The organism is Polynucleobacter yangtzensis (genome assembly GCF_001595965.1).
In the GTDB taxonomy this organism is placed as follows: domain Bacteria; phylum Pseudomonadota; class Gammaproteobacteria; order Burkholderiales; family Burkholderiaceae; genus Polynucleobacter; species Polynucleobacter yangtzensis.
The window spans coordinates 171481-229151 of record NZ_LOJI01000005.1 but is presented as its reverse complement, the minus strand read 5'-3'; the positions used below and the strand labels follow the sequence as shown (position 1 = coordinate 229151).

General features: G+C 46.3%; 60 protein-coding genes and 2 tRNA genes (2 of these 62 only partly in view). 8 read left to right on the top strand and 54 right to left on the bottom strand.

Translation table 11 applies throughout. The features are described from left to right. The 3 genes in view from lpdA to JaK3_RS05050 are tightly spaced (at most 44 nt apart) and all read right to left on the bottom strand, a layout consistent with a single transcriptional unit that may run on beyond the window. Positions 1-683, bottom strand: partial view of a dihydrolipoyl dehydrogenase gene (lpdA, locus tag JaK3_RS05060; protein WP_068321534.1) — the beginning only. It extends 754 nt beyond the left edge of the window; only the first 683 of its 1437 coding nucleotides appear in the window; the start codon lies at positions 681-683; its stop codon lies off the left edge, out of view. A 12-nt stretch (positions 684-695) separates the two neighbouring features. Next, positions 696-1898, bottom strand: coding sequence for a 2-oxoglutarate dehydrogenase complex dihydrolipoyllysine-residue succinyltransferase (gene odhB, locus JaK3_RS05055; RefSeq protein WP_068321531.1), 1203 nt, complete (start codon positions 1896-1898; stop codon positions 696-698). Between the two features lie 44 nt (positions 1899-1942). Further along, entirely contained in the window at positions 1943-4798 is a 2856-nt protein-coding gene (locus JaK3_RS05050; RefSeq protein ID WP_068321528.1) for a 2-oxoglutarate dehydrogenase E1 component, read from the bottom strand. Between the two features lie 299 nt (positions 4799-5097). Between JaK3_RS05050 and JaK3_RS05045 the strand changes: the two genes are divergently transcribed. Continuing rightward, positions 5098-5796 (top strand): helix-turn-helix domain-containing protein, encoded by a 699-nt coding sequence (locus JaK3_RS05045; RefSeq protein ID WP_068321525.1) that lies wholly within the window; start codon positions 5098-5100, stop codon positions 5794-5796. A gap of 84 nt (positions 5797-5880) precedes the next feature. On the opposite strand, the gene JaK3_RS05040 is transcribed toward JaK3_RS05045, so the two are convergent. The 16 genes from JaK3_RS05040 to JaK3_RS04965 form a co-directional block, all read right to left on the bottom strand. After that, complete coding sequence (locus JaK3_RS05040) at positions 5881-6165, bottom strand: H-NS histone family protein (protein ID WP_068321522.1); 285 nt, start codon at positions 6163-6165, stop codon at positions 5881-5883. 183 nt (positions 6166-6348) lie between these two features. Further along, entirely contained in the window at positions 6349-6762 is a 414-nt protein-coding gene (locus tag JaK3_RS05035; protein WP_068321519.1) for a PaaI family thioesterase, read from the bottom strand. Positions 6763-6796: 34 nt separating this feature from the next. After that, positions 6797-6873, bottom strand: a tRNA-Pro gene (locus JaK3_RS05030). A gap of 25 nt (positions 6874-6898) precedes the next feature. Then, positions 6899-7249, bottom strand: a complete 351-nt coding sequence (locus JaK3_RS05025; RefSeq protein WP_068321516.1) for a MerR family transcriptional regulator — start codon at positions 7247-7249, stop codon at positions 6899-6901. Next, positions 7227-7550 (bottom strand): integration host factor subunit alpha, encoded by a 324-nt coding sequence (locus tag JaK3_RS05020; RefSeq protein WP_068321512.1) that lies wholly within the window; start codon positions 7548-7550, stop codon positions 7227-7229. The genes JaK3_RS05025 and JaK3_RS05020 overlap by 23 nt, the downstream gene beginning before the upstream one ends. A 53-nt stretch (positions 7551-7603) precedes the next feature. After that, a complete protein-coding gene (pheT, locus tag JaK3_RS05015; RefSeq protein ID WP_068321509.1) occupies positions 7604-10060 on the bottom strand; it encodes a phenylalanine--tRNA ligase subunit beta in 2457 nt (818 codons plus the stop codon). A 33-nt stretch (positions 10061-10093) separates the two neighbouring features. After that, positions 10094-11140 carry a phenylalanine--tRNA ligase subunit alpha gene (gene pheS, locus JaK3_RS05010; protein WP_068321506.1) on the bottom strand — a complete coding sequence of 349 codons (1047 nt, stop codon included), beginning with the start codon at positions 11138-11140 and terminating at the stop codon, positions 10094-10096. Between the two features lie 25 nt (positions 11141-11165). Beyond that, on the bottom strand, positions 11166-11531 hold the full coding sequence (rplT, locus tag JaK3_RS05005) for a 50S ribosomal protein L20 (protein WP_011902675.1): 366 nt from the start codon (positions 11529-11531) through the stop codon (positions 11166-11168). Positions 11532-11556: 25 nt separating this feature from the next. Further along, positions 11557-11754: a 50S ribosomal protein L35 gene (gene rpmI, locus JaK3_RS05000; protein WP_011902674.1), complete on the bottom strand. Its 198-nt coding sequence runs from the start codon at positions 11752-11754 to the stop codon at positions 11557-11559. A 127-nt stretch (positions 11755-11881) separates the two neighbouring features. Further along, positions 11882-12415, bottom strand: a complete 534-nt coding sequence (gene infC / locus JaK3_RS04995; RefSeq protein ID WP_420865686.1) for a translation initiation factor IF-3 — start codon at positions 12413-12415, stop codon at positions 11882-11884. Positions 12416-12448: 33 nt separating this feature from the next. Beyond that, positions 12449-14371, bottom strand: a complete 1923-nt coding sequence (thrS, locus tag JaK3_RS04990) for a threonine--tRNA ligase (RefSeq protein ID WP_068321503.1) — start codon at positions 14369-14371, stop codon at positions 12449-12451. Positions 14372-14495: 124 nt separating this feature from the next. Then, positions 14496-14572, bottom strand: a tRNA-Val gene (locus JaK3_RS04985). A gap of 18 nt (positions 14573-14590) precedes the next feature. Continuing rightward, positions 14591-16624 (bottom strand): RelA/SpoT family protein, encoded by a 2034-nt coding sequence (locus JaK3_RS04980; protein ID WP_068321500.1) that lies wholly within the window; start codon positions 16622-16624, stop codon positions 14591-14593. A 21-nt stretch (positions 16625-16645) separates the two neighbouring features. Next, entirely contained in the window at positions 16646-18475 is a 1830-nt protein-coding gene (locus tag JaK3_RS10930) for an alpha/beta fold hydrolase (RefSeq protein WP_068321497.1), read from the bottom strand. A gap of 81 nt (positions 18476-18556) precedes the next feature. Continuing rightward, entirely contained in the window at positions 18557-19207 is a 651-nt protein-coding gene (locus tag JaK3_RS04970) for a CoA transferase subunit B (RefSeq protein WP_068321494.1), read from the bottom strand. Between the two features lie 42 nt (positions 19208-19249). Continuing rightward, a complete protein-coding gene (locus JaK3_RS04965; protein WP_068321629.1) occupies positions 19250-19951 on the bottom strand; it encodes a CoA transferase subunit A in 702 nt (233 codons plus the stop codon). A 159-nt stretch (positions 19952-20110) separates the two neighbouring features. On the opposite strand from JaK3_RS04965, the gene JaK3_RS04960 reads away from it, so the two are divergent. The 4 genes from JaK3_RS04960 to JaK3_RS04945 all read left to right on the top strand — a co-directional run bounded on the left by JaK3_RS04960 (position 20111) and on the right by JaK3_RS04945 (position 23683). Next, a complete protein-coding gene (locus tag JaK3_RS04960; RefSeq protein WP_068321491.1) occupies positions 20111-21781 on the top strand; it encodes an electron transfer flavoprotein-ubiquinone oxidoreductase in 1671 nt (556 codons plus the stop codon). A 74-nt stretch (positions 21782-21855) separates the two neighbouring features. Then, the gene (gene gloA, locus JaK3_RS04955) at positions 21856-22242 is read left to right on the top strand and encodes a lactoylglutathione lyase (RefSeq protein ID WP_068321487.1); all 387 of its coding nucleotides are present in this window, start codon (positions 21856-21858) and stop codon (positions 22240-22242) included. Between the two features lie 2 nt (positions 22243-22244). Next, a complete protein-coding gene (locus JaK3_RS04950) occupies positions 22245-23417 on the top strand; it encodes a GNAT family N-acetyltransferase (RefSeq protein ID WP_068321484.1) in 1173 nt (390 codons plus the stop codon). Beyond that, on the top strand, positions 23414-23683 hold the full coding sequence (locus tag JaK3_RS04945; protein WP_068321482.1) for a DUF1289 domain-containing protein: 270 nt from the start codon (positions 23414-23416) through the stop codon (positions 23681-23683). The genes JaK3_RS04950 and JaK3_RS04945 overlap by 4 nt, the downstream gene beginning before the upstream one ends. A gap of 51 nt (positions 23684-23734) precedes the next feature. Here the strand turns inward: JaK3_RS04945 and JaK3_RS04940 are convergent, their stop codons facing one another. Then, a complete protein-coding gene (locus JaK3_RS04940; protein ID WP_082786375.1) occupies positions 23735-25342 on the bottom strand; it encodes an ABC-F family ATPase in 1608 nt (535 codons plus the stop codon). 103 nt (positions 25343-25445) lie between these two features. Further along, positions 25446-26156: a queuosine precursor transporter gene (locus JaK3_RS04935; RefSeq protein WP_068321476.1), complete on the bottom strand. Its 711-nt coding sequence runs from the start codon at positions 26154-26156 to the stop codon at positions 25446-25448. A 104-nt stretch (positions 26157-26260) separates the two neighbouring features. Here JaK3_RS04935 and JaK3_RS04930 point away from each other — a divergent pair, with 104 nt between their 5' ends. After that, positions 26261-27439 carry an acyl-CoA dehydrogenase gene (locus JaK3_RS04930; protein WP_068321473.1) on the top strand — a complete coding sequence of 393 codons (1179 nt, stop codon included), beginning with the start codon at positions 26261-26263 and terminating at the stop codon, positions 27437-27439. Positions 27440-27514: 75 nt separating this feature from the next. Here JaK3_RS04930 and JaK3_RS04925 read toward each other — a convergent pair whose 3' ends face one another. The 18 genes from JaK3_RS04925 to JaK3_RS04840 form a co-directional block, all read right to left on the bottom strand. Beyond that, complete coding sequence (locus JaK3_RS04925) at positions 27515-28549, bottom strand: 3-oxoacyl-[acyl-carrier-protein] synthase III C-terminal domain-containing protein (RefSeq protein WP_068321470.1); 1035 nt, start codon at positions 28547-28549, stop codon at positions 27515-27517. Positions 28550-28552: 3 nt separating this feature from the next. After that, positions 28553-29626 (bottom strand): tRNA 2-selenouridine(34) synthase MnmH, encoded by a 1074-nt coding sequence (gene mnmH, locus JaK3_RS04920; protein WP_068321467.1) that lies wholly within the window; start codon positions 29624-29626, stop codon positions 28553-28555. Positions 29627-29632: 6 nt separating this feature from the next. After that, positions 29633-30052 (bottom strand): acyl-CoA thioesterase, encoded by a 420-nt coding sequence (locus tag JaK3_RS04915; protein ID WP_068321463.1) that lies wholly within the window; start codon positions 30050-30052, stop codon positions 29633-29635. Positions 30053-30074: 22 nt separating this feature from the next. Then, positions 30075-30419 carry a protein tyrosine phosphatase family protein gene (locus JaK3_RS04910; protein ID WP_068321460.1) on the bottom strand — a complete coding sequence of 115 codons (345 nt, stop codon included), beginning with the start codon at positions 30417-30419 and terminating at the stop codon, positions 30075-30077. Between the two features lie 57 nt (positions 30420-30476). Continuing rightward, a complete protein-coding gene (locus tag JaK3_RS04905; RefSeq protein ID WP_068321457.1) occupies positions 30477-30920 on the bottom strand; it encodes a YeeE/YedE family protein in 444 nt (147 codons plus the stop codon). A gap of 1 nt (position 30921) precedes the next feature. Then, positions 30922-31359, bottom strand: coding sequence for a YeeE/YedE family protein (locus tag JaK3_RS04900; protein ID WP_068321454.1), 438 nt, complete (start codon positions 31357-31359; stop codon positions 30922-30924). Between the two features lie 19 nt (positions 31360-31378). Continuing rightward, positions 31379-32500 (bottom strand): YeeE/YedE family protein, encoded by a 1122-nt coding sequence (locus JaK3_RS04895; RefSeq protein WP_068321451.1) that lies wholly within the window; start codon positions 32498-32500, stop codon positions 31379-31381. Positions 32501-32521: 21 nt separating this feature from the next. Then, positions 32522-32833 carry a hypothetical protein gene (locus JaK3_RS04890; RefSeq protein ID WP_068321627.1) on the bottom strand — a complete coding sequence of 104 codons (312 nt, stop codon included), beginning with the start codon at positions 32831-32833 and terminating at the stop codon, positions 32522-32524. Between the two features lie 77 nt (positions 32834-32910). Continuing rightward, the gene (locus JaK3_RS04885) at positions 32911-33831 is read right to left on the bottom strand and encodes an MBL fold metallo-hydrolase (protein ID WP_068321448.1); all 921 of its coding nucleotides are present in this window, start codon (positions 33829-33831) and stop codon (positions 32911-32913) included. Positions 33832-33874: 43 nt separating this feature from the next. Next, positions 33875-34312: a DsrE family protein gene (locus tag JaK3_RS04880; RefSeq protein WP_068321445.1), complete on the bottom strand. Its 438-nt coding sequence runs from the start codon at positions 34310-34312 to the stop codon at positions 33875-33877. Positions 34313-34333: 21 nt separating this feature from the next. Next, positions 34334-36064, bottom strand: a complete 1731-nt coding sequence (soxB, locus tag JaK3_RS04875; RefSeq protein ID WP_068321442.1) for a thiosulfohydrolase SoxB — start codon at positions 36062-36064, stop codon at positions 34334-34336. 47 nt (positions 36065-36111) lie between these two features. Then, positions 36112-36750 (bottom strand): sulfur oxidation c-type cytochrome SoxX, encoded by a 639-nt coding sequence (gene soxX, locus JaK3_RS04870; RefSeq protein WP_068321440.1) that lies wholly within the window; start codon positions 36748-36750, stop codon positions 36112-36114. A 19-nt stretch (positions 36751-36769) separates the two neighbouring features. Continuing rightward, positions 36770-37585: a sulfur oxidation c-type cytochrome SoxA gene (gene soxA / locus JaK3_RS04865; RefSeq protein WP_068321437.1), complete on the bottom strand. Its 816-nt coding sequence runs from the start codon at positions 37583-37585 to the stop codon at positions 36770-36772. 52 nt (positions 37586-37637) lie between these two features. Further along, on the bottom strand, positions 37638-37946 hold the full coding sequence (gene soxZ, locus JaK3_RS04860; protein ID WP_068321433.1) for a thiosulfate oxidation carrier complex protein SoxZ: 309 nt from the start codon (positions 37944-37946) through the stop codon (positions 37638-37640). A gap of 56 nt (positions 37947-38002) precedes the next feature. Further along, entirely contained in the window at positions 38003-38455 is a 453-nt protein-coding gene (gene soxY, locus JaK3_RS04855; protein ID WP_068321429.1) for a thiosulfate oxidation carrier protein SoxY, read from the bottom strand. Positions 38456-38522: 67 nt separating this feature from the next. Then, positions 38523-39611, bottom strand: a complete 1089-nt coding sequence (locus JaK3_RS04850) for a c-type cytochrome (protein ID WP_068321426.1) — start codon at positions 39609-39611, stop codon at positions 38523-38525. Then, on the bottom strand, positions 39595-40995 hold the full coding sequence (gene soxC / locus JaK3_RS04845) for a sulfite dehydrogenase (protein ID WP_205627495.1): 1401 nt from the start codon (positions 40993-40995) through the stop codon (positions 39595-39597). Before soxC ends, JaK3_RS04850 begins: the two co-directional genes overlap by 17 nt. Positions 40996-41015: 20 nt before the next feature. Next, the gene (locus JaK3_RS04840) at positions 41016-41351 is read right to left on the bottom strand and encodes an ArsR/SmtB family transcription factor (protein WP_068321421.1); all 336 of its coding nucleotides are present in this window, start codon (positions 41349-41351) and stop codon (positions 41016-41018) included. A 107-nt stretch (positions 41352-41458) separates the two neighbouring features. On the opposite strand from JaK3_RS04840, the gene modB reads away from it, so the two are divergent. Beyond that, positions 41459-42112, top strand: coding sequence for a molybdate ABC transporter permease subunit (gene modB / locus JaK3_RS04835; RefSeq protein ID WP_068321418.1), 654 nt, complete (start codon positions 41459-41461; stop codon positions 42110-42112). Further along, the gene (locus JaK3_RS04830; RefSeq protein ID WP_068321415.1) at positions 42112-43218 is read left to right on the top strand and encodes an ABC transporter ATP-binding protein; all 1107 of its coding nucleotides are present in this window, start codon (positions 42112-42114) and stop codon (positions 43216-43218) included. The genes modB and JaK3_RS04830 overlap by 1 nt, the downstream gene beginning before the upstream one ends. Before the next feature lie 8 nt (positions 43219-43226). On the opposite strand, the gene JaK3_RS04825 is transcribed toward JaK3_RS04830, so the two are convergent. The 15 genes in view from JaK3_RS04825 to leuD are tightly spaced (at most 60 nt apart) and all read right to left on the bottom strand, a layout consistent with a single transcriptional unit that may run on beyond the window. Then, the gene (locus JaK3_RS04825; protein ID WP_068321412.1) at positions 43227-43844 is read right to left on the bottom strand and encodes a class I SAM-dependent methyltransferase; all 618 of its coding nucleotides are present in this window, start codon (positions 43842-43844) and stop codon (positions 43227-43229) included. Between the two features lie 22 nt (positions 43845-43866). Further along, the gene (locus JaK3_RS04820) at positions 43867-45075 is read right to left on the bottom strand and encodes an O-succinylhomoserine sulfhydrylase (protein ID WP_068321407.1); all 1209 of its coding nucleotides are present in this window, start codon (positions 45073-45075) and stop codon (positions 43867-43869) included. A 60-nt stretch (positions 45076-45135) separates the two neighbouring features. Beyond that, on the bottom strand, positions 45136-46674 hold the full coding sequence (gene purF, locus JaK3_RS04815; RefSeq protein ID WP_068321404.1) for an amidophosphoribosyltransferase: 1539 nt from the start codon (positions 46672-46674) through the stop codon (positions 45136-45138). A 4-nt stretch (positions 46675-46678) separates the two neighbouring features. Continuing rightward, a complete protein-coding gene (locus tag JaK3_RS04810; RefSeq protein ID WP_068321400.1) occupies positions 46679-47245 on the bottom strand; it encodes a CvpA family protein in 567 nt (188 codons plus the stop codon). Next, a complete protein-coding gene (locus JaK3_RS04805) occupies positions 47245-48069 on the bottom strand; it encodes an SPOR domain-containing protein (RefSeq protein WP_068321397.1) in 825 nt (274 codons plus the stop codon). The genes JaK3_RS04810 and JaK3_RS04805 overlap by 1 nt, the downstream gene beginning before the upstream one ends. Before the next feature lie 3 nt (positions 48070-48072). After that, entirely contained in the window at positions 48073-49398 is a 1326-nt protein-coding gene (folC, locus tag JaK3_RS04800) for a bifunctional tetrahydrofolate synthase/dihydrofolate synthase (RefSeq protein WP_205627494.1), read from the bottom strand. 4 nt (positions 49399-49402) lie between these two features. Further along, positions 49403-50290 (bottom strand): acetyl-CoA carboxylase, carboxyltransferase subunit beta, encoded by an 888-nt coding sequence (gene accD, locus JaK3_RS04795; RefSeq protein ID WP_068321394.1) that lies wholly within the window; start codon positions 50288-50290, stop codon positions 49403-49405. 6 nt (positions 50291-50296) lie between these two features. Then, positions 50297-51094 carry a tryptophan synthase subunit alpha gene (gene trpA / locus JaK3_RS04790; protein WP_068321391.1) on the bottom strand — a complete coding sequence of 266 codons (798 nt, stop codon included), beginning with the start codon at positions 51092-51094 and terminating at the stop codon, positions 50297-50299. 34 nt (positions 51095-51128) lie between these two features. Beyond that, positions 51129-52322 (bottom strand): tryptophan synthase subunit beta, encoded by a 1194-nt coding sequence (trpB, locus tag JaK3_RS04785; RefSeq protein WP_068321388.1) that lies wholly within the window; start codon positions 52320-52322, stop codon positions 51129-51131. A gap of 30 nt (positions 52323-52352) precedes the next feature. Beyond that, the gene (locus JaK3_RS04780; protein WP_068321385.1) at positions 52353-53030 is read right to left on the bottom strand and encodes a phosphoribosylanthranilate isomerase; all 678 of its coding nucleotides are present in this window, start codon (positions 53028-53030) and stop codon (positions 52353-52355) included. A 59-nt stretch (positions 53031-53089) separates the two neighbouring features. Further along, entirely contained in the window at positions 53090-53920 is an 831-nt protein-coding gene (gene truA / locus JaK3_RS04775; RefSeq protein ID WP_068321382.1) for a tRNA pseudouridine(38-40) synthase TruA, read from the bottom strand. A 1-nt stretch (position 53921) separates the two neighbouring features. Then, positions 53922-55271, bottom strand: coding sequence for a FimV/HubP family polar landmark protein (locus JaK3_RS04770; protein WP_240480889.1), 1350 nt, complete (start codon positions 55269-55271; stop codon positions 53922-53924). A 58-nt stretch (positions 55272-55329) separates the two neighbouring features. After that, a complete protein-coding gene (asd, locus tag JaK3_RS04765; protein ID WP_068321376.1) occupies positions 55330-56487 on the bottom strand; it encodes an aspartate-semialdehyde dehydrogenase in 1158 nt (385 codons plus the stop codon). 50 nt (positions 56488-56537) lie between these two features. Continuing rightward, positions 56538-57608 (bottom strand): 3-isopropylmalate dehydrogenase, encoded by a 1071-nt coding sequence (leuB, locus tag JaK3_RS04760; RefSeq protein ID WP_068321373.1) that lies wholly within the window; start codon positions 57606-57608, stop codon positions 56538-56540. A 23-nt stretch (positions 57609-57631) separates the two neighbouring features. Beyond that, positions 57632-57671, bottom strand: the final stretch of a protein-coding gene (leuD, locus tag JaK3_RS04755; RefSeq protein ID WP_068321370.1) for a 3-isopropylmalate dehydratase small subunit. 608 nt of this gene lie beyond the right edge of the window; the window shows 40 of its 648 coding nt (coding positions 609-648); the start codon falls outside the window, past its right edge; it ends in the stop codon at positions 57632-57634.

The window sequence follows — 57671 nt, the reverse complement described above, 5'->3', positions numbered from 1 at the left end:
ATGCCAGCATCGCAAGCAGCCAAGAATGAAGGCATAGCTTCGAGCACAGTCACTTCAGCGCCAAGACGACGCCATACAGAACCTAACTCCAAGCCAATGACGCCTGCACCGATAACGCCCAATTTCTTAGGGGCAGAATCAAACTTCAAAGCACCTTCGTTATCGCAAATCAACACGTTGTCTACTGTGATGCCTGGAAGATGACGCGCTTTAGAACCAGTTGCAATGATTACATTCTTTGCAGTAACAGTTTCTTTGTCTTTGCCATCAATTTTGATTTGATAGCCATCAGCACCCTTACCTTCAAATGAAGCATGGCCTTTTAACAAAGTGATTTTGTTCTTGCGGAATAAGTACTGAATACCGCCAGTCATTTTCGTAACGATGTCATCCTTACGGGCAATCATCTTCTTAGAGTCGATGCTAACTGCACCTACTTTAATTCCGTGATCAGCAGCATGATGATTGATCTTCTCGAACTCCTCTGAAGAAGCCAACAAGGCCTTAGAAGGAATACAACCGACGTTCAAACATGTACCACCTAAACGTGGCTCACCCTTAGGATCATCATAAGAATTAGATTCGGCACAGGCAACTTTGAAACCGAGTTGCGCTGCACGAATTGCGGCGATATAGCCACCAGGGCCACCACCAATTACTACTACGTCAAAAGCTTGGCTCATGATCTTCCCTTCTTACAAATCAAGGAGAAGACGTGAAGGATCTTCCAACGCATCCTTCATGGCAACCAAACCAAGTACAGCCTCACGGCCGTCAATGATGCGGTGATCGTATGACAAAGCAAGGTAGTTAATTGGGCGAACAACTACTTGACCATTTTCAACAACAGCACGGTCTTTAGTAGCGTGAATGCCCAAAATAGCGGACTGTGGCGGGTTGATGATCGGAGTAGAAAGCATGGAGCCAAATACGCCACCGTTAGAGATGGAGAATGTGCCGCCAGTCAACTCTTCAATAGACAACTTACCTTCACGAGCTTTAGTGCCGAACTGAGCAATCTTCTTCTCGATGTCAGCCAAATTCATTTGGTCAACGTCACGCAGAATTGGAACCACCAAGCCACGCGGTGAGCTCACAGCGATACCGATATCAAAGTAACCGTGGTAAACAATGTCATTACCGTCAACAGAAGCATTCAAGAGTGGGAATTTCTTCAAAGCGTGTGTTGCAGCCTTAACGAAGAAAGACATGAAACCTAACTTCACACCATGAGTCTTCTCAAACTGGTCTTTGTATTTATTGCGTAAGGCAATCACTGGACCCATGTTGACTTCATTGAATGTAGTCAAGATGGCGTTGTTTGCTTGAGACTCGAGCAAACGCTCAGCAATACGAGCACGCAAGCGACTCATTGGAACGCGCTCTTCTGGACGATCACCAGTTGGAATTGGCGCGCTTGGCAATGCGGCAGACTTAGCACCACCTGCAGAAGCATTTAATGCATCACCTTTAGTGATACGACCATCACGACCAGATCCAGCAACTTGCCCAGCATCGACACCCTTCTCCGCAAGAATTTTTGCAGCTGAAGGAGCTGCGGCTGCGCCAGCTTTAGCAGCAGGAGCTGCAGCTTTAGCAGGCGCTGGAGCTGCAGCTGGTGCAGGTGCGGCAGCAGCAGGAGCTGCGGCTGCAACAGCAGTGCTATCGATCTTCGCAATCAACTGCTCGGCAACAACAGTGCCGCCGTCAGCAACAACGATTTCTGTCAAAACACCAGCAGATGGAGCCGGAACTTCGAGAACCACTTTATCTGTTTCGATTTCGATCAAGATCTCGTCTTGACCAACAGCGTCGCCAACCTTCTTTTTCCATTGCAACAAAGTTGCTTCAGCAACTGACTCGGAGAGTTGTGGAACTTTAACTTCGAAAATAGCCATGATTAATCCTGTTTATATATGTGTATGTTGAGTTATGAAGACGATTATTTCGTGATCACGTAACCTTTGAGTTTGGCAAATGCCGCATTCAGTAAAGACTTCTGCTGTTCTTGGTGGAGATGGGCATAACCACAAGCTGGTGATGCTGATGCAGGACGGCCTGCATAGCCCAACTTCATGCCATCAGACATGTTTTCCAAGATATTGTGTTGCACGAAGAACCAAGCGCCTTGGTTTTGTGGCTCATCTTGACACCAAACCACGTCTTCCAACTTTGGATATTTCTTCATTTCAGCAGTCACTGCTTTGTGCGGGAATGGATACAACTGCTCCAAGCGAATAATGGCAACATCGCCAATCTTCTTCTCGGCACGCTGCTTAACCAAGTCGTAATAGACTTTGCCAGAGCACATTACCAAACGGGTGACTTGTTTTGCGTCGATAGACTCATCACGCTCACCAATAACAGTCTGGAAACCACCTTTTGTAAATTCAGATAAAGGTGATGCAGCTTCTTTATTACGCAGCAATGATTTTGGTGTCATCAAGATCAGCGGCTTGCGGAACTGACGAATCATCTGACGACGCAATACGTGGAAGATTTGCGCTGCGGTAGTCGGCTGAATAACCTGCATATTGGTATCAGCGCATAACTGCATAAAGCGCTCAAGACGTGCAGAGGAATGCTCTGGGCCTTGACCTTCATAACCGTGCGGCAACATCATCACTAAACCATTGGCACGACCCCACTTCACTTCTCCAGAAGCGATGAACTGGTCAATAACAACCTGTGCGCCGTTAGCAAAGTCACCGAATTGAGCTTCCCAGATAGTGAGAGTATTTGGTTCAGCAGCAGCGTAACCGTACTCGAATCCAAGAACTGCCTCTTCAGAAAGAATGGAGTCAATCACCACAAACGGTGCTTGATCCTTAGTGACATGCTGAAGCGCAATGTAAGTACCGGTATCCCACTTCTCACGGTTTTGCTCATGCAATACCGCGTGACGATGAGTAAAGGTGCCGCGTCCACTATCTTCACCAGACAAGCGAACTGGGTAGCCGCTTGCAACCAAGGATGCGAAAGCCATGTGCTCACCCATACCCCAGTCGATATTTGTCTCACCACGTCCCATTGCTGCGCGGTCGTTATAAACCTTAGCAACCAATGGATGCGCTTTGAAGCCTTCTGGAATAGTAGAAATCTTCTCAGCCAAGCGCTTCCACTCAGTCAATGGAATAGCTGTATCAGCTTCATCAGTCCACTTCTTATTTAAGAATGGAGACCAATCCACAGCAAACTTACCTTTGAAGTTACTCAATACCGGATCAGATGTCTGCTTACCCTCGTCCATTGCAGCGCGATACTCTTTGACCATCAGGTCACCAGTACCGGCCGGCAATACGCCTTGAGTTTCCAACTTGTCGGCGTATAGCTTACGTGTGCCAGGGTGTGCAGCAATGATCTTGTACATCAATGGCTGGGTCATTGCAGGCGTATCTTGTTCGTTGTGACCAAGCTTACGGAAACAGATAATGTCAATCGCCACGTCTTTATGGAACTTCATGCGGAACTCAACAGCCAACTTGGTTGCCAAGACTACCGCCTCAGGATCATCACCGTTCACGTGCAATACAGGCGCATCAACAACCTTCATGATGTCGGTACAGTACAAGCTAGAACGCAAGTCACGTGGATCAGAAGTTGTGAAACCGATTTGGTTGTTAATCACAATGTGCACTGTGCCGCCAGTTGAGTAACCACGAACCTCAGACATCGCCAATGTTTCTTGCATCACACCCTGACCTGCAATCGCAGCATCACCGTGAACCAAGATTGGCATAACTTGATCACCCAACATATCACCGCGACGCTCCATACGAGCACGTGCAGATCCTTCAACCACTGGGTTAACGATCTCCAAATGGGATGGGTTAAATGCTAATGACAAGTGAACCGGACCGCCAGGAGTAGAAATATCGCTTGAGAAGCCTTGGTGATACTTCACGTCACCCGCAGGCAATGTTTCAGGGCCTTTGTGCTCAAACTCAGCAAACAGGTCTTTAGGCATTTTGCCCAAGGTGTTTACCAATACGTTGAGACGACCACGGTGGGCCATACCAATAACAATCTCTTGAACGCCTCTATTACCTGCATCACGAATCAACTCGTCCATACAAGCGATAAAGCTCTCGCCACCCTCTAAGGAGAAGCGCTTTTGACCAACATACTTAGCCTGGAGGTAACGCTCTAGACCTTCAGCAGCAGTAACGCGATCCAAAATTTGACGCTTCTCTTCCACATTAAATTGTGGAGTTGAGCGAATGGACTCCAACTTCTCTTGCCACCACTTCTTAATCTTTTGATCGGCAATGAACATGAACTCGACACCAATTGTGCCGCAATATGTTTCGCGCAAAGCTTGGAGCAAGTCGCGCAAAGACATTTCGTTCTTACCGAAGAATGTATTACTTGTATTGAAGACGATATCCATATCGCCATCAGTAAAGCCATAGAAAGCGGGATCTAACTCAGGAATATCCTGGCGCTCTGTCCGCTTTAATGGATCTAAGTTTGCCCAGCGATTACCGACGTTACGATACGCGGCAATTAACTGCTGAACAGCAACGCGTTTGCGGCCCATCTCTGAGTCAGCCGAATCAGAAATCGTTCTGATAGGACCTTGCTTAGCGCGCTCAGCAAATGAAGCAACAATCGGTCCGTGTGCAATGTCAGTTCGAGATGAACCATCAACTGCTGGAACCTGCTTCACGTTATCGAAATAATCTCGCCAATGATCAGCTACGGAAGCTGGATCGTGCAAGTAGGATTCGTAGAGTTCCTCTACGTAGGGGGCGTTTCCGCCGAAGAGATAGGAGTTATCTCTTTGATCCTGCATCATGATGCTCACCTTTCATCGGGTTTCCCGATTAAAAACTGTGGTTAAAACCATCCGCTCTACGGCTATACCGCTTCACGAATTGATCTGTGCAAATACCGGTACTACGACAGTAATTTAACACGAATGACCATTGATACATAAAGGGCTTTCCCTGATTTAAGGGGTTTTGGGGGTATCTCCCTATTTAGAGCAATTAATAAGAACTTTCCTACCCCTCTTTAAAGGATTGCCGACAGATTCAAATGATTTTGATTTTTATTCTCTAAATCTTCAAACAATTAAATGAAATTAAGGGAAATATGAAATCAATTACCCCAGAAACGGAATATCTCAGCACCCGCCAAAGCGCCAAGGTTTTACAAGTTTCCTTGGGCACCGTTCAGAAAATGGTGGAATTGGGTGAATTAATTGCTTGGAAGACTCGGGGGGGACACCGCCGGATATTGGCCAGCTCGTTGGAGCAGCAGTTACAACGCAGAAAGAGAGCAATGCGTCAAAAGACAACCCAAAACTGCGTTGCCATGGGGATATTTAGAAGATCTGAAAATGGGCAAGAATTAATAGAGGCCATTGCCGATTGGCAGCTCAAAGTGGATATGGAAATGGCAGTTGATAGCCTTGAGGGTCTCATGAAAGCCGTATCCATAGCCCCCGATTTGATCTTTTTAGACGCCCTTATTCCGCCGGTAGAGCAAGTCCATTTGATACATTATTTGAGTAAAAACAAGGACACACAGCGTATACCTATTCTAGTGGATGAAGGTTTTATTAAGCTACATCCTGGCGTAGTCACTCTTGTGGATGAGAATTCAGGCGGCAAACCCCCATTAAGCGAAAGCATCAAAAAAGAGCTCGAAAATGGCCTTATTGACCTCAATCCGCTCATTATTGGCTATCCAGCCACCAATCCAGAAGCAGAGGGAAACTGGGCCCACGGAAGCAGGCATGAATTATTAGAGCCCCTATTTGTTGAGGCCCTTGCTAGGAAGTGTGCCTAGCATGTAACTAGATGGGGACGCCGATCCAAACAAAAAGGCCGCTATTTGCGGCCTTTTGTATTAAATCCCAAATAAAACAAGGATTTAGATTAAATAACTACTGCGATCTCTACCCTCTATCCACTTAGGCGCTTTGCCGCGACCAGTCCAAGTTTCACCTGTAGAAGGATTACGGTATTTAGGGGCAACCTTGCCGCCAGCACTCTTAACGCCAGCTTTACGGCTAAATAAGTCAGTAGCCGTTAGGTTGTATTGCTCAATAATTAACTTTGCCTTGGCGATACCATCTGCCTTTTCTAGGGCAATTGCTTCTTTGATCTGTTTATCCAACTGCTCGCGTTGGGCTAAAAGCTCTTTATAAGAAGGCATATTGTTTTCACTCTCCGAATAATAAGTTGTTCTATACGATACACATAAACCGTATTAGAGAGTGATTATATATAAATTAAATTACCTGACAATATATATTATTGAGATTACTCACCTATATTTATTAGTTCTATATCAATTAAATTAAATAAAAGACATAATCTTTATAAATACTATGCTTAATTAAGGTGCACTCGATTTTCTGAGCATAAAGGTTCCACTGGATTTAGCGGTTATCTCCCCTGCCTCATTCAAAACAATCGCCTCACAATAGTTAATGGTTTTGCCTGGCTTCAAAATGGTGCCTTCAACGGCGATTTTGCCCACGCTAGGCCGTAAAAAGCTGACGGTCATATCAATCGTCATTGCACCAAGAGGAACGTCGGTAGTGCTTCTAGCTGCTGCTCCCATCGCAAAATCGAGCAAGGTCATAATGACCCCGCCGTGGGCTATGCCAAAACTATTTTCATATTCCGGCCTAATATCCAGGCTGATCCGAGACTTGCCATCTTTTGCATATTCAGGAACTACGCCTAAGTGTGCCAAAAACGGAATCTTGAGTCCAAAATACTCTGTGGTTTTATCAGTGCTTGTCATGAAATGAATTTAGAAAGTATGGGATGAATTTGAATGGTCGGGGCGAGAGGATTTGAACCTCCGACCACATGCACCCCATGCATGTACGCTACCAGGCTGCGCTACGCCCCGACGAAAGACAAAATTGTATCAGTAACTATTTAGAGAGAATCTGCAGAACTGCTTGCAATTCTTCGCGCAGACGAAGGTCGCCGCGAGCTTCTTCCAAGCGATTGCGTGCACCGCTAATCGTAAAGCCCTCTTCATAGAGAAGTGAGCGGATTTTTCTAATTAGGACAACTTCGTGATGCTGATAGTAGCGACGGTTACCACGTCGCTTTTGCGGACTTAACTGGGAAAACTCTTGTTCCCAGTAACGCAGGACATGCGAACGAACGCCGCACAAATCTGCTACTTCACCGATAGTGAAGTAGCGCTTGGCAGGTATTGGGGGAAGTTGAGAGCTCAGCAGCGCTGAGCCAGCATCAAACTCGGTTTTCTCGAGCATGTGACTCCACTACATCTTTAAGCTTTTGACTGGCGTGAAAAGTTACTACGCGTCTAGCAGCAATCGGAATCATTTGACCTGTCTTTGGATTTCGGCCAGGACGAGCCGATTTATTGCGCAACTGAAAATTACCAAAACCGGAGATCTTTACTTCTACGCCCGTCTCAAGTGATTGGCCAATGCGATCAAAGAAAGCGTCAATCATATCTTTCGCTTCACGCTTGTTCAATCCAACCTGATCAAAGAGGGCCTCTGAAAGCTCATTCTTAGTAACAGTATCGTTAGAAATCAATTCGGTCATTGCCAGTCTCTTTGGTAACTAATTATTTATTTGATTTGTGCCTAATATTAAACCTAGCGCAAACGGGCTGCACACTTTTTCTCAACGGCAGCCAATAAAGCAGCCATTACTGCATCAATTTGGGGATCTTGCAATGTTTCATTAGGGTTTAACAGGGTGACACGGAAAGCCAAACTCTTTTCATCATCCGCCATGCTGGTCGAGCCCGCCTTTGGCTTGAACTCATCAAAGAGCTCAATATTACGGACAAAATTCTGTTTACTTGCAGCCATAACATCTAGCAAAGATTGCGCAGAAATACTTTGTTTTACCACCAATGCCAAATCTCGTTGCACCGCAGGAAATTTACTTAACTCTTCGGGCACAGGTAAACCGAGTTCACGAATAGGCTCTAAATCTAATTCAAACAATACTGGCGCTTGGGGAAGTTCATAAGCTTGCTGTAAGCCTGGGTGTAATTCACCAATCCAACCAATGGCAACATTGTTTTTGCCAATCTTCAAGATCACCTGAGCTGAACGACCAGGATGGAGTGCTGGATGTTGTGCAGCCTTTGTGACGAAATGTAGCGGATCTAAAACGCGCTCAAGATCACCTTTGACATCAAAGAAATCTACTGCACGCGTTGCATTGGCCCACTGCTCTGGCACAAAGGATCCATAAGCGAGACCGCCGATTTTTTGCGGCTGATGAAAGCCTGCTACTTTGCCGGCTTCTTCTTGCACATTAGGGTCACGCTTGAATACGCGGCCAGTCTCAAACAAACGTACACGACCTGCTCCGCGGTTTAAATTAGCTTTAAGGTTAGCTAGTAAACCACCCCAAAGATTGCTACGCATCACGCCATATTGATTGGCGATTGGATTGAGCACCTTAATGAGATCTTGCTCTTGAGCACCCGCTAAACGCTGCTCACTTTCAAGGTCCGTGAAACCAAAGTTCACCGCCTCTTGGTAGCCTTGCAAAGCTAAACGCTGGCGCAGTAAATGAACACCACGCTTTGCTTCCGCTTTAGCGCTCATCTTCAATGAAGCAACCGGTGGTTGATCGGGAATATTTTCGAAGCCATACATGCGTGCGACTTCTTCAATTAAATCTTCTTCGATTTCGATATCAAAACGGTAGCTTGGAGGCGTAACAACAAAAGCATCACCCTCTTGCTTGAATTCAAAACCGAGACGCTTAAATACATCAGCCACTACTTCACTTGTTAGTGGAATGCCGATGACTTTTTCAGCTCTAGCCAAACGCATTTTGACCGGCTTACGCTCTGGAACATTGAGAACTTGATCATCCACTGGGCCTGCTTGACCACCGCAAACCTCAATGATTAAAGCACTGAGATATTCCAGGCAATTAACTGTATTTTGTGGATCTACGCCGCGTTCGAAACGGTGAGCCGCATCAGTACTGAAGTTAAAACGTCTAGCACGGCCCTGAATAGCTGAAGGCAGCCAATAAGCTGCTTCAACATAGATATTCTTAGTGTCATCTGTTACTGCGCAGTGATTACCGCCCATGATGCCTGCAAGTGCTACTGGACCATTCTGATCAGCAACAACGCCTGCTTCTTGCATCTTGCCTGCAGAGTCCGGACCTTGCAAAGTCACTGTTTGACCGTTGAGAAGCTCCAGTGTTTCACCTGCTTTTGCCCAGCGAACATTGATATCGCCATTCAATTTATCGATATCAAATACGTGAGTAGGTTGCCCCATTTCTAACATGACATAGTTAGAAAGATCCACCAATACCGAAATACTTCTTTGACCTGCGCGCGTTAAACGCTGCACGATCCATTCAGGTGTTTTAGCTTGCGGATTCACACCACGAATTACTCGACCAGCAAAGCGTCCGCAAAGTTCTTTGCTCTCAACTGTGACTTTGCGCTTATCTTCGATTTTTACTGCAGGCGGCGTCCATTTTGGCGCACAGAGTGCAGCACCAGTGATCGCTGAGACTTCTCTTGCCATACCCATTAATGAGAGGCAATCAGCTTTATTTGGAGTTAACTTAATAACGTAAATTTGATCATCAAGATTGAGGTATTCACGAATATCTTTTCCGACTGGCGCATCTTCAGGCAACTCTAAGATGCCTTCGTGATCATCGCCCAACCCGAGTTCGCGACCAGAACACAACATGCCTTGGCTTTCTACGCCACGTAGTTTGCCGACTTTAATCAGGAAAGGCTTACCGCCCGCTTCTGCCGGAGGCAATTCAGCGCCAACCATTGCACAAGGAATCTTGATGCCAGCGCGCGCATTAGGTGCGCCACAAACGATTTGTAACTCTTGACCAGTACCTGCATCCACTTTGCAAACACGCAAACGGTCTGCATCAGGATGTTGCTCAGCTGACTTAATTTGTGCGATCACAATCTTGGTAAATGCTGGAGCTACTGAATGCTGCTCTTCAACTTCTAAACCCGCCATAGTCATTGCATGACCAAGCGTATCACTATCAAGTGATGGGTTTACATACTGACGGAGCCAAGATTCAGAAAATTGCATAGCGCGATCTAAGATTTAGTAATGCTGATTTGGTTATGCGGGGAACTGCGCTAAGAAACGCAGGTCGTTTTCGAAGAAGAGACGTAAATCGTCAACGCCATAACGCAACATCGTCAAGCGCTCTAGGCCAGATCCAAAAGCAAAGCCGGTATAGAGCTCTGGGTCGATACCCATATTGCGCAATACGTTTGGATGTACTTGCCCTGCTCCGGAGATTTCTAACCAACGGCCGGCAAGTTTGCCGCTACCAAAGGCCATATCAATTTCAGCAGAAGGTTCTGTGAATGGGAAATAGGATGGACGGAAACGAACTTGCAACTCGTTTGTTTCAAAGAAAGTTCTTAAGAAGTCTGTATAGACACCCTTGAGATCTGCAAATGAAACGCTCTCAGCAATCCATAAGCCTTCAACCTGATGGAACATCGGTGAATGTGTTGCATCGCTATCAACGCGATAGGTTCTGCCAGGAGCAATCACTTTGATTGGCGGCATCACATCTGCATTGGCGTATTTCTTAACGTGCTCGCTCGCATAGCGAACCTGAATTGGGCTGGTATGCGTACGCAATAACAAAGGCTTCTCATTAGAATCTTTGCCGTCGATATAAAAAGTATCCTGCATGGAACGAGCAGGATGATTCTCCGGACTATTTAAGGCGGTGAAATTAAACCAATCAGTTTCAATTTCAGGGCCATCCGCTACATCAAAACCAATCGAGCGGAAGATCTCTTCAACACGCTCCCAGGTGCGCATCACAGGGTGCAAACTACCTACTGCTTGGCCACGGCCAGGCAAGGAAACGTCAATAGACTCCGCCGCAAGACGTTGCATCAATACCGCATCAGCCAAAGCTTGGCGACGCTCTTGTAATGCAGCTTCTACTTGGGTTTTGATTTGATTAATTTGGGCGCCAGCACTTTTGCGCTCCTCAGGCGACATTCCACCAAGCGCTTTTAAACGCTCAGTGAGAACACCTGACTTACCGAGATACTTGGCTTTCGCGTCCTCTAGAGCTGCCGCATCGGCAGCCCCGAGGAAATCACGTTTAGCATCCTCGACAATGTGGTCGAGAGAAACCATTGCAGCTTAGTTTAGAAAACTAAGATTAAGCTGCAGCGTTTACTACGGATTTGATCCGAGTAACCAAAGCAGCGAAAGCCGCTTTGTCAGCAATGGCCATATCAGAAAGTACTTTGCGATCGAGTTCGATTGCAGCTTTCTTCATGCCATTCATGAATACGCTGTAGGTCATGTCATGCTGACGAACTGCCGCGTTGATACGAGCAATCCACAAAGCGCGGAATACACGTTTCTTGTTGCGACGGTCACGATATGCATATTGACCAGCACGCATAACCGCTTGCTTAGCAATACGGAATACGTTCTTACGACGGCCACGGTAACCTGTAGCTGCATCGGTGATTTTCTTATGACGGGCTCTTGCTGTAACCCCACGTTTGACTCTTGGCATTTAATTCTCCTAATCTAGTCTGAGGTTAAGCGTATGGAAGCATAGAGCGAATTGACTTAACGTCAGCTTTCGCAACTTCTGTGGAACCACGGAGGTGACGCTTATTCTTTGTGGTCTTCTTGGTGAGGATGTGGCGTTTGAAAGCCTGACCTCGTTTAATCGTTCCGCCTGCGCGAACCGTGAATCGCTTTTTAGCGCTACTCTTGCTCTTCATCTTGGGCATAAAGCACCCCTTCAATTACTTGTGCAACATAGGTGGTAACCGACGGTTACTCTTCCTGTACCCAGAAGCACTTCAAACTACCGGCGCCTCTCAGCGCCTCCCTACATAAGAACCAGGTAGAACCTGATTACTTTGCCTTACGAATGGGGGCCAATACCATCACCATCTGGCGGCCTTCCATCTTTGGAAACTGTTCGACTTGGCCGTACTCAACGAGATCCAACTTCAAACGCTCCAACATTCTGACTCCGATTTCTTGGTGGGCCATTTCACGACCCCGAAACCGCAGCGTAATCTTTGTCTTATCGCCATCTTCTAAAAAGCGGATTAGATTGCGTAGCTTCACACCGTAGTCACCATCATCAGTACCAGGGCGGAATTTAACTTCCTTCACCTGAATTACCTTTTGCTTCAGCTTTGCTTCATGCATCCGCTTGGCTTCTTGGTATTTGAATTTGCCGAAGTCCATGATGCGGACTACAGGTGGTACAGCCGTCGGAGCAATTTCAACCAGGTCGGTTTCTTTCTCTTCTGCTGCAGCCAAGGCTTCACTCAACTTAACTACACCGATGGGCTCTCCATCAATTCCAATCAAACGCACTTCAGGAGCAGTAATTTCCCGGTTAATGCGTTGCAATTTTTCAGTAGCGATCTTCTTAATTCCTTTAAAAAAACAATAAAAACCGTTCTAACCCTAGCTAGGCTCGGGTCCGACTTTCTGGGATATATCCTGCTGGAGTCGGGCAACGAAGGCATCAAGAGGCATTACACCTAAATCCACTCCGCCACGGGCACGAACGGCTACCGTATTACTTTCAGATTCTTTATCCCCTACAACTAGCAAAAACGGGATCTTCTGTAATGCGTGCTCGCGTATTTTATACGTAATTTTCTCGTTCCGCAAATCGGATTCGACTCTAAACCCTTGTTTTTTCAGCAATTGCTGCACTTGTTGTGCATATGCAGCAGAATTTCCTGAGATATTGAGGACTACAGCCTGGGTCGGAGCAAGCCAAACGGGCATGTTTCCAGCGTGATTTTCGATCAAAATGCCGATAAAACGCTCTAAAGAGCCCACAATTGCCCTATGCAGCATGACTGGAGTTTTGCGACTATTGTCTTCAGCCACGTATTCAGCACCTAAACGGGCTGGCATGGAGAAGTCAACCTGGATCGTGCCGCACTGCCATGTGCGCCCAATAGAGTCCTTGAGGTGATATTCGATCTTTGGACCGTAAAAAGCACCCTCGCCTGGCAATTCTTCCCATTCCTGGCCAGAGGCCTTCAAGGCGCCGCGCAGAGCATCTTCAGCTTTATCCCAAATAGCGTCATCGCCAACGCGTTTAGCTGGACGTAAAGCGAGTTTTACGGCGACCTCGGTAAAGCCAAAATCTTGATATACAGCACGGACTGCTTTATCAAATGCGGCCACTTCAGATTGAATTTGATCTTCAGTACAGAAAATATGACCATCGTCTTGCGTGAAACCACGTACGCGCATCAAACCATGCAAAGCGCCCGATGGTTCATTGCGGTGGCACTGACCAAATTCACCAAAGCGCAATGGCAACTCACGATAGCTATGCAAACCAGAGTTATAAATTTGTACGTGACCAGGACAGTTCATCGGCTTTAATGCATAAGCACGATTCTCCGACTCTGTCGTAAACATATTCTCTTTATAGTTTTCCCAATGTCCCGATTTTTCCCAAAGACCACGATCCAAAATTTGTGGCGCTTTAACTTCTTGGTAGCCTTCTTGCTGATACACGCGACGCATGTATTGCTCAACCTCTTGCCAAATTGACCAACCTTTTGGATGCCAGAAAATTAAGCCTGGAGCTTCTTCTTGGAAGTGAAATAAATCGAGCTGTTTACCAAGGCGGCGATGATCACGCTTCTCAGACTCTTCAAGCATATGCAAGTAAGCATCTTGATCTTCTTTCCGCAACCAGGCTGTACCGTAAATACGCTGCAGCATCTCATTCTTACTATCGCCACGCCAGTAAGCACCAGCAAGCTTCATCAGCTTAAATACCTTGAGCTTCCCAGTAGATGGCACGTGTGGTCCACGGCATAAATCGGTGAACTTACCTTCTGCATAAAGGGAAACATCTTCGCCTTGCGGAATGCTTGCAATCAATTCTGCCTTGTAGTTTTCGCCCTGCTTTTTGAAAAACTCAACAGCTTCATCGCGTGGCATTACGGTACGCGTTACTGGCTCATCTTTTTTAGCGAGCTCAGTCATTTTCTTTTCTAAAGCAACTAAATCATCTGGAGTAAATGGGCGGTGATATGAGAAGTCATAATAAAAACCATTCTCGATCACTGGGCCAATCGTAACTTGCGCTTCAGGAAATAATTCTTTTACGGCATACGCCAATAAGTGAGCACTGGAATGGCGAACAATCTCTAATGCCTCAGAACTCTTATCGGTAATGATGGCAAGCTGACTATCTTTATCAATAACAAAACTGGTATCCACCATCTTGCCGTCAACAATGCCACCTAAGGCGGCTTTTGCAAGACCACTACCGATGCTTTGCGCAACATCCGCTACGCGAACAGGCGCCTCAAACTCACGTTTTGATCCATCGGGCAGAGTAACTACAAGCATGATGACCCCATCTTATTTACTGAACTTCATTCCTGACTTCTTTCCCAAAAAGAAAGCGCGGTAGCTTATGGGCATCCGCGCCTCTTTGAAGTCCTTGATGGCACTTCTTTTGGGTCTTATTCGTTGGTAGGCTCGATTGGACTCGAACCAACGACCCCCACCATGTCAAGGTGGTGCTCTAACCAGCTGAGCTACGAGCCTATTCAGCCATAGAGTTTATCACCGGCGACGCACTTGGGTGACCCCTTTGACCTCTTCTAGGCTGTTTTGAACCACTCGCAACACTTCAGAATCCTTCACCTCAACCGTTAAAAGGATCTGAGCCAAGCCCTTTTTGGCTGATTTACGTAAATCGATCACATGGACGCCCTGCCGCGTGAGAATCTCAAAGAGCTCCCGCATGAGCTCAGGTCGATCCAGGCCAGTTACGACCAAATCTGCTGGGAATACCCGTTTTTGCTCCTGGTTGACGATAGGATCTACTGCTGAAGCCGTCCAAGCCGTTTGAATTACTCGCTCTGGAGCTCTTTCCAAAAGACCTCTGAAGGTTTTGCATGAGCGTCGATGTATCGACACCCCTCTACCCTGAGTCACAAATCCGGCAATAGCGTCTGGAGGAACAGGTCTGCAGCATCGCGCCAACTGCGTTAACAAAGAGTCCACCCCAACCACCAAGACATCACCGCCCCGCCCAGATTTATGAGTGCTACTACGTAAGATAATTTCAGGTGTAGTCGGAGTTGTTTTTATTTCCGGGCTGGCTTCTTGCTTGTTATCAACAGCCTTAGTGGATTGGCCAGCCTCTTCATCGTCCAAAGCATTAAACCAAGCGCGCACTCTTTGACGCGCTCTTTGCGAACGCAGGTAATTTTTATCAGGACTAATCCAGTCGCGCGATGGACCGCCATGCTTCACCGCAATGATTTCAACTGTTTGACCATTTTGCAGAGATGTCTCTAACGGCACCATAGCGCCATCTACTCTTGCGCCTCTACAACGATGACCAAGATTGGTATGCACTGCATAAGCAAAATCAATCGGCGTTGAGCCCTTCTCTAATGAGATCACCTTACCCAAAGGTGTGAGCACATAAATATGATCATCAATCTCATGGTGCTTGAGCTGCTCCCAAGCATCTTCTTTCCAAGAGATGAGCTGACGAGCCCAGGCTATTTGTCTCTCGTAAGCTACCTCTGCGCTGTGCGTGCCTTGCTGATGGTTGGCGCTGGGCTTATTCGTTTTTGTTGGATTGGGTGGTGTCGCCATTCCAACATAAGCACCCTCTTTGTAACGCCAGTGTGCTGCCAAGCCATACTCAGCTTGTTGATGCATTTCTTGTGTACGGACCTGAATTTCAAATGCAGTACCGTCTTCATTCATGACTACGGTATGCAAGGATTGATAGCCGTTGGGTTTAGGTCTAGCAATGTAATCATCAAATTCACGTGGCACTGGTTGCCAAACGTTATGCACAATACCCAGCACGGCATAGCAAGACTTCACATCATCAACTAAAACTCGAAATGCTCTAACGTCATAGAGATTAGCGAAATCTAGGGACTTACCTTGCATTTTTTTCCAGATGCTATAGATGTGCTTAGGACGTCCAAGTACTTCACCATCAATTTGTGCAGCCTTGAGCTCATTCTGCAGCTGCAAAACAATTTGATCAATAAAGGATTGGCGCTCAATACGCTTTGCATCGAGCATCTTGGCTATCTCACGATAAGTATCTGGAGACAGTGTCCGGAATGCTAAATCCTCCATCTCCCACTTCATCTGCCAAATACCAAGACGGTTAGCTAATGAGGCATCGATATTGAGAATTTCTTGCGCCCAAGCAGCTGGCATCTCGATTTTTTCCTGGGTGACCCAGCGCAGGGTCTGCAATCGAGATGCGAGATAGATCAGCACCACCCTTAAGTCATCACCGAATGCTAAAAGCATTTTGCGGAGCATTTCTTCTTGGCCGGTGACACTGAGGCCACCATCATCGCGCATCAATTTTGCTTGGGCCTGACGTAAACCGCGATAACCAATCAGTAGCTTGGCAGGCTCTTCACCAATAAGCTTGATAAGCGCTTCTTTGCCGTGAGTGCGCGCAATATTACTTGCTGCAATGAGGGTTGCTTCGTCTAGGTTGAGAGTTTGCAGGATCTGCGAAACCCCAAGTGCGTGTGATTCAGCTGGCTCGCCATACCAAGCATCCTGAAATACTGCTAGCTTTTCGGGGTTAGTGGGAGCATTTGCCATCGGCAAAAATGAAATAAGGAATTAACTAAAGAATTCTTTTGCCAACGCAATTTGTTCGGGCTTTACAAAAGCAGGAGCATGGCCTACGTTTGGAATCTCAATACTGCGCGCATAAGGATTTACTTTGCACATTTCTGCTACCGTTGCTGCGGATAGTAAATCAGAATTACCGCCGCGCACAATCAACATTGGAATATGAATTTGCTTGAAGGCATGCCACATCGCCATTTCGCCTGCCTTGGCCATGATTGGATTAACTGAAACAAAAGGTACCGAGATATCTGGGTCGTAATGCATGATCCATTTACCTTCCTTCTGAATCAACATAGGTCCGTTATAGATTTCCCACTCATGCGGAGTATGTTCACCAAAACTAGCGCAGATTTCATTCAAGTGAGAAAGAGCGTCTTCACGGTTGGCAAAAGAAAATGGTTGCCCCACATAAGAACCCAAACGTTTGATTGCCTCAGGCTCAATTCTTGGACCTACATCATTAATGAGCATGCGGCGTATTGGTGAATTTGGCATTGCCGCGTAAACCATTCCAATGAGACCACCCATAGACGTACCAAACCAGTCCACTTGTGAAACACCGAGCTTTTTAACTAGCGTAGCAATGTCAGAAACGTACTGTGGCACGGCATAAAGCATTGGATTGCTAAGCCGATCTGAATCACCCCTACCAACAATATCTGGACAGACAACGTAATAGTCTTTGCACATCGCTAGTGCAAGAGTCTTAAAGTCACTGCCCCGTCTTGTGAGGCCATGAACACACATCAATACTGGATTACCTGGATTACCCCATGCGTGATATGCCATCCGGTGTTTTTCATCGCCGCTAGAGCAATCAACATAAAAAGTTTCGCCGTCATGAAATACATTTGCTGCCTGCGCTTCATTGTGAACTTCATGACTGGCGTGATCATGCTCATGATCGTGATCCTCACCAATCACCTCAGGCTGCAAGGTCACATGATCGATACCATGTTTATCTAACAGCATTTCATTAATTCTAGCCATGATCTGAGGCCATTCTTGAATATCGGCAATTTCAATATGACCAATCAATGCTGGAAAGCTAGGGGTCATCTCCCAGACATGAAGATCATGAACAGCCAATACGCCGGGGACATTTTTTAAATCAGTACCTACCTGCAAATAATCGATGTGGAGGGGTACGCCCTCCATGAGGAAGTGATATGACTCATGAAGAATGGAGATCGTCGATTTCAGAATCAAGAGTGAAACCAAGATAGACAAAATGGCATCGATTGGCATCCAGCCTGTTAACTGGATAACCACACCAGCAATCAATGCGGCGATTGATCCCAACAAATCGCCCATGACATGCACTAAAGCTGCACGGGTATTTACGCTTTTCTTATCGCGAGATAGCACCCATGCAACCACGATGTTCATCAACAAGCCAATGGCAGCAACAACTGTTACGGTAAGACCATCTACCTTATGTGGTTCGTAGAATCGGCTGATTGCCTCAACCATAATCCACACGACCAAGGCCAGCATCACAATACTATTAACAAAAGCAGCTAAGGCCTCCGCCCTTCCAAAGCCAAATGAATGTTTTGGAGACGGTGGACGACGGGAAATAATTTGCGCCAACAAAGCCAACCCGAGTGCTGCCGCATCGGTAACCATGTGACCAGCATCAGAAATCAACGCCAATGAATTAGCGAAGTAAGCTGCCGCCCCCTCAACACCGGAAAAGCCTAAAGTAAGTACTAAGGCAATTAACAGTAAATTTTGATTGGAGACTTGCTTGCTATGGGTATGCTTTGCATCACCCTTTTTATGAGCATGCAGCGAGGGATCAACACCAGAATTCATCTTTGGTGTCGAGGACTTTGAATGAGAAAAATGGAATCCCGACATAGTGATTCCATTATTTCATTCATCTGGATAAATTGCTCAGAAACCCGTTGTATCAACAGGGGCACCTGTCTTTGCAATAACTTCTTCTTTGGTTACGCCAGGAGCGAGTTCAGTCAACTTTAAGCCCTTAGGGGTAATGTCAAGAACACATAGATCTGTAATGATCTGACTAATAACGCCCACGCCCGTTAAAGGCAATGTGCACTTAGGCAAAATTTTAAGCTCTTCTGTACCATCTTTTTTCTTAGCGACGTGCTCCATCAGCACAACAACGTGTTTTACGCCTGCTACCAAGTCCATTGCGCCACCCATACCTTTGACCATTTTTCCTGGAATCATCCAGTTGGCCAAATCACCGTGCTCACTCACTTGCATTGCACCCAAAATTGCAATATTGATTTTGCCGCCACGAATCATTCCAAAAGAATCCGCAGAAGAAAAAATGGATGAACCAGGCAAAGTAGTAATGGTTTGTTTACCTGCATTGATTAGGTCTGCGTCAATCGTTTCTTCGGTTGGAAATGGACCAATACCCAATAAGCCATTTTCAGACTGGAGCCAAACTTCCATATCCTTTGGTACATGGTTCGCAACTAATGTAGGCATACCAATACCCAAGTTCACGTAGTAACCGTCTTTTAATTCTTTAGCAGCACGTGCCGCCATCTCATCTCTTGTCCAAGGCATGTCGATCTTCCTAAATATTCTGTTCTATTGCTATTCGTAAAATTACGCTTTTGCAGTCAATGTGCGCTGCTCAATACGCTTTTCTGGTGTTGTATGGAGCACCAAGCGGTGTACGTAGATACCAGGCGTGTGAATCTCATCCGGATGAAGTTGACCGTTCTCAACAATCTCTTCTACTTCAGCCACTGTAATCTTGCCAGCCATTGCCACAACTGGATTGAAGTTACGTGCTGTATAGCGATAGACCAAGTTACCTGACTTATCTGCTTTCCATGCTTTTACCAAAGAAATATCAGAAACGATTGAACGTTCCATGATGTATTTCTCGCCATCGAATTCTTTTTCTTCTTTACCTTCGGCAACTAAAGTGCCAACACCAGTCTTGGTATAGAAAGCAGGAATACCACAACCACCTGCTCTTAGTTTTTCAGCCAAGGTTCCTTGTGGCGTGAATTCCAACTCCAACTCACCTGCCAAATACTGACGTTCAAATTCTTTGTTTTCACCCACGTATGAGGCAACCATCTTTTTGACTTGGCGTGAGTTCAACAACAAACCCAACCCAAAACCATCAACGCCAGCATTATTAGCAATAGCAGTTAAGTTTTGGGCACCCAAATCCTTCACTGCCTGGATCAAGGCCTCAGGAATGCCGCAAAGACCAAAGCCGCCAACGGCTAATTTTTGTCCGTCTTTTAAGATATCCCGCAAGGCATCAACTGCCGATGGGTAAGTTTTATTCATAACTTTTGTCCTAATATTGCCAAAATGGGTAAAAAAAGTAATCATAACGCTTCAAGCCCATTGATCCAGGCCGTCTTGGCACTAATTCGGTTTTTGGCAGTTGGAACTAAACTATTAGGGCTGAAAAGCCCTATTTTTGAGAAATTTCGGAGAAATTGAATGAATGCTGCTGAACTGGTAGAGCAATTTGGTCCCAGAGACTCCATGGACTATGACTTAGTCATTGTTGGAGGTGGGCCTGCAGGCTTATCAGCCGCCATTAAAGCTAAGCAACTGGCCAATACCTCCGGCAAAGAGATCGGCGTTTGCGTGCTGGAAAAGGGTTCCGAAATCGGCGCTCACATTCTTTCTGGTGCGGTGATGGATCCAAAGGCGCTTACTGAGTTATTTCCGGATTGGAAAGAACTGGGTGCTCCACTAGAAACAGAAGTTACTCAAGATCAGTTTTTATTCTTGACCAGCGATAACTCCTATCAAGTTCCGAATTGGATGTTGCCCCACTGCTTTAAAAATGAAGGCAACTATATTGTTAGTCTTGCAAACGTGACACGTTGGCTCGGTCAACAAGCAGAAAATCTCGGCGTTGAAATTTTTCCCGGTTTTCCTGCAGCAGAAATTCTCTATAACGATCAAGGCGCAGTTTGCGGAGTGATTACTGGTTCAATGGGTTTGGATAAAGAAGGCAACCCTACCGATCAATTTCAACTTGGTATGGAATTGCGTGGCAAGTACACCCTCTTTGCTGAAGGTTCACGCGGTCATCTCGGCAAACAGCTCATCTCTAAATTTGCATTAGATAAAGATGCCGACCCACAAAGCTATGGCATTGGGATTAAGGAGCTCTGGGAAGTGGAGCCCTCCAAGAGCAAGCCTGGGCTGGTTGTCCACACAGCAGGCTGGCCATTAGAGAGTGATACCTATGGCGGCTCATTCCTCTATCACTTAGGTGATAACAAGGTTGCAGTTGGCTTGGTGGTTGGACTCTCATACAAGAACCCTTACCTCTCTCCTTTCGAAGAATTCCAACGCTATAAGTTGCATCCAAAAATTCGCGAGACTTTTGAAGGCGGCAAGCGCATTGCTTATGGTGCGCGTGCATTAACTGCAGGCGGCTTAAACAGCTTGCCAAAAACCGTGTTCCCTGGTGGTGTACTGATTGGTTGCGATGCTGGCTATTTGAATGCATCACGTATCAAAGGCAGTCATGCCGCAATTAAGACTGGCATGCTTGCTGCAGAAGCGGCAGTCGCAGCGATCAATGAAAACCGCTCTGAGGATGTTTTATCTGCCTACCCAACCGCATTCCAAAATAGTTGGTTACATACAGAACTCAATCAAGCACGTAACTTCAAGCCATGGATGTCAAAAGGGCTCTATCTCGGCACCCTAATGGTTGGTTTAGAGCAGAAGTTGTTAGGCGGTAACATGCCTTGGACTGTCCATCTAAAACATGCTGACCACGAATGCCTAGAGCCCGCTGCTCAACACAAGCCAATTGATTATCCGAAGCCAGATGGGAAGATTACGTTTGATCGCCTCTCATCCGTATTTATTTCCAATACAAATCATGCTGAGAATCAGCCTATCCACTTAACATTGAAGAATGATTCGGTGCCTGTGGATGTGAACCTTAAAACCTATGCAGGCCCTGAGCAACGCTACTGCCCTGCTGGCGTGTATGAGTACGTAGAAACTGAGGGCAAGCCACGCTTACAAATCAATTCTCAAAACTGTGTTCATTGCAAGACTTGCGATATTAAAGATCCAACCCAAAATATCGTGTGGGTTACCCCAGAAGGTGGTGGCGGCCCGAACTACGCATCAATGTAATAAATACAGCCCCGGTTATATGCCGGGGTTTTTCATTCAAAACATGATTCAATAAATAGCGTTATATTTAGCTCATGATGATCCTACATACCATGCTTCGCGTTGGCGACTTGAACCGCTCCATTGATTTCTACACCAAAGTATTGGGTATGAACTTACTGCGCACTACTGAGCGTCCTGAGCAAAAATACTCGCTCGCTTTTGTGGGGTACGGCAAAGGTAATAGCGATGGACAAGCTGAGATTGAGCTAACCTATAACCATGGAGTTTCTAGCTACGAGATGGGAACAGCATATGGTCATATAGCCATTGGTGTTCCTGATGCATATGCTGCGTGCGCCAAGATTAAAGCGGCTGGCGGCAATGTCACCCGTGAAGCTGGACCAGTAGCTGGCGGCGACACCATCATTGCATTTGTTACCGATCCTGATGGCTACAAAATAGAGCTTATTCAGCGCTAATCGTGGCCCAGCCCGATTCATATCAATTAGAAATACTTGATCGCTTAAGCGATATTCCGTGCGAGGACTGGAATACTTTACTTCCTGCTGATGCAGGGCCCTTTCTGCGCCATGAATTTCTTAGCACTCTAGAAGAGACGGGTTGTGTTGGAGGCAATACTGGGTGGCAAGTCGCACACCTGCTCCTAAAAGATCATAGCCAACTGATAGGTGCAATGCCTCTGTATTTGAAGCAACATTCGTATGGAGAGTTTGTGTTTGATTGGTCATGGGCTCAGGCTTATGAGCAACAAGGCATGCAGTACTTTCCAAAAGCGCTCTGCGCCATCCCCTTCTCCCCCGTACAAGGCTCCAGAACTCTTAGTGCCAGTCACATTGATGCCGACATGGTTAGGCAGCATCTAATTGAAGGCTTAAAAACTGTAGTTGTTCAAAACAATCTGTCTTCAGCGCATGTTTTATTCCCTTATGCCTCAGAATCTAAAAACCTTCAAGAGCAAGGCTTCATGCTACGTGACTCCGTGCAATTTCATTGGCATAACCAGGGTTTTGAGAACTTTGAACAATTTTTAGCAGCCCTCACAATGAAGCGTCGCAAAAATATTCGGCGTGAGCGCGAGCAAGTGGCAAAGGAATCTATTAGCTTTAGGCATGTGCCAGGAGTTTCTTCAACCGATGACGATTGGCAGTTTTTCTATCGCTGCTATGAAAATACATACTTAGAGCATCGCTCCAATCCATATCTCAATGAGACATTCTTCAAGTTATGGGCGCAGCGAATGCCTGAGAACCTTCATTTAATCATTGCTGAACGTGCGGGCAATCCTATTGCCGCATCATTACTAGTAATAGATCCTAAAACCTCCAAGGCTTATGGCAGATATTGGGGTGCGATTGAACATATCCCCTGCTTGCACTTTGAAACTGCCTATTACCAAGCCATTGAATACTGCATTTCCAATAAGATACAGACCTTTGAAGGTGGCGCACAAGGTGAGCACAAAATGGCTCGAGGATTTTTGCCCACCACGATTCAATCAGCGCATTTCATTGCCGATCCCCGCTTTGCCAAAGCAGTGCAGCACTTCTTAGACCGTGAGCATCAAGGGATTGGGGCTTATGTCGATGAGCTTGCCGAGCACAGTCCTTTGAAATCGTCTAAAGTACAGCCATGAATTCCGGAAGCAACGACACCAAATCAGCCTCGCAAGATGGCTCTCACTCCCTATCGACCGGGGATAATGAGTCCGACTCCCCTTGCATTGGTGTGTGCACCACTCTTTACGATGAAATCTGCCAAGGATGCGGTCGCACTCTCGGAGAAGTCAGTAATTGGGTGTTCTTTTCTCAAGAAGAAAAAGATTTAGTGTGGAAGCGCATTCGCGCAGAAGGTACTGCGACCCGCTTTCAACGACAAGCCAAAGAAAATAAGCCCGCGTAGGGGCTTATTCAGGGGCTTACCTTTACCAACAGGTTTACTGCTGAACTTAAATTAGCCAGCCAATGCTTGGCTACGCAAATACTCTTCGTAAGTTCCGGAGTAATCTACTACAGTGCCATCCATCTTCACCTCTAAGATGCGATTAGCCAAAGCAGATACAAATTCGCGGTCGTGAGAAACAAATATCAAAGTACCGTCAAATTTCTCAAGTGCAATTTGCAAGCTCTCAATGGATTCCATATCCATATGGTTGGTGGGCTCATCCATTGCAAGCACGTTATATTTTTGGAGCATTAATTTACCCCAAATCATTCTGCCCTTTTCACCACCAGAGAGCACCTTAACGGACTTGCCAATATCGTCACCAGAGAACAAGAGGCGACCTAATGTGCCGCGAATGACTTGATCGTCATCGCCAGTATTACGCCAGTTGTTCATCCAATCCATGAGTAATTCGTCTTTTGCGAACATCTCAGTATTGTCTTGAGGCATCACACCAACGTTAGCGTTCTCAGCCCACTTCACATCACCGCTATCTGCAGCAATACCCTCAAAGCGTTTGCTTAGAATGGTCTTGAGTAGCGTCGTCTTACCTGCGCCGTTTTGTCCGATGATGGCAATCTTCTCACCAGCACGAACACCTAATTTGAAATTCTTGAAGATGACGCGGTCATAAGCCTTGGTCAGTCCATTGCACTCTACCGCCATATTGTGTAATTTTTTCTCAGTATCAAAACGTATGAATGGGTTTTGACGTGATGATGGTTTTACTTCAACAATCTCAATTTTCTCCAACTGTCTCTGACGTGAAGTCGCTTGACGCGCCTTAGAAGCGTTTGCTGAGAAGCGCGCTACGAAAGCTGCCAATTCAGCAATTTTTTCTTTGGCTTTTACGTTATTGCTTAGTTGTTGTGTACGTGCCTGTACGGATGCCAGCATGTAGGAATCGTAATTGCCTGGATAAACCTTCAAGGTTCCATAGTCCATGTCGGCCATGTGCGTACAGACCTCGTTGAGGAAGTGACGATCATGGGAAATGATGATGATGGTACTTTTAATTTGATTGAGGATGTCTTCAAGCCAATGAATGGAGTGAATATCCAAGTTATTGGTTGGCTCATCAAGCAACAACACATCCGGATCAGAGAACAATGCTTGCGCTAGCAATACACGCAATTTCCAACCAGGCGCAACATTGCTCATTGGGCCGTTGTGTTGCTCGATAGGAATACCAATTCCTAACAACAACTCGCCTGCTTTTGCTTCAGCGGTATAGCCACCGTATTCAGCGTACTTACCTTCGAGCTCAGCAGCCTTCATGTAATCTTCATCAGTAGCATCTGGGTTAGCGTAGATTGCATCGCGTTCTGCCGCAGCCTTCCACATCTCTTCGTGACCCATCATCACAACATCAAGAACGCGCACATCTTCGTATGCAAATTGATCTTGACGCAATTTACCCAAACGAATACCTGGGTCTAAGCTCACGTTACCGCTAGTAGGCTCAAGCTCGCCACCCAAAATCTTCATAAAGGTTGACTTGCCGCAACCATTCGCGCCGATGAGGCCATAGCGATTGCCACCGCCAAACTTCACGGAAATGTTTTCAAACAGAGGCTTTGCCCCAAACTGCATGGTGATATTAGATGCTGACAGCACGGATGTTTTCTAGCTTTCTGAAATTCAATAGTTACCCCGGAGGGGCAAAGACCGTTATTTTAACGGCTTAGACGTCTTTGCTGGCAGGAAGCCGAGGTCTTGCTTAGACTTTGACCCTAAATGGGGTGAAATTCGTATGAATATCGTAGAAATCCTCGTTTTCTTTACGTTTGAGGTAGTTCACGACCAAGTAAGTCAATGGGGTTGCCAAGACCTCCCAGGATGTCTTGAGAACGTACTGCGCCAAGGCCACCTGAATGATTTCATGGGTTGGCCAGATACCGTAAAACGCCAACATATAGAAAAAAGAGGAGTCGACCATCTCACCTACCGCTGTAGAGCCGATCGTGCGCATCCATAGAGCACGGCCCTGGGTCCAGATCTTCATCTTTGCCAATACATAACTGTTGACCAGGCTTCCACACCAGAAAGAAAACATAGAAGCTAAGGCAATACGCCAAGAATTTCCAAATACCGTTTCTAGTCCATGCTGATAATTGGCCATATAGTCACCAGGAGCAACGGGCAAAGCAATGACTATTTGCGCCATGATTGCGGCAAATGCAAGAGCAGCAAAGCCAGCCCAAACTGCTCTACGATCGTATGCATACCCATAAACTTCCGTGAGGATGTCGCCAAAGAAATAGGCGATGGGGAAAAATAGAATTCCCCCACCAAATGGCACAGTCCCGAAATACGGAAGATCAATTACAGCCGCCTTACCAGCGCCAATAAAGTTCGAGCACAACAAAACCACCACAAAGGCAGTCAGAATGAGGTCGTAATAGCGATGGTGACGTCTAGGCGAGTCCATAAGTCCAGAAAAATGGATAATAGAAACAGAATATCTGCATTCCTGAAAATTCGCAGGACGCAGGCCAAAAGGAACAACAACACCGCATAGAGGATGACAAGGCAATGAGTAAAGTAAGTTTTAACTGGGCAGACCCCCTGCTTCTTGATACCCAGCTGACTGAAGAGGAGCGTATGGTACGCGATGCTGCAGCTGAATATGCTCAAGGCCGTTTAATGCCGCGCATTCATGATGCCTATCGTAATGAGACCACCGATCCTGCCATCTTCCGCGAAATGGGTGAACTGGGTCTTTTGGGAATCACCATTCCCGAACAATATGGTGGAGCAAATCTGAACTACGTCTCCTACGGTTTAATCGCCCGTGAAATCGAACGTGTGGATTCTGGATATCGCTCCATGATGAGCGTGCAGTCTTCCTTGGTGATGGTTCCAATTAATGAATTTGGTAGCGAAGCGCAGAAGCAAAAATATCTTCCTAAATTAGCCAGCGGCGAATGGATTGGTTGCTTTGGTTTAACAGAGCCTAACTATGGCTCAGATGCTGGCGGCATGATTACTCGCGCCAAGAAAGTTCCTGGCGGATTTTCTTTAACTGGCTCCAAGATGTGGATCTCCAACTCTCCGATTGCAGATGTGTTTGTGGTCTGGGCAAAGAATGATGAGGGCATCATTCGTGGCTACATCCTTGAAAAGGGTATGAAGGGCTTAAGTGCACCAAAGATCAGCGGCAAGATGGGTCTGCGCGCTTCAATCACTGGTGAAATCGTCATGGACGAAGTGTTCGTACCTGCTGAAAATGAATTCCCTGAAATTGAAGGCCTCAAAGGCCCCTTCACCTGCTTAAACTCAGCACGTTATGGCATTGCCTGGGGAGCACTTGGTGCTGCTGAATGGTGTTGGTACGCCGCACGCCAATACACCATGGATCGCAAGCAATTTGGTAAGCCGCTCGCTGCGAATCAATTGATTCAGAAAAAATTAGCTGACATGCAAACTGAGATCACCTTAGGACTTCAGGGCTGCTTACGTCTAGGTCGTATGAAAGATGAAGGCATTGCTGCCCCAGAAATCACTTCCATCATGAAACGTAACTCTTGCGGCAAGTCTTTGGATATTGCTCGTATGGCACGCGATATGCATGGTGGTAACGGTATTTCAGATGAGTATGGCGTCGTGCGTCACATGCTGAACTTAGAAGTCGTTAATACCTATGAAGGTACTCACGATATTCACGCCCTCATTTTGGGTCGTGCACAAACAGGCATTCAGGCCTTTAGTTAAGTAATTAACCTAGGCCGTAAAAATCAAAAGCCCCTTAACAAAGGGGCTTTTTACGTTGAAGTCTATCTTAGGTTGCTAGCAACGAATTATGCTTGCCGCCCAAGAAAATCCTAACCCACTAGAGGCTAGAATCGCCAATTTTCCTTCGGCCAAAAGACCCTCTCTATGTGCCTTTGCCATTGTAAATAAACAGTCTGCAGGGCCAATATGTCCAAACTCACCCATGGTGATATAGGTATGATCCTGAGGCATTCCTATGCCTTCCATAATGTGGGCACGTAAGGAGTCTTTCACTTGGTTCATCAGGATAAATTCCATTTCCGATACAGAATGACCGGAACGCTCAAGCGCTTTTTTGATTACGGCCAGATACTCCTTGAGATATACCTTATCAATCAGATTGGCAAACTGAGTAGCATCAACTTTGGAGTAGGTCTTAGTCCAATCATTAAAGCCCCGATCAATAGGCATACGTGTTCCGCCCGCCTCTACCCTGAGAAGATCTCCTAAATCCCCATCGGTATGCTCTGCGAAGCTGAGCAATTGATAGCGAGGATGATTTCTTTTAAGCACAACAGCTGCTGCGCCATCTCCAAAGTAGAGCAATGGATGGCACTCTGGTATTTCTGGAGAAATTACTCTTGAAAGCGTGTCAGCACAAATGATTAAAGCAGTTTTGATTGATGAATCACGATCCATTAATCCCATAGCGACATTACAGGCTAGATTTCCGCCAGCACAACCATTGCGAACTTCAAATGCATAAGCATGACGACAGCCTAGCTCTCTTACCACTGCGCTTGAAGGACACCAAAAACGATAGTCATAGTCTCCAGCAGAAACAAAAATTACTAAATCAACATCATCGCCAGCAACACCTGCATCAAGCAAGGCGTCTTTTGCCGCAGCCAACCCCATAGTCAAAGGGTGCTCATCCTTGCCTGCCTTGTGAATATGGGTAAAGCCAATGCCTTGAGTTAATCTTTCTACTGGGATATTGGCCTGTTTCGCAAGCTCCTCAGCACTTACACGCGCTGAAGGTGTAAACGTTCCAAATCCCGCTATACCCGCAACAACATGGCCTCGATGATGATCACCGTATTGATTCATTTATTAAATACCTTCTTGGTTCAATATTTGTTTAGCCGCTTTGTCAAAAGCTAAATCACTATCATCATCTAGTTGTACAAAATTCTCAATTCTGTATTGGGGAAAGTTACGGACAATAGATGATTGGTAGGATGGGTCGTAATGCTTTACCAGCAACTCTTCAACGAGCTCCGGAAAATTACCCGCATCAATTGCCTCGTTCCATTTAGCAATCTGCACTTTTCCATAATGAGCAGTCAACAAAGCTAACTTACGCTTGAAATTATCGGTATCGGTTAGAAAGTGATGGTATTCACGAATTAACCAGGACACTCGCGTTTGAGTGCTCGATCTCAATTCAATACAAGACCCATTGCGAATCTTTTCCATTAAAGCATCAGGTACGTGTAAGCCCCCTACCTTCTTGCTTTCGGACTCCACAAATACCGGCTTAGCTGGGTCAAGCGAACGTAAGGCATTCCATAGCGCAGTCTCAAAACCTTTTTGCGATGGCTGATCTTCATTAGGCTCATTACCAAGCACCGAGCCACGATGAACTGCTAGCCCCTCTAAATCAAGGATTTGGGCCCCTAGAGCGCCAATTTCTTGAAGTACTCGCGTCTTACCGCTACCCGTCATTCCACAAATAACCTGAAATGAAAATTGACCAGCTGCTTGGTCTAGACCATCAATCACCGTACGACGAAAGCCTTGATAACCACCCTCTAATTGTTTAGCCTTCCAACCAATCCTATTAAGAATGTGAGTAAAGGCGCCACTGCGTTCACCACCGCGCCAGCAATAAATTAAGGGGCGCCATTCGCGAGGTAACTCCAGAAAATGATTTTCAAGATGAGTGGCAATGTTTTTGGAGACCAATGCTGCGCCCAGTTTTTTAGCAGCAAATGGAGACTCTTGTTTATAAAGCGTTCCTATTTTTGCGCGTTCTTCATTATCAAGAACGGGGTAATTCACTGCGCCAGGAATGTGATCTAAAGCAAACTCTGCTGGAGACCTTACATCAATCACGAGATCAAACTGATCTAGCTCAGATAAAAATTGATCAACTCTTAAGATATGTGGATTGCTGGGTTGCACGATAGACTAGCGCAACTTTTGCAAAATATGTTCAGGCCAAGGCGCTGATTTATTGGTGGTGAGATCTACCCAAACCATTGTGGCGCCACCAATAGCCGCCTCGACTTCAGGCGAGGTAGTTAAAGCCATGCTGGTATAGACGTCCAAACTAGTTCTGCCAATGGCGCCAATGGAGGTCTTTAATATCAAATCGCCTGGGAACGAGAGTTGTTGATAAAAATTACAAAAGCCATTCAGCATCAACATGGATTCACGACCAGGGGCAACCTCGTAACCCATAGCAGTAATCCATTCACAACGAGCCTGCTCCATGTAGCGAAAGTAAATGGTATTGTTCACGTGTCCATACGCATCCATATCGCCCCAACGAATAGGCATGATCATCTCATGTACTAATTTTCGATCTTCGGGAATGGTGATGCGCATGGTTTAGCGAGTGCTCTTTAGATTAACCAAGTTGCAAAGCAAGTTGGTACAAATTAGTTGAGCGTGCGCCAGAGCGACAGAAAGCGAGAACCGGTCCAGGCAAAGTTTTTAAGAGGCGCGCCATTTCTTGCACTTGAGCTTGCGTAAATGCGCCAGGTACAACTGGCAAGTAAACGTAATTTAAGCCCAGCTTTTCTGCTTCGGCTTGAATTGCAGCATTCAAAGGTTGGCTTGGGCCACCCTCTCCATCAGGACGGTTATTAATGATGCTCTTATAGCCTTGTTTGGCAATTTCAGCCAAGTGGCTTGGGTCGATCTGACCGAGAGTGCCAAACTGAGCGTTATGGCAAGAAATAGGAAGACTCATGAAACCCTCTACATTCGATAAATTATGCAATAGGGTTGATTTTAAATCAGGGCTGACTCAGAGGCTTGGCTTACTCTTATGGGCTGTAAAGAAGCGCTCGCAGATCTCCATACCAGCCAGCATGGCAACTACAAACACCAGGGCCTTCAGGTGGCCTGCCCCTAGAGCAACTAGGGCTGGACCTGGGCAAAAGCCAGCGATACCCCAGCCAGCTCCAAAAATTAAGCTGCCAATAATCAATGGCTTGGTAATGTCTCTACGCGTAGGGATATGCAGTGCCCCACCAAAGAAAGCTTCTGTTCTTTTACTAACGACGTAGAACCCCGCAAGACCAACAATCACGGCACCCATCATGACAAACATTAACGATGGATCCCAGTTACCGGTTAAATCCAAAAATGCCAAGATCTTCTGCGGATTGCTCATGCCGGAGATGATTAAACCCCAACCAAAAAGCACACCAATTGCATACTGACCAAAGAGGCTGAAATGTTTTCTCATCTCAAACTCCGATCAAGTGACGAAGCACGTAAACAGTGATAAAGCCTGCGCCCATAAAAGAAAGTGTGGCAACTAATGAACGTGGTGATAAGCGTGAAAGGCCACAAATACCATGACCACTAGTACAGCCTGAACCATATTGAGCACCAAAGCCTACTAGTAGGCCAGCAATCACAATCGCAATCCAATCCGCTTCAATTTCCACTACCGGGAATATGCCGAAAAATAACGCTGCTAGAAAAGGTGCGGTTATCAAACCCAAAACCAAGGCAACACGCCATGCTGAATCAGTCAATTTAGGATGCAGCAAGCCAGAAACAATTCCGCTAATACCCAAAATACGGCCATGCAATAAAACATATAAAGCCGCCGCAACTCCCAGAATCATCCCGCCTAATAAGGAAGGAATGGGGGTAAAAGACATCCAATCAATTTGCATTATTCAGCCGTATTTAAAATTAACTGCAAGGGTTAGGAGCAAGGCGTATTTGTAAATAACGTAGACCCAAATAAGCCCCAAAGATAAATCCAGGTAAGGCCAGCAATGAACCAATAGCCAGAGTGGAGATGCCGCTCAAGCCCTGCCCTACTGTACAACCCAAAGCAGTTACACCACCAAAACCCATCAGCGCAGCGCCAACTAAATGATTAGCGGTATCTTCAGTATTACGGAAGGACTCCCAGCGGAATGATTTAGATGCAATCGATACCACAGCAGAACCCAAAATCATTCCTACAACAGCTGCAATACCCACTGTGACTACTTTGGATGTGTCGCTGTACATCATCAACCAATCCAAGGAGTAAGCATATGGTGCAACAAACGATAGACTTTCCATGCGACCTGAATTTGTTACCAAAAATACTTCTTCTAGGGTGTTTGGATCTTCGGCCACATATCCCAAGTAACCTGATACCCACCACACCGCACAGATTGCCAACCCAACAGCGATACCTGCAAATAGATTTTCAGCAGTCCAAAATGCTTTGCTAGCTAAGGCATATGCAATGAATGCTGCACCAATGATCAAGCCTAGAGCTAGATGAAGTTGAGGACGAGCAATACCAAGAGGCGCACTCAAAAGACTAGGTAAATCTTGTGGGGTATTAAAGGCGATAAAGAATGTATCCAGAGTATTAATACGCACCACACCCAGGAAACCGCGCATTGTCATATAGGCAGTCAATCCGAGGACCATAAACACCACGATGGACTTTAAGTTACCGCCACCGATACGGATCAAGGTTTTGCTGCCGCACCCTGACGCTAAAACCATACCCAAGCCAAATAAAACACTTCCAACGATTGTGGAGAGCCATAAAAATTTATTACCGGTATAAAAACTTTTGAGTGGGTCAATTAAGCCAACATAAGACATCAGAGTGAAACCAATAATGGCAACCCCAATAGCCAAAAACCATTGCTTTAAACGACCCCAGCTCGACATGATGAAAATATCAGAAACTGCGCCCATGCTGCAAAACCCAGTTTTCTGCATAACGGCGCCCAGAAAAAAAGTGATGGCAAAAGTAGCCCAGAGAACGGACTTGCTTAACGAACTAATATCCACAACATCCATAGCGATCAAATCTTGAAAAAATTAAGGTTTAAATTTGTAAAACTGTTTATTGAGAAAAGCCGTAACATCCGCTTCATCCTCCGGGAACAGATCAAGCCGTAGTTCGGTATTGCATAGACCAACCATCTTTTTCAAGTCAGCCAGCGACTTCACCTTGCTATCAGAGCGGGTGTAAATCATGTCGCCATTACCAAAGCCGGTTTTCTTGGCATGACAGGCGTAGCATTTTTGCTGGTCTATGGTCTTGCCATTAGCCAAATCTGGAGCAGCGAGCGCTGGAGTGCTAATAAGGGCACTGAATGCGATTGCTGAGATAGATCGGGGAAAAGTCATTTTCATTACAAATCAAGGATTTAGCATTAATCTTCTATTTTAAGGCCCAATGGCTGAATTTGGCTTAGTTGCTTGTCTTACTCAGCCTGGATCGACAGATAGACGTTGTAGGCATTCATCCGGTTGGCGGCCCTAAACAGGGGCATCCCCTCGTATTCAGACCAGTCGGCCTGTTTATAGGCATCCTCGAAAGGATCCAGGTTAATTGCGGCTTGAGACATGGATTGACGCAAATATTTGAGGTAATTCCTGGTAAAGGCGATGTCTTCAGCTGGCTTAACCGAGTAATTGCCGTGCCCTGGGATCACAATATTAGGGTTGAGTCTTTCAATCTCATCTAGAGCAATCAGCCATCCTTTGCTATCGGCGTTTCCAACAAATGGAATGCGACCCCTGAATACCAAGTCTCCTGCAAACAGCACCTTTTCAGACGGCACATACACCATCAGATCTTCAGGAGCATGCGCAGGCCCAACTCTACTTACGAAGAAATCCACTCCACCAATCGTTAGCTTTGTTTTTAGATCCACCCATACATCCGCAGAGATTAACTTAGTATTTGCATTAACCCAAGGAGCGAAATCGATTCTTGAAGCAACCAAGCGTTGCTTAGCAGTTTCAGAAGAGAGGTAGTTTCTACCCTCACCTTGCGCATAGATCTTTGCGCCAATTTTTTTAAACTCTTGCAAGCCATAAACATGGTCTGCGTGGTAATGACTCACGACTAGAGCCACTATCTTTTGTGGGGTAATTTTCTTGATTTCAGCAATGAGCTTTTGCGCAAGAATCGGTGAACCCAAGGCATCAACAACAACCACTCCGCCTGGAGTCACTACAAAGCCAGCATTAGAAATAAAGTTTTGATTAGCGCTGCTTCCCATTTCTGGAAAGCCTTGTACAAAATAGGTATGAGGCGCTACCTGTATTGGCTTTAGCTGAATCGTATCGCTAGGCTTGGTCTGACCAAAAGCCGAACCCATAACGATAAGGGACCCCATTAGGATCCCCGCAAGACTTTTCAAGCAATACATATAAGACTGTTTAAGGCTTGATGTAAGCAAAACCATCTTTATATTGCAGATCGGCAACACGAACCACGCCCGATGGTGTGAAATCAGCATCTAAAGTGAACTGATCTTTTTTCAAGTTACGATTCTTGAGGGTAATCTCGCAAACCTCAAACTTCACACCGCGAGACTTCAAAGCGCCAACCAAAGGTGCGTACTCCACATTATTCTTTTTATCTTTCGCCCCCTCCATCATGATGTCGACGCCATTGGCATGAGTCACCACAATAATGGTGGTTTGTGGCGCTACATCCAAATGATTGCGGATATTGCGCAGACCTTTAAGACCTTGTGATTCAGCATCATCAATGTGGTAAACCACTTTGGTGTTACCTGTAGATTGAGCTGAAGCAAAAGAACCAAAGCCAAAAGCCAAAGTCAAAATAGCAAGAATAGAGAGTAATTTTTTCATGCGTACATCCTCAGTAATAAATTAGATTGGGGCCATGCCAGGGTTATTAGAAACGCCCTTAATGATTGGCTCGTTGAGCTTGACCGCTTTAACCACTTTGACATCGCGCAGGTGACGTTCCATCACATCCCAGATCGCCTCGCCGCCAGCATTCTTAGCTTCTTCGCTAACCGGTGCCCAGCCTGCCACTTTGTAAGTTTTACTCGCCTCAATAGGTTTACCGTTTAAACGCATATCTGTAATACGCTTGCCAGCTGTTTGTGCGGGATCAATGGTGTATTGCATGCCGCCAACGCGAACCATGTCACCGCCCTGCTGGTAATACGGGTCTGGATTAAATAGATTATCTGCAACGTCTTCCAAGATTGTCTTAATCATTTCACCGGACATATTGGTAACTGTGGTGTATGGATAAGTAATTGCGGTTTGATCTAATAGGTTTTCACGAGTGATTGCCTGACCTGGCAACAGACTGGTTCCCCAACGGAAACCAGGAGAGAAGGCAATCTCGGCATTCTTTTGCGCCATGAGACCATCTAAGATTAGCTGATCAAAGCTGCCGTTGAAGTTGCCCCGACGATATAAAAGGCCCTCAGTTGTCGCTAATTTTTCGTTTAGCTTTGCCTCGAATGGCGCCCTGATTTTTGCAATCAACTTATTCATCGTTGGATCTGCAGGAATCATATTGGAGAAGATTGGGAATAACTTGTAGCGGAAATCAACCGCCTTACCACCCTTCACATCGAAATCTAGTACACCCAAGAACTTACTATTTGATCCAGCATTGGTAACAAGAGTTACACCTCCAGAGTTCTTAACCTTGACCGGAATGGGAACTCCATCGTGCGTATGTCCACCCATGATGGCATCAAGACCACTTACACGAGAGGCCATCTTCAAGTCTACGTCCATACCATTATGGGAGAGCAGAACCACAACCTTAGCACCCTTGGACTTCACTTCGTTAATGGTCTTCTGGAGGTTTTCTTCTTGAATGCCAAAAGTCCAATCCGGTGTGAAGTAACGTGGGTTTGCAATCGGGGTATATGGGAACGCCTGGCCAATGATGGCAACCTGAATACCGTTCTGCACTTTCATGACATAAGGATTAAATACAGAATCACCAAAGTCGGCCGTTTTAATATTTTGCGCAACAAAATTGACTTTGCCTTTGAAATCGCCATTCACGATTTCCATCACGCGCTTCTCACCTAAAGTCATTTCCCAATGAGGCGTCATGACGTCAACACCTAAGGCAAGAGCGGCATCTACCATGTCTTGTCCATTAGTCCAGAGAGCAGTGCCCGAGCCCTGCCAAGTATCGCCACCATCCAGCAATAACGCGCCTGGTCGATTTGCTTTCATTTGCTTAATCAAAGTAGCCATATGGGCGAAGCCGCCCATCTTGCCGTAGTTCTGGGCTGCAGCAACGTAATCCAAGTAAGTGAATGCATGGGCATCGCGTGTTCCAGCAGGAATACCATTGGCTTTTAAGAAGTATTCTCCGACCAAATGTGGAGTCTTGCCCTCTTGTTCGCCAATACCTAAGTTGACATTAGGTTCGCGGAAGTAAATTGGCAATAGCTGCGCATGGCAATCCGTGAAATGCAAGAAGTGGACATTGCCGAATTTAGGCAAATCATAGTATTTCTGTGCGGTGCTCTGAGCATTCACGAAATTGGACTGCAAACTCAATCCGCCTGCTGATGCAATAGCCAAAGCCTGCAGAAAGTCGCGACGATTTAATGACATATATATTCCCTTAAGAAAACAGGCCTGTCGGCCTGTTCTTTGATTCGTTATTGATTAACTGGAGAGGCAGGATCAAGCAGTAAAGCCATGACATCCTGAATTTGCTGCTCATTTAAGAGCTTGAAGTGTGCAAATCGCGGCATATTGCTGCATGCGTTGTATGCCTTGGAATTATTGATGCGATTCCAGGTATATGTAACCACCTCTTGCGAATAACCACGTAGTTTTCCGTAACCAGTCAATGATGGTCCAATATTTCCATAAGAGATTTCTTTAGGGTCAATCTGGTGACAGTTATAACAACCACCGCCAACTACAGTATCAGCTTTATCAGTCCAGGTTGCACCGCGACCGCTTTGAGCAATCTTCTCGCCATTCTTCCAGTCGCCAATATATTTGCCATCAGAAGGCTGCTTGATGGTGTCCATATTGATTTTCTGAATCTTGTCGCGCATCTTCTCGCCCTGCTTGCTATTTGCAAATACAGGGTCTGAACAAAACTTCTGGGTTGCATCTTGATCGATACGATCCAAGCCTGCAATACCTTGAGCTTTAAAGCTGTCGGTCATCATTTTGTTGAACTTTGGATCATTCTTCTGTTGAGCCACAGCTACGTTTTGTAGCAAGCTTGAAGCAACAATAAATCCAGTAATAGTTAAGAGCTTTTTGATATTTGTATTTTTCATGATCTTTATCTCTTATCTCTTAACGCTTTAATCCAGGTGTTTCAACTGTTCCGCCGTTAGCGGTCTTTGCCATATACATAGACAAAGCAATCGTTACATCTGAACCATAAATTGGGAATGGGAAACGCTGCTGACGATAGCAATCGTTCAGGCGCTGTTGCATTGTCCAGAACTGACCGCTAGAAACACGGTACGCTGGCCAGTAACCCCAACCCATAGCCGCGCCTTTTTGCTCCGTTAAGTTAGGCAAATCTTGCAAACGAATACGTTTACCGTTTTCAGCATGGCAAGATGCGCATGAGAAATCCATTGGACCGCCCTGGAAGAAGAATGCGCGCTTACCGAGCTCATACATTTCTTTTTCTTTAGGATGATTCGTGCTCACCTTAATTTTGTCGCCTTTAGATGCAGTGACTACATAAGCAACAATCGCCTCCATATCCTTTTTAGGACCTTTTTGGAATGGAGCATCAATCATTTCTTGCGGATCACGACCTTGAAGGACTTGCATACAAGTCATCAAACGTGATTCGAGATCTTGCACCTTGTTGGTATCTTTAAAGTAGCGCGGCAATTGTGCTGCTGCGCCCTTTACAACACCAGCCCCAAGACCTAAATCACACTTCTCAAGAGTAGCGTTTTTAGGGCCTGCTGGTTTTTTCCATAGATCTTCACCGGCTGCTTCATAGAGCTCCGAAGGGTTGCCATCAGCGATCATCTCGCGATATTTAGCGATATCGTCTGTTGCACTTTTTTGCGCAGAGACTGACGATGACACTGCTAATAAGGTGGCCAACAATCCAGAGGCCAGCCCTAAAGTTAATTTACGCTGCATTTGCAACCCTTTCAAAACTCAGGTGATAGTAAAAATCTATGGAGACGAGCAATTAAGAAGCGGTTGCTTCGTCGGTGCGCTTGTCACCCTTGCTATCTACCCAGCTCACAACAATCTTGTCGCCCTTAGCGCCCTTGTATTTGAAGTTCAAGAATGGATCCTTAGAAACCGCTGGACCAAATTGACCATTCAATACATCTTTGCCGTTTGCTTTGACATTAATTGTGCTGATAAACCATGCTGGAATTGTCTTGCCAGAAGCGTCTTTACGCTGGCCAGATTCCATATCGTGTTTCATCAAAATTTTTACATCCACAATTCCACCGTTCTCAGCAGCTCTAACGCGCATTGGATCAGCCATGTTTTCCTCTTGTAATCTAGTAATTAATTAATGGTATTCAGATAAATTGGGGGTGATTAACCGCCGCAACCACCCAAAGTAACTTTCACTTCCTTAACAGACATGCTCCATTTGCCATCGGCTTTTACCAAGGCGTAAACGTTGGAGGTCTGACCCATCTTGATACGTGTAGTAACAAATGACTCAGTGCCCGCAGGAATGAAGAATTGAGCAGCTAAAGCACTTGGATTCTTCTCAACCAAGATGGCCATTTGCTCTGCTTTGAGGGTGGTTGTAATGCCAACTGGCACTACCGCACCGTTTTCTGCAATGTCAGGAGCATTCAAAGTCACTGCGCCAGACTTATCTGGGCTACCTGCTCCCAAGATTTTGAATACATCATCTAGGCTCTTGCCTTCAAAAGCGGCTTTATTCCACTCTTGAGCTTGGGCTACGCTAATGAGACCCGCAGAAGCCATCAAGCCAAATACGGCTGAATATTTCAATAAACTGCGTCGCTGCTGATTCATAAAAACTCCTTAATTAATCTACTCTTAGTATCAAATATAGCGGTATTTCAAAAAACCTTCTGAAAACCTATTGCCCGGTTAGCATCCAACGGACAAGAGTAGCTCTATCCTCGTCCGATAACTGCGCCTGTGGCGGCATTGGAATGGCTCCCCAAACCCCTGAACCGCCATTTTTGACCTTAGCCATGAGCTTTTCTTGCGCCCCACTTTGACCTTTATATTTAGTCGCAATATCGGCAATGGACGGTCCCACTAACTTCGCATTTGGTGCATGGCATGCTGAGCAGTTCTCATTTTTAAATAATGCGGCAGGACCCTTTGTATTGGCAGCATGTGTGTCCGCAGCGTGGGCTAAGCCCTCACCTGAAGAACCGGGTAACTTGTCAATTGGCGGCTTAGTAGAGTCTGAACCACGATATGGCCCATATAAACGATTTTGCTCCGCAATATTGCCATGGGCATTTCTGGCAAAGTCCGGCAGGGTTGAGCCAATCTGCACAAATTTCACGCAATTAGTCATGCAGGATGAACCATTCACATCTGGTTTACCGTTAATACTCCAGAAACCATGATTGCGCGTCATACCATTGCGATTTGGCATCTTCTTTTGAACATCGGCAATATTGGCATTACTCAGAACAAAATCATCTGGAACGATTTCGCCTAAGCTCAAAATAAATGCAACGAGTGCATATGTATCGTCCGGCGTTAATGATCTAGGTGCATTCCAAGGCATTGCTCTATAGATATAGTCCCAGAGAGTAGAAACCGTAGGCACCTTCATCAAAGTAGTACGCTGAGGTTGTTTTCGATCAGCTAGCGATGCAACCCTTCCAGTCTTAATATCATCAGTCGTTGTTCCGCCGGCAATCGGTGTAAAGATTTCATTTGATTCACCGAATACGCCGTGACAGCTCGCGCATTTAGCCTCCCAAATGACTTGGCCCTGTGCTACCGAACCAGATCCCTTAGGCAAGCCCTTAAAGTCCGGGCGCACATCAATATCCCAAGCAACCACCTCTGCCGGTGTTGCATTGCGCCCAATTCCAGGAAACTTTGCGGAGCCCTGAGTGCTTTGCGCATAGGCAGCATTCGCAACCAGCACAGTCGCAGCGACTAGCCCTAGATGAGCAATTGATTTAACCGACTTGTACATTGCTCACCTCGCCATTTGAATCTAATTTCCAAGACTGTATTGCGTTGTTGTGATAAATCGAGCGATTGCCACGAACATCACGTAATGCTTTGATGGATGGCTGAACATAACCTGTATCGTCAATTGCTCTTGATTGCAAGATTGCAGGAGAGCCATCCCACACCCAATCGATATTGAAACGGGTAATCGATTTGGTAAGGACTGGGGTTTCTAAACGCGCTGTGCGCCAGTTATTGCCGCCGTCAAAAGAAACATCTACACGCCTAATCTTGCCGCGACCTGACCAAGCCATGCCGCTGACGTTATAGAAACCTTTATCCAACAATTGCTGACCGCCAGAAGGCGTTGTAATTACAGATTTGCATTCTTGAATCGAAGCATATTGGCGATGCATGCCATCTGGCATTAGCTCAATATAGTGAACCGCTTCATCTTTAGTGTTCCATGGCATATCGCCTACCTCGAGGCGACGCAACCATTTAACCCAGCTAACACCCTGGACACCAGGCACTACTAAGCGCAATGGAAAGCCGTTCTCTGGACGGAGCATCTCGCCGTTCATACTCCAGGCAACGATCGTATCTTCAAGGCAAGCCTCAAGATTGATTGTGCGAGTCATACCAGAACCATCACCACCCTCAGCAAGTAAAAACTTACCTTTTTTCAAATCGGCACCACATTCTTCGAGCAATACTTTCAGTGGAACACCTGTGAATTCACAGCAAGACAGCATGCCGTGTGTGTATTGCACGGTCGGGACAGCAACGTTGCCCCACTCTAAGCCGGTATTTGCACCACACTCAATGAAATGTGTACGAGAAACGGAAGGCAAACGCATCAAGTCATTCATCGTAAAGACGCGAGCATTTTTCACCATACCGTTCACCATCAAACGATGGGTTTCAGGATTTAAGTTATACCAACCTTGATGATGACGCTCAAAGTGCAAACCGTTTGGAGTAATCGTTCCAAATAAGCCTTGTAAAGGTGTAAAGGCAACCGATGCTGCTGATACACGTGTCAAACCTGGTGACTCACGGCGAATTAGATTAGCCTCGTAAATTGAAGGCACGCCATAAGGCATGGTGGCAACGTTTTTACCAAGCGTTGTTTGCCATTCTTGCTTCTCCAGAATTGCTGGATCACCTTCTCCGGCAGCAAAGGCCATTGGCGCAGCCAAACCTGCCGCTGCTCCGCCCAAGGCTGAAAAGAAGCCTTTGCGCAAGAATCCACGACGGGTTTCATCAAGGCCATTGGCGTTAATGTCTGCAATTAATTCTTGGGAGAGAAAGTGCTCAGGCGCCTTTACCAAGCGAGCTCTATTCGCTGGCTTCTCAACTGCCGAGATGTCATTAGCACTTAATTCAATTTGCTTATCTGTCATAGAAACTTCTATCTAAAAAATTAATGAATACTTTCGGCAATTTTGCTGCATACAGATTGGCACATATCAACCGTAGCATTATCTGCAATCGAGTAATAAACCGTTACGCCTTCTTTGCGCCTCAGCAGTATTCCTGCTTTGTGTAATGCCATTAGGTGTCTTGAAACGTTAGCTTGACTAGATCCACATAACTCAACAACCTCGGACACTGATTTTTCGCCACTGCAAACGGCATACATGATGCGTAAACGAGAAGGCTCAGATAAAACATTGAAATAGGCAGCCACTTTTAGAAAGACCCTCTCCATCTGCTTAGGAGATAAGTTCTTTGTCGCTTTTTGCACTCTAGCTTTCATGTGGTCTATTTATATGAATATATGCGTATAAATGCATATTTAACCCCCAAGGGTAGCAACTTTATATAGTGAGATACCCTTACAGGATCTGCAGATACAATCAATTTGTGGACATCGAAGCCCTTCTTCTCTCGCTAAAGCTGGCCTTATGGACTCTGGTCCTGATCTTGCCATTTGGAGTCTGGGTGGCTCACTCACTCCAAAGCATGGGTAAGAGCAGATCCTGGATAGAGGCGGCCTTAGCCCTACCGCTGGTTCTACCTCCCACCGTTCTTGGCTATTACCTCTTGGTCGGATTGGGCGGAAAGAGCTTTTTCGGCATACCTTTGGTCTTTTCCTTTACGGGCATCCTGATTGCCTCACTGATTGTCAATTTGCCATTCGCTATTCAACCTATTCAACGGGCTTTTGAGGCAATTAATCCTGAGATCCGCGAAGCTGCTCAAGTTAGCGGTTTGTCTAAGTGGCAAATCTTTCACCTCATTGAATTGCCGCTTGCTTGGCGCGGCATCACCAGCGCAGCAGTGCTGACTTTTGCGCATACCTTAGGTGAGTTTGGAGTCGTCCTCATGGTAGGTGGCGCAATTCCCGGGGAGACGAAAACAGTTTCTATAGCCATATACGACAAAGTGCAAAGTTTTGATGCCTCTGGCGCAGGCGCTCTATCACTGATTCTTTTGGGCACATCTTTAGTCGCTATCGCTCTTTCATATGGTGTATTGAGTCGCAAGCCCGCTACTTCTAAAAAGTGGAGAGGCTAATGCTGAAAATTAAGCTCTCCCAAAAAATTCCTAACCCATTGCAACTCAATATTGAGTGTATGCCGGGTGAATTACACGCCTTGGTTGGTCCTTCAGGCAGCGGTAAAACAACCGCCTTGCGAACAATCGCTGGATTAAATCATGCAGAGAGCGGAAAAATTGAATGTGATGGGCGGTTATGGTTTGAAGCTAATGATGTTAGTGGCATCACCACCTCCTTAAGTCCAGCCGAGCGATCATGCGGGTTCTTATTTCAACAGTATGCCCTCTTCCCGCATCTCACTGCACTAGAGAATGTATGCATTCCGCTCTACAACTCGGTTGCAAGTCTTGCTGAGCGCAAAGCACAGGCCCAACAATGGCTAGATCGCATGGGCATCGGTGAGCTCGCAGAGCGCATGCCCAACCAACTGTCTGGTGGTCAGCAGCAACGAGTGGCACTTGCTAGAGCTTTAGCGCGCTCACCCAAAATTTTATTGCTAGATGAACCGTTCTCCGCAGTAGATGCACCAACGCGTCAAGGTCTCTACAAAACATTAGCTGAACTTCGCAAAGATTTAAACATTCCCATTCTCTTGGTTACTCATGATCTACGCGAAGCAGATTTGCTGGCTGATCGCATCACCGTCATCGACAAAGGGGTAGGCTTGCAAACAGCCCCACCCCAAGTATTGTTTGAGAAGCCCAGAAACTCTCGTGTTGCTGAACTAGTGGGTATCAGCAATATGTTTGAGGGTGTATTTAATGCCGGGAAGCTAACCTGGAATGAAAGTTCGCGAGTATTTAATGTGGCTGACAAAGGAAAGATTCCACCTAATACCGCTGTTGCATGGGTTATTCCTGGCGGAGGATTAAGTCTTCATGCTGCTCCCAGCTCAGAGACAATTGAAGCAACGGTAGAGCAAATTAGCACTTTAGGTCAGGTAGCGGTTATTCAACTTCGAACATTGGAAGGCTCCCACGCAATACTCTGGGAAGCATCGGCTGCTGAAGTGAAACGCTTGGCGCTAGAGGTTGGGAAAATTAGTTACGTACAAATCGATGGCAACAAGATTCACATCATGCCACTTCGACCCATCAATGATCCACGCCGCTTTACGAATTAAGCAACCAACTACTTTTTAGCAACCAAGCCCAAGATTGCGGACATACCAGTATGTCTTGGGCCCTCCGAGAGCTCTTTTTCATAGCTCACTAGTTCAAGTATCTGAAAGTCCTTGGCAAGACTTCTAATTAACTCTTCTGTGTAGAGATGCTCAATTAAGCTTGGTCCACCAGTCTTATATTCCAATTGCTTTGGAGTGTAGCCCTGCAGAATAAATAAGCCGCCTGGCTTCAAGGCAGCATAGCTTTGTTTGAAGATGCGTTCGCGCATTGCTGGATCAGCAAACTGAATAAAGATGCCAACCACTGCATCATAAGTATTTGCTTGCCATATAAAACTATCAGTATCTGAGAATGAATAATCAACTTCGACCTGATTATCTTTGGCAAACTGCCTTGCTTTAGCTAGTGCAATATCAGAGGCATCAAAGCCAATCACTTGCATCCCCTGCTTGGCCAGCCAAACACCATTACGCCCTTCACCATCAGCGATGCATAGCACCTTGCTCTTGGGTTTTAGGTATTGATTTGCCTTCTCAACTAGATATTCATTTGGCTCTTTGCCAAAAATGAACTCTTCTTTATCAAAGCGTTCATTCCAGAACTGGGTAGCGTCAGAGAAACCCATGGGCTTATCTTAATGGATCTGATTATTTTTTGAGTCCACCAACGAGGTCATTCTTTAAATCGTTGATGTTTTCTAAGCCAACCGCAATACGCACTAAGCCGTCGGTAATACCTGCAGCCTTTCTGGCTTCAGGCGGCACGCGGCAATGCGTGGTTGTTGCTGGATTAGTGATGGTTGTACGTGTGTCACCTAGATTTGCTGTAATCGAGCAAAGCTTGGTTTGGTTAATGAGCTTAAACGCAGCTTTCTTGCCGCCCTTCAGCGTGAAAGATAGAATCGCCCCACCCTCTTTTTGCTGGCGCTTAGCCAATGCATGTTGAGGATGTGACTTCAAGCCTGGATGGTATACACGCTCGACTCCAGGCTGCTTCTCTAGCCATTGGGCTAAGGCGAGCGCATTCTGGCTTTGTTGCTTCATACGAAGCTCTAAAGTCTCTAGACCCTTTAGAAATACCCAAGCATTAAATGCAGACAGTGTTGGGCCTGCAGTACGCACATAAGGGAACACTTTACCCATGACGAAGTCGTTGCTACCCACGATTGCTCCGCCAACTACTCTACCTTGGCCATCTAAATATTTAGTAGCCGAATGAATGACGACATCAGCACCAAGCGCTAATGGCTTTTGCAAGGCTGGCGTGCAGAAGCAGTTATCTACAGCAAATAATGCATTTGCTTTTTTGGCGATCTTTGAAATTGCTTTGATGTCCGCAATCTCAGTCAATGGATTGGAAGGTGTCTCTAGATAAAAGAGTTTGGTATTTGGTTGGACAGCAGCTTGCCATGACTTGGTATCGGCCAAATCAACATAAGTCGTCGTAATGCCAAAGCGACCCAAGATATTAGTGAACAACTGAATCGTTGCACCAAATACTGAGCGCGAACAAACAACGTGGTCACCTGCTTGCAAATGCGCCATCGCCAATGTCATGATGGCAGCCATTCCAGAAGCAGTTGCAATACAAGCCTCACCACCCTCTAGAGCAGCCAAACGATCTTGGAACATACTCACAGTTGGATTGGTAAAGCGGGAATAGATAAAACCTTGATCAGCGTGAGCAAAACCATCTGCTGCTAATTCAGCGCTATCAAAGCAAAAACTTGAAGTGAGGAATATTGCCTCAGAGTGCTCTTGATACTCAGCAGTACGACGTGTGCCAGCGCGGACCGCTAGAGTCTCCAGGGCCAGCTTAGAAAAATCCGGTTTTTTGCGTGTTGTTTTGCTCTTCATGATGCTATTTTGACACCGAATTGAGGAATTGCCTCATGTGAGGCAATATCCTGTCGCTTTTTAGTCTTCGGTAGCTAAATGCAGGTGGAGCTGGGAGCGAGCGAAGTCACTCGAATCCTTTTGACGATCAGCCTTAGCAGCTGAAGTATTTCTGGCGGCTTCTAAAGCATCCAAATAGGACTCAGTAATATCACCCGTGATGTAATTTCCATCAAAACAAGAAGCTTCAAACTGCTGAATATTGGGATTAACATCCCTTACTGCCTGCTTCATGTCTTCAATACTTTGATAGATGAGTTGATCAGCACCAATCATCTTGTTGATTTCTTCATCAGTGCGGCCATAGGCAACCAATTCACTACGCGTAGGCATATCAATGCCATAGACGTTCGGGAAACGTACTGGAGGCGCAGCAGAAGCAAAGATCACTTTCTTGGCACCAGACTCGCGAGCCATCTGCACAATCTCAAAAGAAGTGGTTCCGCGAACGATAGAGTCATCCACGATCAGCACAGTCTTATCTTTAAACTCAATACGCATCGCATTGAGTTTTTGACGAACTGACTTCTTGCGAACAGCCTGCCCCGGCATGATGAAGGTGCGACCGATATAACGGTTTTTAAAGAAACCTTCGCGGTAATCCACGCCCAAATTCTTAGCGACCTGCATTGCTGCTGGACGGCTAGAGTCCGGAATCGGCATCACCACATCGATCTCGTCGACATTGGTCTCTTTCCGAATCTTCTCAGCCAAGTAATCGCCCATGCGCATACGCACGTTATAGACAGTGACACCATCAATGGTGGAGTCTGGACGAGCCATGTAAACATACTCAAAGATACAAGGAGTAAGTACTGCATTAGATACGCACTGACGTGAATAGAAATTGCCATCTAAATCGATATAAATTGCTTCGCCTGGATTGACGTCACGTACAAATGTGAAGCCCAAGCCTTCAAGAGCAACCGACTCAGATGCAATCATCCACTCAGGACCTTGCGGTGTATCAATACGTCCGATACACAAAGGACGAATGCCGTACTGATCTCGGAAAGCCAACAAACCATAGCCAGCAATCAACGACACAACTGCATATGAACCTTTAACACGACTGGTAACTCCAGTAACGGCGTTAAACATTGCGCCCTCATCGAGAGCTGCGCTATTGGTTTCTTTTTGTAGTTCGTCAGCCAACACGTTCAGCAATACTTCAGTATCAGAACTCGTATTGATGTGACGACGATCACGATAAGCCATCTCAACACGCAGACTTGGCGCATTGGTTAAATTGCCGTTATGAGCCAGGATGATGCCGTATGGTGCACTGACATAAAAAGGTTGCGCCTCTTCTTCACTGCTAGCTGAACCAGCAGTTGGATAACGCACCTGACCAATACCTGCATTACCTACTAAGCTACGCATATTGCGTGTTCTGAAAACATCTCGCACTAAGCCGTTGGCTTTATGCATCGTGAACGAATTTCCGTTCATCGTCGCAATACCTGCGGCATCTTGACCGCGATGTTGCAAAAGCAACAAGGCATCATAGAGAAGTTGATTTACTGGTGAGTGGGAAACAGTTCCGACGACGCCGCACATATCTCTAGATTCCTATTGTTAATTTAGGAGTAATGGTAGGGGTAACTTTAGGCATTGCATCGCCTAATTGCTTTGCCCAGTCAGCAGGAAGCCAACCTTTAATTAAACCGGTTGCCATATCAATTGCTGGTCTGGTAATGGCATTCTTCCAGGCCATGCTTTGCGGAATGGGAGTGAGCGCAGCCAAGGTAGCAAGCACTACAACAATCAAGCCGCCACGAATCACACCGAATATCAAACCCAAAAAACGGTCAGTCAAGCTCAGACCTACTGACAAGATAATTTTCTGTACTACCCCACCAAATAAGCCACAAATGATGAGTGTCAATATGAACAGAATGATGAAACTTATACCCAAACTCAGCAACTCATCTAGGTGAAATGTAGACAGCCATTCTGTAGAAAGATAATTGCTGTAGTGATAGGCAACCCAAGCTGCAGCAAACCAAGAAGCTAAAGCAAGCACCTCTTTAAACAGGCCGCGTGAGATACCAACAAGAGCGGAGATCAAGAGCACAACTAGGGTGAAGTAATCCACCGATGTTAGCTTGAGGGTGGATAAGTATTCCATTACTGCTTACCGGATTCGACGAGTCTTGGTGACAGACCCATCGCCTTAATTTTCTTCTCCGCTGCTTCGGCGGATTCTTTATCGGTGTATGGGCCTGCTCGCAGCACATACAACTTAGCACCATCAGTGCCAGTCTTATTTAAGACATAGTTTGGAATCTTTTGATCTTTGAGTTTTGCAATCCAACCTTTAGCACGCTCTTCCGATGCAAAAGCACCAATCTGAATAACGTACTTACCCGAACCGTTTGTAGTGGCAGGTTTAGTTGCATCATCTGTTTTTGGTTTGTCTGCTTTGGCAGCACTGGCAGCACTGGCAGCAACCACTTCTTCACCGGCCGCCAAACCTAATGTGCCGGATTTATTTGCTGCGGGAGCCGCTGGTTTAACTTCAGCTTTGGTCTCCGGTTTTGTTTCCGGCTTTACTTCAGGCGCAGGTACGGGTGCGGCTACAACTTTGGGTGCGTCTTTAGCGCTCTCAACAGGCACTTCTGCTTTTGGTTTTTCTTCAGGCTTAGATTCAGTGCCGGGGATTGGTAAGCTGGTCACGATATTTACGGCGATATCGTTTGGAGCTAACTTGGGCTTGCTATCCAAAATACGAGGTAGTCCAACTACTGCAATTAAGACCAATACAGCTGCGCCGATAAGACGATGTCGCGCTCTTTGTTGCTCTGGATCTTCGGTTAGAGCTAACTCTTCAGCTTCTGCTGCGCGTTGAAAACTACGTGGTGCCGCTCTTTTGGCGGTGCGACCACCCCTTGAATCAAATTCAAGGTCATCAGACTGGGTTTTTCGCCTAAAAAAGCTTGGTAAACGAATCATGGATCAGTGGGCCTGGTTGTTTCGGTAAGTCATTACGCCTGCAACGGTATAGAAGGATCCGAAGGTGACAATTCTATCACCCTCACCAGCCTGAGATAGCGCTTTTTGATACGCCAAAGCGGGATTTTCAAAGATTTCGATGCCACCATCTGACCCATTTTTAGGCTTTACACCCATGCTTTCAAGCTTCTGAGCAAGGAACTGACCTGAAGCCGCCCTAGGAGTCGGTAAATCCGTGCAAAACCAGAAATCCACGATATTCAAAAGGGGTTTGATGACGCCTTCGATGTCTTTGTCAGCCATTGCCCCAAAAATGGCATAGGTATAAGGGTGATAACCCATCTTATCCAGACCCTGAGCCAAGGTGGCTGCTGCATGGGGGTTATGAGCGACATCCAAAACGACCGTAGGCTGCCCAGGAAGGACCTGAAAGCGACCAGGCAACTCAACAAGTGCAAAGCCATTGCGTATGTCCTGAGCACTGACAGGCAAGCGCTGATGCAGCGCCATTAAGGCAGCAATAACAGCGGATGCATTAAGAATCTGATTGGCGCCACGCAATGCTGGGTAGCCAAGGCCACTAAAGCGCTTATTGCGCCCTGCCCAACCCCACTGCTGTTTATCGCCCTGGAAGTTGTAATCACGTCCCTGCAACCAAAGATCACAGCCTAACTTTTCGGCATGATCGATGAGTGTTTGTGGAGGCACAGGATCACCGCATACTGCAATATGACCCGGGCGGAATATGCCCGCCTTCTCCAAACCAATCGCTTCGCGTGTACCGCCTAAGAAATCCGCATGATCAATATCGATACTAGTCACGATGGCGCAATCAGCATCAACAATATTGACTGCATCTAAACGACCGCCCATTCCAACTTCCAATACCACTGCATCCAAATTTGATTTGGAAAACAGATGCATGATGGCTAAGGTGGTGAATTCAAAATAAGTCAACGTTGGCGCATCAACCAAACTAACGCGCGCATTTTCTACAGCAGCAAAATGCTCAAGCAAGATATTGTCTTTAACATCCTCACCATTGATACGGGCACGCTCATTAAATTGCAGAAGATGTGGTGAAGTATGGCAACCAACGCGGTAACCGGATGCGAGGAGAATGCTTTCCAAGAAGGCGCAAGTGGATCCTTTGCCATTGGTGCCAGCAACTGTAATTACTGGGCAATCGAAATGCAAATCTAAAGCAGCCTTCACACGATTAATACGCTCAAGTCCCATATCGATACCGACAGGGTGAGCAGTTTCGAGGTGGCTAAGCCAAGCCTCTAGGCTAGAAAATAAAATGGGGGCTTGGTGTGCGGAGCTCAAGCGCTTAAACGGCTGCGCTACCCGCTATCGCAGGCTCAGGAAGCTTTTGCAGCAAAGCGAGTAAACGGGCAATTTCACCACGCATCTGACGACGATCAACAATCATGTCAATGCCGCCCTTTTGCATCAAGAATTCTGAACGCTGGAATCCTTCTGGTAATTTCTCACGTACAGTTTGCTCAATCACGCGAGGACCAGCAAAACCAATCAAAGCCTTAGGCTCAGCCATCACAACATCACCCATGAAGGCAAAGCTCGCGGAGATACCACCCATCGTTGGGTCGGTAAGAACGCTGATGTATGGCAAACCTTTTTTGGCTAATAAGGTCAACATCGAATTGGTCTTGGCCATCTGAAACAGAGATAACAAACTCTCTTGCATACGTGCACCGCCAGTAGCAGTGACACAAATAAATGCACACTTCTTATTAATCGCTTCTTGAACACCGCGGGCAAAGCGCTCACCCACTACAGAGCCCATCGAGCCACCCATGTATTGGAATTCAAAACATGCAGCAACTACAGGAATCGTTTCAATCTTGCCGCCCATCACAATCAGCGCTTCAGATTCACCAGAAGCATCGTTTGCTTCTTTAATGCGGTCTGGATATTTTTTAGAATCTTTAAACTTCAGTGGATCGGTTGGATAAATATCAGCACCAATTTCGTAGCGACCTTTTTCATCTAACAGGCTATCTAAACGCAGACGTGCGCCGATGCGCATGTGGTGACTACATTTTGGACAAACCGATAAATTCGCTTCGATGTCAGTGCTGTAGAGAACGGTTTCGCAACCAGGGCACTTGACCCACAATCCTTCAGGAACTGATTTGCGATTCGCAGGATCAGTATGTTGAATTTGGGGTGGGAGTAATTTATCTATCCAGCTCATTAGTTTTTAACTATCCAATGCGTCGCGAATCTCACGAATGAAGGTTTCCAGTAATTGTACCGCCTGGCCAGGGGGCGCATCCTCTAAAAGGCGAATAATTCGGCTACCAATCACCACGGCATCAGCACTAGCCGACACAGCCTTGGCGCTAGCGGCATCGCTAATTCCAAAGCCTACAGCGATTGGGATATCGGTTTCTTCTCGAATCTTCGGGATGATGCTAGCTACATCCTGGGTATTAAGGTGGGATGCACCTGTAACGCCCCGCATAGAAACGTAATAGATATAACCAGAAGCTATTTTGGCGGCTTCTTTTATACGCTCATGGGATGAAGTAGGCGCCAATAAGAAAATCGGATCAATGCCAGCAACGCGCATACGAGCAGCAAAATCAACGCACTCTTCTGGTGGATAGTCCACCACCAAAACACCATCAACACCGGCAGCTTTTGCCTCAGTTGCAAAACGCTCTGCCCCCATTTGCTCAACAGGATTTGCATAGCCCATCAACACCACTGGGGTGTTGGTGTCCTTCTTGCGAAACTCTTTCACCATCTCTAAGCAACTATGCAAAGTGACGCCATGAGTTAATGCGCGCTCTGATGATCTCTGAATCACAGGACCGTCAGCCATTGGATCTGAAAATGGCACGCCTAATTCGATCACGCTTGAACCACCGCGTACCAGTGCATGCATAAGTTCAACAGTTTGTTTTGGATCTGGATCGCCAGCAGTAATAAAAGGAATCAATCCTTTTTTACCTGTTGCTTTTAGCTCCTTAAAGAGCGCAGTAATTTTTGACATAGCTATTTTATTTTTCTATTTTTGTTTTTTCTTTTTAGCCTTCGGAGCCAGTTGCTTGAGCAACGGTATGCATATCTTTATCACCACGGCCAGATAGGTTCACCAAGATTGTTTTGTCTTTTGGCAATGTCTTAGCCAGCTTGCAGGCATAGGCAATGGCGTGAGAAGACTCAAGCGCAGGAATGATGCCTTCAATACGGCAACAGTCATGGAATGCTTGCAATGCTTCTTCGTCTGTAATTGCCACATAGTCTGCTCGACCAGAATCTTTTAACCAAGCATGTTCAGGACCAACTCCTGGGTAGTCCATGCCAGCAGAAACAGAATGGGTTTCAGAGATCTGACCATTCTCATCTTGTAATAAATAAGTACGGTTACCATGTAATACGCCAGGCTTACCAACGCATAACGCTGCAGAATGCAAGCCACTACCCAAACCATGACCGGCTGCCTCAACACCAACAAGCTTTACCTCGGGGTAATCAATGTACGGATAGAAAATGCCCATCGCATTTGAACCACCGCCTACACAAGCAAGAACGAAGTCAGGTTGACGACCAGTCATCTCAGGCATTTGTACTTTGCACTCTTCACCAATCACGCTTTGAAAATCTCTCACCATCATTGGATAAGGATGCGGTCCTGCAACAGTGCCAATAATGTAGAAAGTATTGTCGACGTTCGTGACCCAATCGCGCATCGCTTCATTGAGCGCGTCTTTTAAAGTCTTTGTGCCAGATTCCACTGGAACGACTTTGGCGCCGAGCAACTTCATGCGGAATACGTTTTGCGCTTGACGAGCTACGTCAACAGAACCTTGATAAACCGTACAGTCCAAGCCAAAGCGGGCGCAGATAGTAGCCGTGGCAACGCCATGCTGCCCTGCCCCAGTCTCAGCAATGATGCGGGGCTTGCCCATACGCTTAGCCAACATTGCTTGGCCAATCACGTTATTAATCTTGTGGGCACCGGTGTGATTTAAATCTTCACGCTTGAGATAGATCTGCGCACCACCGAGCATTTCACTCCAACGCTTAGCGTGATAGACCGGTGATGGTCTGCCTACAAAGTGTTTGAGTTCGTAATGAAACTCTTCAATGAATTCTGGATCATGTTGATATTTTGCATAGGCTTCCTTCAGCTCATCCAATGCATACATCAATGTCTCAGAAACAAATACGCCACCATAGGGACCAAAGTGTCCTCGTGCATCTGGCTTATCGTACATAACTACCTCTTTTGATTTGGTTACAGCAAATTATTGGGATGATGTTTTCGCATCAGCTGCGCGCACTGCTTGGATAAATTGAGCCATGAGCGCAGGATCTTTAACACCCCTGCTGATTTCTACGCCACTACTGACGTCAACCGCGCAAGGATGCAGGCGTGCAATCGCTTCGCCCACGTTGTGCACGTTCAATCCACCACTCAAAACGACCCGAGGCGCGTTTTCGCTTACCCATGTCTGCGGTATTCCTTGCCAATCAAAAGGAACGCCTCCGCCACCATATCCCTCGACGAGGGCATCCAGCAGAAAAGCGTTTGCTTGACCGTATTGTAGGGAAAAATCATCAAAAGCGAAGCCTGTTCCTACGCGGGCGGCCTTCATCCAGGGCTCGCCAGCAGCAAGCTGGGCACAGCGCTCTGGGGTCTCATCCCCGTGAAACTGCCATAAGGTGATCGAGGCAGCAGCTCGAATAGCGGCAAATTGCTCATCTGTAGCGTTTACAACCAATCCAACGGCATCCACCCCTACTGGAAGCCTAGAAATGAGCTGGGCAGCGATATTGGGGCTTACAGCCCGCACACTTGGGGGATAAAAAACAAAGCCAACCGCATCTACACCTGCGGCAACGGCTGAATCCACGTCTGCAGACGTCTTTAAACCGCAGATTTTGACCCTAGTTCGGCCGGGAGAATATGTCAGTAAGCCCATAAATGAATGATAAGGCCTGGAGCCTATTATTTCTTTTGCTCTTTCTTTTGTTCTTTCTCTTACTTACCGATAACCTTAGCTGGTAGCCAGGAGTTTTCCAACCATGGCTGTGGAATGGCAAATTTATCGGGATAAGTAATTTTGGCCAAATACAGACCATCAGCCATAAAGGTCGGGGCAGCAATTTGCCGATTCTTGGCTGCTAACACTTCTGTCATCCATTCCGGCTTTTGCCTGCCCTGCCCGATTTGCAAAAAGCATCCAACAATATTGCGAATCATATGATGCAAAAAGGCATTTCCACGGATACGAAAATAAACCCAAGGCTGCTCAGAAATAATCTCTATGGAGTAAATCGTTTTGACTGGCGTTTTACTCTGACATTCAGATGAGCGAAATGAACTGTAGTCGTTCTCACCGATCAAACATTCGGCAGATTTTTTCATTGCATCTACATCGAGCCACTGACCTGGCGGCAGCATTAAATATCCAGCACGCGAATGCGACATTGGTGAGCGACATGGTCCAGCCTGTAACGCATAAATATATTCGCGCTCATAAGCTGAGAAACGTGCGCTAAATTCATCGGAAACTGGTTTAGCCCAGTTCACCACAATTGACGATGGCAAGAATGAGTTGACACCTCTTACCCATGAAAAATCTTCGCGCTCGACATTGGTATCAAAGTGCACAACCTGCCCTAGAGCATGAACTCCGGCATCCGTTCTACCTGCGGTGATGGTATGGATGGGATGTTCTGCACTCGCCTGCTCACCAACAAAAGCAGAGATTGCTTTTTCTAATTCATCTTGTACGGTGTTGTGATTGACCTGAGTTTGCCAACCAGAATATGGGCTGCCGTCATACTGAAGGCCAAGGGCTATTCGCATATTAGGTATTGCGATGCGAAATTTCTGCCAACAAGCCCTGTGCTTCAATGGTAATTGCAGGGTCAACCGAATTGCTCATTCGGAGCACTTCATCCAAAGACTTTTTAGCAGCAGAAAAATCTTCAATCGTGATGTAAGCGCGTGCCAAATTGAGTTTGACGCGCAAGGTATCAGCCAGAGGATTAGAAGGTGGGATTGCCGTAACTGATGGCGCCGCATTTGCTGGCTTTGAAAGATCAAGATCGATTCCCTCAAACAATGCTTTAGCACGAGCTGGCATTTCAAAAGGTGTTCCTGCTGCAGGCTTCTCTTCTTGATGTTTTTCTTCTTTGCTTGCTTGATGGGCATGCGTATGAATACTTGGCGCCTCTGAACGACGCGCGTTACGAGCTAAACCCCACAGAAGTAGACCTGTTAGTGCAATTAAGCCAATAGCCAAAATAGCTGGGCCAAAGCCTCCTAAACCAAAACTACTATCTACCGCCTTCTTCTCTTTTGATTTATCTAAGAGTCTTTGTAGGTCGGCAATGTTCTTTTCCAATTCAGCGACACGAGCTTTAGTTTGCTCGAGCATCTTCTCTTGAGCGACCAACTCCTCCGTATAACGACGCTCTTGCTCATTACCCTCGGCACTTGAACCAATCTTTAAGCGATCTTTAGGCGCCACTTCCCCCGACTTGGCGGCATTTGATCCAGTACCTGCATTGACACCCTTGCCATCATGCTCAGCACGCCATTGTTCATTAGCATCAGCAACAAATTGATTTGCTTCTGCAGGACTGATTGAGCGCAACAATGCCTGACTTGGCTTAGTTAACTCTGCGCCAGCAGCCAGGCGATTAATACTGCCGCTAGCAAAAGCATCTGGATTGGCTTTATACAAAGCCATCATGGTTTGATCAAGAGTGGCACCGTCTAGTTGAGGCGCAATAGTAGCGGCAATCTCAGATAAAGTTTGGCCTGGCTTGACGGTAATTTTTTGTACATCACCCAGCAATAAAGTAAATGTCTTAGTGAGACTTCCGCTCGACCAATTGAGATTAACCAATACATCCAAAAATGGGTCGTCTGTCATGGGAACAGAGTCAACGGTTTCAACAAGCACCATTAACCGCTCTTGACGATTGCGATACACCATCGCCTGTGGATTTAACTGCAGTATCTTTTGAGAGATTCCGAGGCGCTCATATGCAGCCTTATTCGGCATAGCCACATTCAGACTGGATAGAGCGGCCTGCTCATCAGCCCCTAACCGAATAGGAATTTCTACTCGCAATGGTTCGCCTGGGCGAGACTGGAGTTGCGGCGCACCTAAGGAGATTGCAGCGGCGTTGAAAGACCAGCTAAGCAAAACAAAGCTAAGAAGCTTTAAAAAGCTCAGCTGGCAAATGCGGTACATAAAGAAGGGATTACTTTTCGAGCAGAATGCGGAGCATACGACGCAATGGCTCAGCAGCGCCCCACAGGAGTTGGTCGCCCACCGTGAATGCACCTAAGTACTCCGGACCCATTGCCATCTTATGCAAACGACCGATAGGCACAGTCAATGTGCCGCTGATAGCTGCAGGCGATAAATCACGCTCAGTTGTTTCACGATCATTTGGAACCACTTTGACCCACTGGTTATCAGCAGCCAAAATTGCTTCGATCTCTTTGAGTGGGATATCTTTTTTGAGCTTTACTGTCAAACCTTGTGAGTGGCAGCGCATCGCACCAACACGCACACATAAACCATCAATTGGAATGCTGCCTGGCGTGCGGAATGCTGGACGACCCAAGATCTTATTGAACTCAGCACCACCCTTCCACTCTTCTTTAGTTTGACCATTCTCTACAGGTACATCGATCCAAGGAATTAAGCTACCTGCTAGTGCGGTGTTGCGGAAATTTTTCTTTGGAAAGTCAGAAGAGCGTAATGTCTCAGTAACTTTGCGATCAATATCCAAAATCCATGATGATGGGTCAGCTAATTCAGCAGCTACGCTGTCACGCAATGCGCCCATTTGCAGGAGCAATTCGCGCATGTTCTGTGCACCAGCACCAGAAGCCGCTTGGTAAGTCATGGCGCTAATCCACTCAACCATGTCAGCCTTCACCAGACCGCCCATAGCCATCATCATCAAACTCACGGTGCAATTGGCACCGATCCAATTCTTGCCTCCAGCAGCCAAAGCCTTATCAATCACCGGACGATTCACTGGGTCCAAGACTAATACAGCGTCATCTTTCATGCGCAACGCACTGGCGGCATCAATCCAATGGCCATTCCACCCTGCAGCGCGTAGCTTAGGGAAGATGTCGTTTGTATAGTCGCCACCCTGACATGTCAATATGATGTCGCAACGTGACAATGCCTTAACGTCATTGGCATCCTGCAAAGTACTTTCACTCTTGGTAACTTTTTTACCATTGAGAAGTGGTACTTCACCACCGGCTTGGCTGGTACTAAAAAATACTGGCTCAATCAGATCAAAGTCTTTCTCAGCGAGCATACGTTCCATAAGAACGCTGCCAACCATACCGCGCCAGCCAACTAAACCAACCAAAGGTGTTTGTGTATTTGCCATGATGTTAACTATCTAGTGAATTTAATTTCTGTTTACGTTTGTTTTGTTTCTTATGCAAGTGCTGCAACAACAGCATCACCCATTTCAATGGTTGATACTTTTTTCGTTCCTTCGGTATAAATATCAGCCGTACGCAATCCTTGCGCCAACACTTTCTGAACCGCCTTTTCAATACGGTCCGCTTCAGCAGGCATTCCTAAGGAATAGCGCAACATCATGGCAGCAGACAAAATTGTTGCCAATGGATTAGCGATGCCTTTACCAGCAATATCGGGCGCAGAGCCATGACTTGGCTCATACAAGCCTTTATTGTTCTTATCCAAAGAGGCGGAAGGCAGCATACCAATCGAGCCAGTCAACATAGCTGCTTCATCAGACAAAATGTCACCAAACAAATTACCAGTGACTACCACGTCAAATGCCTTAGGTGCTTTAACCAGCTGCATTGCGGCGTTATCCACATACATATGTGACAACTCAACGTCTGGATACTCTTTTGCAATACGAATCATCACTTCACGCCAAAGTTGTGAAGTTTCTAATACGTTCGCTTTATCAACGCTGCATACTTTCTTGCCACGCTTGCGTGCAGCTTGAAAGGCAACATGTCCAATACGCTCTACTTCTGGCTCGCTATAGTGCATAGTGTCAAAGCCTTCACGAGCACCTTTAAACAAAGGTAACTCTGAGGTGCGAATGCCGCGCGGCTGACCAAAATAAATATCGCCGTTGAGTTCACGCACAATCAAAATGTCTAAGCCACCAATAATTTCGGGCTTAAGACTGGATGCAGCAGTCAGTTCTGGATAGCAAATCGCTGGTCTGAAGTTGGCAAACAACTCTAAATGTTTACGCAAACCTAAGATCGCTTGTTCAGGACGTAGTTCGCGTGCAAGGGTGTCGTACTTCCAATCACCCACTGCACCAAACAAAATGGCATCGGCTTTTTTAGCTAGCTCTAGAGTTGCTGGTGGCAAAGGATGGCCTGCAACATCATAAGCAGCTCCACCAACTGGAGCCTCTTCTAAATCAAACTTTGGGCCAAGGGCTTGGAGAACTCGAACGGCTTGAGCAACGATTTCCGGGCCGATACCATCGCCCGGTAGAACTGCAATTTTCATGAAAGGCCTTTAAATCAACGAAATTACGGCAACTGTGTCGCAAGCCAAGGCATCTTGAGAATG

Bases quoted from the DNA above. Each gene is read 5' to 3' on its own strand.
- JaK3_RS04880 (WP_068321445.1), bottom strand. From the start codon at position 34,312: ATGAAAAAATTACTCTCTATTCTTGCTATTTTGACTTTGGCTTTTGGC.
- soxX (WP_068321440.1), bottom strand. From the start codon at position 36,750: ATGAAAAATACAAATATCAAAAAGCTCTTAACTATTACTGGATTTATT.
- JaK3_RS04965 (WP_068321629.1), bottom strand. From the start codon at position 19,951: ATGAATAAAACTTACCCATCGGCAGTTGATGCCTTGCGGGATATCTTA.
- soxY (WP_068321429.1), bottom strand. From the start codon at position 38,455: ATGAATCAGCAGCGACGCAGTTTATTGAAATATTCAGCCGTATTTGGC.
- JaK3_RS04905 (WP_068321457.1), bottom strand. From the start codon at position 30,920: ATGAGAAAACATTTCAGCCTCTTTGGTCAGTATGCAATTGGTGTGCTT.
- JaK3_RS04780 (WP_068321385.1), bottom strand. From the start codon at position 53,030: ATGGGCTTACTGACATATTCTCCCGGCCGAACTAGGGTCAAAATCTGC.
- soxA (WP_068321437.1), bottom strand. From the start codon at position 37,585: ATGCAGCGTAAATTAACTTTAGGGCTGGCCTCTGGATTGTTGGCCACC.
- JaK3_RS04945 (WP_068321482.1), top strand. From the start codon at position 23,414: ATGAATTCCGGAAGCAACGACACCAAATCAGCCTCGCAAGATGGCTCT.
- JaK3_RS04810 (WP_068321400.1), bottom strand. From the start codon at position 47,245: ATGGAATACTTATCCACCCTCAAGCTAACATCGGTGGATTACTTCACC.
- JaK3_RS05045 (WP_068321525.1), top strand. From the start codon at position 5,098: ATGAAATCAATTACCCCAGAAACGGAATATCTCAGCACCCGCCAAAGC.
- pheT (WP_068321509.1), bottom strand. From the start codon at position 10,060: ATGCAATTTTCTGAATCTTGGCTCCGTCAGTATGTAAACCCATCACTT.
- JaK3_RS10930 (WP_068321497.1), bottom strand. From the start codon at position 18,475: ATGAATTCTGGTGTTGATCCCTCGCTGCATGCTCATAAAAAGGGTGAT.
- trpB (WP_068321388.1), bottom strand. From the start codon at position 52,322: ATGTACGATAAGCCAGATGCACGAGGACACTTTGGTCCCTATGGTGGC.
- trpA (WP_068321391.1), bottom strand. From the start codon at position 51,094: ATGTCAAAAATTACTGCGCTCTTTAAGGAGCTAAAAGCAACAGGTAAA.
- JaK3_RS05040 (WP_068321522.1), bottom strand. From the start codon at position 6,165: ATGCCTTCTTATAAAGAGCTTTTAGCCCAACGCGAGCAGTTGGATAAA.
- leuB (WP_068321373.1), bottom strand. From the start codon at position 57,608: ATGAAAATTGCAGTTCTACCGGGCGATGGTATCGGCCCGGAAATCGTT.
- JaK3_RS04900 (WP_068321454.1), bottom strand. From the start codon at position 31,359: ATGCAAATTGATTGGATGTCTTTTACCCCCATTCCTTCCTTATTAGGC.
- JaK3_RS04805 (WP_068321397.1), bottom strand. From the start codon at position 48,069: ATGATTCGTTTACCAAGCTTTTTTAGGCGAAAAACCCAGTCTGATGAC.
- JaK3_RS04825 (WP_068321412.1), bottom strand. From the start codon at position 43,844: ATGGGTTTCTCTGACGCTACCCAGTTCTGGAATGAACGCTTTGATAAA.
- JaK3_RS04935 (WP_068321476.1), bottom strand. From the start codon at position 26,156: ATGGACTCGCCTAGACGTCACCATCGCTATTACGACCTCATTCTGACT.
- JaK3_RS04980 (WP_068321500.1), bottom strand. From the start codon at position 16,624: ATGGCAAATGCTCCCACTAACCCCGAAAAGCTAGCAGTATTTCAGGAT.
- JaK3_RS04885 (WP_068321448.1), bottom strand. From the start codon at position 33,831: ATGGGGTCCCTTATCGTTATGGGTTCGGCTTTTGGTCAGACCAAGCCT.
- soxB (WP_068321442.1), bottom strand. From the start codon at position 36,064: ATGTCATTAAATCGTCGCGACTTTCTGCAGGCTTTGGCTATTGCATCA.
- JaK3_RS05035 (WP_068321519.1), bottom strand. From the start codon at position 6,762: ATGACAAGCACTGATAAAACCACAGAGTATTTTGGACTCAAGATTCCG.
- JaK3_RS04930 (WP_068321473.1), top strand. From the start codon at position 26,261: ATGAGTAAAGTAAGTTTTAACTGGGCAGACCCCCTGCTTCTTGATACC.
- rplT (WP_011902675.1), bottom strand. From the start codon at position 11,531: ATGCCAAGAGTCAAACGTGGGGTTACAGCAAGAGCCCGTCATAAGAAA.
- JaK3_RS04890 (WP_068321627.1), bottom strand. From the start codon at position 32,833: ATGACTTTTCCCCGATCTATCTCAGCAATCGCATTCAGTGCCCTTATT.
- JaK3_RS04850 (WP_068321426.1), bottom strand. From the start codon at position 39,611: ATGTACAAGTCGGTTAAATCAATTGCTCATCTAGGGCTAGTCGCTGCG.
- JaK3_RS05050 (WP_068321528.1), bottom strand. From the start codon at position 4,798: ATGATGCAGGATCAAAGAGATAACTCCTATCTCTTCGGCGGAAACGCC.
- asd (WP_068321376.1), bottom strand. From the start codon at position 56,487: ATGGCAAATACACAAACACCTTTGGTTGGTTTAGTTGGCTGGCGCGGT.
- JaK3_RS04925 (WP_068321470.1), bottom strand. From the start codon at position 28,549: ATGAATCAATACGGTGATCATCATCGAGGCCATGTTGTTGCGGGTATA.
- JaK3_RS04840 (WP_068321421.1), bottom strand. From the start codon at position 41,351: ATGAAAGCTAGAGTGCAAAAAGCGACAAAGAACTTATCTCCTAAGCAG.
- gloA (WP_068321487.1), top strand. From the start codon at position 21,856: ATGATGATCCTACATACCATGCTTCGCGTTGGCGACTTGAACCGCTCC.
- JaK3_RS04820 (WP_068321407.1), bottom strand. From the start codon at position 45,075: ATGAAGAGCAAAACAACACGCAAAAAACCGGATTTTTCTAAGCTGGCC.
- soxZ (WP_068321433.1), bottom strand. From the start codon at position 37,946: ATGGCTGATCCAATGCGCGTTAGAGCTGCTGAGAACGGTGGAATTGTG.
- JaK3_RS04830 (WP_068321415.1), top strand. From the start codon at position 42,112: ATGCTGAAAATTAAGCTCTCCCAAAAAATTCCTAACCCATTGCAACTC.
- JaK3_RS04895 (WP_068321451.1), bottom strand. From the start codon at position 32,500: ATGGATGTTGTGGATATTAGTTCGTTAAGCAAGTCCGTTCTCTGGGCT.
- accD (WP_068321394.1), bottom strand. From the start codon at position 50,290: ATGAGCTGGATAGATAAATTACTCCCACCCCAAATTCAACATACTGAT.
- JaK3_RS05025 (WP_068321516.1), bottom strand. From the start codon at position 7,249: ATGCTCGAGAAAACCGAGTTTGATGCTGGCTCAGCGCTGCTGAGCTCT.
- soxC (WP_205627495.1), bottom strand. From the start codon at position 40,995: ATGACAGATAAGCAAATTGAATTAAGTGCTAATGACATCTCGGCAGTT.
- odhB (WP_068321531.1), bottom strand. From the start codon at position 1,898: ATGGCTATTTTCGAAGTTAAAGTTCCACAACTCTCCGAGTCAGTTGCT.
- thrS (WP_068321503.1), bottom strand. From the start codon at position 14,371: ATGCTTGTAGTTACTCTGCCCGATGGATCAAAACGTGAGTTTGAGGCG.
- purF (WP_068321404.1), bottom strand. From the start codon at position 46,674: ATGTGCGGCGTCGTCGGAACTGTTTCCCACTCACCAGTAAATCAACTT.
- JaK3_RS04910 (WP_068321460.1), bottom strand. From the start codon at position 30,419: ATGAGTCTTCCTATTTCTTGCCATAACGCTCAGTTTGGCACTCTCGGT.
- rpmI (WP_011902674.1), bottom strand. From the start codon at position 11,754: ATGCCCAAGATGAAGAGCAAGAGTAGCGCTAAAAAGCGATTCACGGTT.
- truA (WP_068321382.1), bottom strand. From the start codon at position 53,920: ATGCGAATAGCCCTTGGCCTTCAGTATGACGGCAGCCCATATTCTGGT.
- JaK3_RS05020 (WP_068321512.1), bottom strand. From the start codon at position 7,550: ATGACCGAATTGATTTCTAACGATACTGTTACTAAGAATGAGCTTTCA.
- JaK3_RS04970 (WP_068321494.1), bottom strand. From the start codon at position 19,207: ATGCCTTGGACAAGAGATGAGATGGCGGCACGTGCTGCTAAAGAATTA.
- JaK3_RS04960 (WP_068321491.1), top strand. From the start codon at position 20,111: ATGAATGCTGCTGAACTGGTAGAGCAATTTGGTCCCAGAGACTCCATG.
- JaK3_RS04915 (WP_068321463.1), bottom strand. From the start codon at position 30,052: ATGCGCATCACCATTCCCGAAGATCGAAAATTAGTACATGAGATGATC.
- pheS (WP_068321506.1), bottom strand. From the start codon at position 11,140: ATGGTTTCTCTCGACCACATTGTCGAGGATGCTAAACGTGATTTCCTC.